A 55,268-nucleotide genomic window follows, 5' to 3' on the forward strand; every position below is an offset into this window, starting at 1 on the left:
TCCAGGTCTTCGAAGAAGTACTGCATGAATTCTTCGCGCGACAGCTGGAAGATGAACTCATCTTCGCCCTCGCCCTGATCGCTGGCCGAACTACCGCCACCGCCAGCACCGCTATTCGGGCGCGCAATGCGATCCCCTTGCAAATAATCTTGATTGCCGGGATGGACGATCTCGCGCGTGCCGCCGGGACCATGGCTAAACACCGGCTCGGTGATGCCCTTGCGCGGGATGCTGATGCTTTTGGCGTTCTCGATTTCCTTGATGCCGCGATCACGCACAGCCTCGGTTACTGAATGTTGGATGGCTGTCCGAAAACGTCGCAAAAACCGTTCTCTATTGGCAATACTCTTATTCTTGCCGGACAGCCTACGATCGATTATCTGATGCAACACGATCCAGTCTCCTTGTCGGAACGCGCCTGGTGAGCTACTGACAACGATGACAGCATTGCCAGTTCGCAGTCGCTACATCATTGCACCTCTAAAAATCGTCACGAGCTTCCCAAGGATAGGGGGCGACAATGTTCCGCCGCCGTACACCGGCGCGGTAGACATCGCCGCCCCCGAGACTGGGTTGCCCGGTAAATTTGCAGAGCCGCCCATCACGACGACTTACGCACTCGCAGATACCATTCGCACAGCAAACGCACTTGCTTTGGCGTGTAACCTTTGCTGACCATGCGATTGACGAAGTCCTCATGTTTGCGTAATTCTTCGGTGGAGCCTTTGGCGTTGAACGAAATAACCGGCAACAAATCCTCTGTATTCGAGAACATTTTTTTCTCGATGACCACCCGCAATTTTTCGTAGCTGGTCCAGAGCGGATTCTTGCCAGCATTCGATACCCTTGCCCGCAGCACGAAGTTGACAATTTCATTACGAAAATCTTTCGGATTGCTGATGCCGGCCGGTTTTTCGATTTTCTCCAGTTCGCTGTTCAAGGCCGCCCGGTCGAAACTTTCACCGGTGTCATGATCGCGGTACTCCTGATCCTGGATCCAGAAGTCTGCATAAGTGACATAGCGGTCAAATACGTTTTGGCCGTATTCCGAATAGGATTCCAGATAAGCGGTTTGAATTTCCTTGCCGATGAATTCGGCGTAACGCGTGGCCAGCGTATCCTTGACGAAGGATAAATATTTTTGCTCCACTTCTGGCGGGAACTGTTCGCGTTCGATCTGCTGTTCGAGCACATACATCAGGTGCACCGGATTGGCCGCTACTTCAGTCGAATCGAAGTTGAAAACGCGCGACAGGATCTTGAAGGAAAAGCGGGTCGAGACGCCGGTCATGCCTTCGTCGACGCCGGCATAATCGCGGTACTCCTGGAAAGACTTGGCTTTGGGATCGCTATCTTTCAGATTGTCGCCGTTATACACCTGCATTTTCGAAAAGATACTTGAGTTCTCCGGTTCGCGAAGGCGCGTCAATATCGCGAATTGCGCCATCATTTTCAATGTGCCCGGTGCGCAAATGGCTTTTTCAAGCGACGAAGTGCGAATCAGCTTCTCGTAGATCTTAATTTCTTCCGAAACCCGCAGGCAATAAGGGACCTTGACGATGTAAATACGATCCAGCAATGCTTCATTATTTTTGTTGTTGCGGAAGGCCTTCCATTCGGATTCGTTGGAGTGCGCCAGGATAATGCCGTCGAACGGAATCGCGCCGAAACCTTCAGTACCCTTGAAATTGCCTTCTTGCGTCGCCGTCAGCAACGGATGCAGCACCTTGATCGGCGCTTTGAACATTTCGACAAATTCCAATAAGCCCTGATTCGACAGGCACAGACCGCCGGAATAGCTGTACGCGTCGGCGTCATCCTGCGAATATTGCTCCAGTTTGCGGATGTCGACCTTGCCTACCAGCGTTGAAATATCCTGATTGTTTTCATCGCCCGGCTCGGTTTTTGAAATCCCGACCTGACGCAATATCGACGGATAGCGTTTAACCACACGGAATTTGCGGATATCGCCGTTGAATTCGTGCAGCCGCTTTACGGCCCATGGACTCAGGATCGATTTTATATAGCGGCGCGGGATGCCGTATTGCTCTTCGAGGATGGCGCCATCCTCTTCATAGTCGAACAAGCCAAGCGGCGACTCATTGACCGGCGAGCCCTTGATTGAATAGAACGGTACGTGTTCCATCAATTGTTTCAGTCGTTCTGCGATCGACGATTTGCCGCCGCCGACTGGGCCCAGCAAATACAGGATCTGTTTCCGCTCTTCCAGGCCTTGAGCCGCATGGCGGAAGTAGGCGACCACTTGTTCGATCACCTCCTCGGCTCCGTAAAACTCCTTGAAGGTCGGATAGATCTTGAGCACCTTGTTGGCAAAGATCCGCGATAGCGTTTGATCTTGGCGAGTATCGATCTTCTGGGGTTCGCCTATCGCCATCAGCATGCGTTCCCCGGCCGTCGCATAGACGGCAGGATCGTTCTTACAAAGCGACAGATATTCTTCTAACGAAAACTCTTCTTCTCTGGTTTTGTCGAACCGGCTCGCAAAGCTGCTGTAGATATCCATATCACCCCCGCATCAACGATGTTGCGAAAACAGATTGAATGAACTCACATTATGCTTATTAGATTTCCCGCTTCCTGACAGTTCCTTGATGAAATAGTGCCGCTTTCGAAGTAACGCAGAAGAGGGCTATACGTTTTGATTCTATATCTTTTTCTGAGATACAACAGAAGATTGTGCAGAAACGCGACATCTAAACCAAATCCTGTACACCTTCATTTATATCACTTCTCGTTCCACGGCGCGACCTTGGTCAATATCAGCATGCCTGGCACCGCCAGCCAGAAGCACAGAACGAAGAACGTAAACCAGCCGGTTTCGGCAACGATGTATCCCACCGATGAATTGATAAATGTACGCGGCACCGCTGCCAGACTGGTGAACAATGCATATTGGGTCGCAGTGTAGCGCGGATCGGTGGTACGGGCGATGTATGCCACGAAAGCCGCGGTACCGAGACCAACGCCGAAGGCCTCGCCGCCGATCACTATTGCCAGCACGATCGGATCTGCGCCGACTTGCGCCAACCACGCGAACCCGAGTATGGTCACGGCCTGCACCACGCCAAAAATCCACAACGCCCGATTGATCCCGAGCTGAACCATCCAGATGCCGCCCACTAGCCCACCAACCAGGCTGGCCCAAAGACTGGTGGTCTTGGAAATCGCCCCGATCTGCGTCAGCGAAAATCCAAGGTCGATATAAAACCTCGTGGCAAGAGCGGTCGCCATGCTGTCGCCCAGCTTGTACAGGAAAATGAAACCCAGGATCCACAACGCGCTTCGCCATCCATCGCGCGCAATAAACTCTTGAAACGGCAGCAGTACCGCCTCGCGAATATTCTTCGGCGGTGCGCCATATACAGTCGGCTCCTTGATCAGCAAGGTGCAAATCAAGCCTGGCAGCATGAAGGCTGCGGTAATCCAGAATACGGCCTGCCATGCCATGTGATCGGCCAGGAACAGCGACAGCGCCCCCGGCACCATGCCGGCCACCTTGTAGGCATTCACATTGACGGCGGCGCCCAATCCTTGCTCACTGTCAGGCAGGATTTCACGCCGATAGGCATCGATCACGATATCCTGGCTGGCCGACAAAAAAGCCACCAGCGATGCGATGCCGGCAATCGTCGCCACCTGCGTATTCGGATCGAGCATGCCCATGGCGCCGATGGCGACGAACAAAGTCGCCTGCGTCAATGCCATCCAGCCGCGCCGACGGCCCAATTTCCCGAAATGAAAACGGTCCATCAACGGCGACCACAGGAATTTCCAGGTGTAAGGAAACATCACCAGCGCGAACAAGCCGAGCGCCTTCACATTCAGGCCGGATTTGGTAAGCCAGGCTTGCAACAGGCTGAGCAAAATGAACAACGGCAAGCCTGAACTGAAGCCGAGAAAAGCGCAGATCAGCATGCGCCGGTTGAGATAGTGATGCCAGGGGCGTGAAGTTGATGTCATGGATGCGCCCGTTGTTGCGGGAGGTTTTAGGACATCTCTAAAAATAGTCACGAGCCGCTCAAAGTCGGGCAGCGGTATTGCAAGACCATGCGGCCGGACGGCTGTACGGTACACGTCGCAAGCCCGGCCTTGACGAAATGACGCTCGGCAGTGGATTTTCAGGGATGGCCGTCATTTTTTACGAAAACGGAAGACTGCGAGACTACCACGCCAGTTGGGTAGCACCGATATCGGTTGCCCGTCGTGCAGCGCGACGCACTCGAGCACTTCCAGCCCCACTTCGTTCGCCAGCTCTTCAAAATCCTTGATGGTTGCGCAACGCAAATTGGGGGTGTCGTACCATTCATACGGCAGCGTTTTCGACACCGGCATACGGCCGCGCAATAACGCCACCCGATGCGGCCAGTAAGCGAAATTGGGAAAAGACACGATCGCTTCGCGCCCCACCCGCGCGATGTCGCGCAATACACCTTCGACGTTCTTCATCATTTGCAACGCCGACAAACACAGCACGGTATCAAATGCATTGTCGGCAAACATCGCCAAACCCACTTCCAGATCCTGCTGAATCACCGAGACTCCGCGCGCCACGCACGCCGGAATTTTTTCATCGTCGATTTCAACGCCGTAACCGCCGCACTGCTTGTCGGATTGCAGGTAGTCGAGCATGACGCCGTCGCCGCAGCCAAGATCCAGCACCTGCGATTGGCCGCGTACCCAGTGGGCGATAAAAGCCAGATCGGGCCGCAAGCTGCTTAGTTGATTAAAGTTCATGCCGCCACTCCTGCCGCTTCCTTCGCTTCCGTCATATGCACCGGACCCAGCTCCTGCCAGATACGCTCGTAATATTCGCGCATCACATTCAGGTAACGCGGGTCATCCAGCAAAAAAGCGTCGTGACCGTGCGGCGCATCGATTTCGGCATAACTGACGCGCCGTTTATTGTTGACCAGTGCCTGCACTATCTCGCGGCTGCGCTCCGGCGCAAAGCGCCAGTCGGTCATGAACGAGACCAGCAGGAATTGCGCCTGTGTTTTGCTCAGCGCCTGGGTCAAATCGCCGCCAAATTCCTTGGCCGGATCAAAGTAATCGAGCGCCTTGGTGATCAACAGATAGGTGTTGGCATCGAAGTATTCGGAGAATTTATCGCCCTGATAGCGCAGATACGATTCGATTTCAAAATCGACGCCGAAGCCGAACTGGTATGCGCCGGAACGCAGGTCGCGGCCGAATTTCTCGGCCATGTCGTCATCCGACAAATACGTGATGTGGCCGACCATGCGCGCCACCCGCAGTCCGTTTTTGGGAACCACGCCATGCGCGTAATAATCGCCGCCATGAAAGCCCGGGTCGGTCAGGATCGCCTGCCGCGCGACGTCATTGAAGGCAATGTTCTGCGCCGACAGCTTAGGCGTCGATGCAATCACCACGCAATGGCGCAAGCGGGTCGGATACAACAAGCTCCAGGCCAGCGCCTGCATGCCACCAAGCGAACCGCCCATGACCGCGGCAAATTGCGCGATCCCGAGCGCATCGGCCAGGCGCGCCTGCGCCTGCACCCAGTCTTCCACCGTCACCACCGGGAAGTCGGCGCCATACGGCTTGCCGGTCGCCGGATTGATATGCATCGGTCCGGTGGAGCCGAAACAGGAGCCCAGGTTATTGACGCCGATGACGAAAAATTTGTCGGTATCGAGCGGCTTGCCGGGCCCCACCATATTGTCCCACCAGCCGACGTTTTTTTCGTCGCCCTCGTACACTCCGGCAACGTGATGCGATGCGTTCAGCGCATGGCACACCAGCACGGCGTTCGACTTGTCCGCATTGAGCTCGCCGTAAGTTTCATAAACCAGTGTGTATGCCGCCAGCGATGCACCGCTTTGCAAGAGTAGCGGCGTCGCAAATTGCATGGATTGGGGGGAGACGATTCCTAGAGACATGACTTGTGGCTTGGGGTTGGATTTGCTCGCATTTGATTAACCGCCGCCGCAATCGCGCTCGGTTCGGTATTGCGCAGGATTTTCTTGGTTTGTGCGATCAGCCCGTCCAGGTCGCTATTCAGGATTTCCTGCTTTACTGCCAGCAATTGCGCCGGATGCATCGAGAATTCCAGCAGGCCCATGCCAAGCAGCAAACGCGTGAATTTGACGTCGCCCGCCATTTCTCCGCATACCGACACCGGAATTCCCGCCTTGCGCCCGAGCGCAATCACAGTCGACAGCAGATACAAAACAGCCGGATGGAGCGGGTTATACAAATGCGCCACTTCGTGGTCGACGCGGTCGATCGCCAGCGTGTACTGGATCAAGTCGTTGGTGCCGATCGATAAAAAATCCATGCGCTTGATAAACATCGGCAAGGCCAGTGCGGCAGCCGGGATTTCGATCATGGCGCCGATCTTGATGTGTTCGTCGAACTTGATCTTTTCACTGCGCAGTTCCTGCTTGGCCCGGTCTATCATCGCCAGCGTCTGGTCGATTTCAAACGCGTGCGCCAGCATCGGAATCAGCAGCTTGACCGGACCAAAAGCGGATGCCCGCAAAATTGCTTTCAACTGCGTCAAAAACAGTTGCGGTTCGGCCAGGCAATAACGAATGGCGCGCAGCCCAAGCGCCGGATTGAGGGCGGTCTGTTCTTCGACGTTGAGCGGCTTGTCGGCGCCGACGTCGAGCGTGCGTATCGTCACCGGGCGGCCTTTCATTGCCGTCACTGCCTGCCGATATGACTCGAATTGCTCATCTTCAGTCGGCAATTCGTGCTGCGTCCCGATCCGTCCCATGAACAGGAATTCCGAACGGAACAGGCCGACGCCGCTGGCGCCCGACTCCATCGCGGTCGCACAATCGCTAGGCAATTCGATGTTGGCCAACAAGGTGATTACGGTGCCGTCCAAGGTGATTGCGGGGATTTTCTTGATCTTTCCGAGTTTTCTGCGGGAGCGCAGCAGCTGTACCTGATGCTCGCGATACTGTTCGAGTATCACGGAGGCGGGATCGACGATGACCACGCCGGCATCGCCGTCGATGATGATCCAGTCGTCCTGCTTGATCAGCCGCGACGCGTTGTTCATGCCGACTGCGGCTGGAATATCGAGGCTGCGGGCGACAATCGCCGTATGCGAGTTCTGGCCGCCCAGATCGGTCACGAAACCGGCGAAAGCACGATCGCGGAACTGCAGCATGTCGGCCGGCGAGATGTCGTACGCGACCACCACGATGTTGGCAAAAGAGGTGCCTTCGCTGTCAACTTCCGGCAATCTCAAGGCAGTGCCGGTCAGCACTTTCAAAACGCGCTCGCCGACTTGCTGGACGTCGGCCTTGCGCTCGCGCAGATAGGGATCTTCGATTTCGTCGAACTGTGCCGACAGCTCGTCGATCTGGGTGACCAGCGCCCATTCGGCGTTATATTGGCGATTCCGGATAATGTCGAGCGGCATGTCGGCCAGCATCGGATCCGACAGGATCAATAGATGGACGTCAACGAAAGCGCCCAATTCTGCCGGCGATTCTTTCGGCAATGTCTTGCGGATGGTCTGCAACTCTTCACGCACCTTGCAGATGGCGTTCTGCAAGCGCTGTACTTCCGCCTCCACCTGAACTTCGCCGATCAGGTAATGTTTGACGTCCATCGCCGCTGGCGCGAGCAAATGGGCACGGCCGATCGCAATGCCGCGTGAAACCGGGATGCCGTGTAAAGTGAAAGATGCCATCGAATCAGCCCGCTGGAAAATGATGTTTGAAAATAATGCGGAACCGTGCCGGCTGCAAATGATCGCCCCAGTATATTTTCGGCACGCTTAAAAATAAAGCGCGCCAGCCTGATTTTTATAATAATACCGAGAGGCTATTTTCCTCACCGAGGTTCCTGGCTGAAAACCCATCTGATATCTTGCTGCGCAACTACTTGAGAATCACTAGCTGCAAGCGTCGGCGGGCGAATTTGGGAAATCCGGCACGCTACGGGACAGACATCCAACAGGTTGAACAGGAAGCGACAACCAGCGCGTTACTCGCCTTCGCCGAACTTATCCAGAATCAGCTGATGCAATGCATCGAAGCACGCGGTTTCATCTTCGCCTTCGGCTTCCAGCAAGACGGTGCTGCCCTTGCCGGCCGCCAGCATCATTACCCCCATGATGGACTTGGCATTGACGCGGCGCTTGTTGCGGGTCATCCAGACTTCACTTTTGAATTTGGTCGCGAGTTGGGTCAGTTTGGCCGATGCACGCGCGTGCAGGCCGAGCTTGTTAATAATTTCAATTTCTTTTTGAATCATTTTGTCTTCTGGTTTTGTGTTTTTGGCAAATGTATAGTTGAATCATCGCGCCGCAGTGGAGCAAGGGCGTTAATGGGCGACACGCACCCGACTGTCGACTCTGACCGCGCCGCCCTGGCCGCCCGCCAAGGCCATTTCTGCAACCACGTCCAACGTATCGTTGCGATAAGTCAGGGCCCGCAACAGCATCGGCAAACTGATGCCGGCAATCACTTGAATCTGATTGGCGCTGCATAAGGGCAACGTGCAATTCGAGGGGGTGCCGCCCATGACGTCGGTAATCACCAACACGCCGGAGCCGTCATCCAAGCGGGCGACAGCTTGTTTTGCCAGTTGCTGCACCTCAGCCGGATTCTGGTCGGCGATCACATCAATCGCTTCGACTTTCTCCGGCGTCTGGCGAAATACGTGGGAAGCAGCCGCGATGAAGGCCTGGCCAAGCGGGGCGTGAGTCAAAAGGAGAATGCCTATCATAATTTCACTATTAATCTTGCAATGCGTTGCAATGCGGATTGTCCGCAGTTCACAACAATTTGAATCCGGTTCGGCATTGATATCCGTGCTGCTGCCGACGATAACGCAATTCTTACTCCAGCGCCGCTTCCAGCGCATTAATGAACATCTCGGCAACATCAAAGCCGGTCTGCTGCATGATTTCCTGGAAACAGGTTGGACTGGTAACGTTGACCTCGGTCAGGTAATCCCCAATCACGTCCAATCCTACCAGCAACAAGCCGGACTTTGAAAGCACCGGCCCAAGCGCTTCGCCGATTTCACGATCGCGCGCGGTGAGCGGTCTAGCCACGCCGATGCCGCCGGCCGCCAGATTGCCGCGCACTTCCGTACCTTGCGGAATCCTGGCCAACGAGTAAGGGACCACTTCGCCGCCAATCACCAATACCCGCTTATCGCCGGTCACGATCTCTGGAATGAAACGCTGGATCATGATGGTGCGATGGCCGTGGTTGGTCAAGGTTTCGATGATCGACCCCAGGTTCAAGCCATCTTGCCGAACCCGGAAAATACCGGCGCCGCCCATGCCGTCGAGCGGCTTCAGGATCACGTCCTGATGCTCCTCGTGAAAGGCGCGCAGGCGCGCAACGTCGCGCGTCACCAAGGTCGGCGAGGTGAATTTCGAGAACTTCGCAATCGCCAGTTTTTCGTTGTGATCGCGAATCGCCTGTGGTTTATTGAACACACGTGCGCCTTGTGCTTCTGCCATCTCCAGCAAATACGTGGTGTAGATGTACTCCATATCGAACGGCGGATCCTTGCGCAGCAGGATGGCGTCGAATTCGGACAAGAACATCGAGGTCGCCGCCGTCGCGTGATACCACTCCTTGGCGTCGCCGGTCAGCGTCACGCGCACCACGTTGGCGGTGACGATGCCGCTTTCCAGCGCCATGTCTTTCTGCTCGAAGGCATAAATGGTATGACCGCGCTTTACCGCTTCGACCATCATTGCGTAGGTCGAGTCCTTGTAGGTCTTGAAACTGGCGAGGGGGTCGGCGAGGAAAGCGATTTTCATTGGTTAATCACCTTTTAGTGGATTGGGGGGGGTGGTTTTTTTAATCTATGTGGGGCGGGGTAATTCTGTTGTGATGCAGGTTTTTTAAACCCGGTATTGCAAAGTATTTTGTTGCTTCAAGCTTCCGGTTTGGTCAGTTGGGGACAGAGTAATTCGCCACGCTGCGGTGGCTCGTAAACTCTGTCCCGCAATTGTTGTGGTTTCTCTGTCCCGCAATTAGTTAATAGATCTCCGGATTCGGATCCGTCTTTTCCATTTCCAGCGAAGCCGCCAGCAGTCCCAGCCGCGCCACCACGCCATACATATAGAACCGGTTGGGTGCGGTGGTGCCGGGCTTGGCCAGCAAATCCGGTAATGCGTGCTGTTGCGCAAATGCCAGCGGCACGTAATGGGCGCCGGGCGCGTTCAGGTTTTCATTGATGCCGCGCTCGGCATGGACCCGGTAGAAACCGCCGATCACATAGCGGTCGATCATGTACACCACCGGTTCCGCCACCGCATCGTTGATGTGCTCGAAGGTATGCACGCCTTCCTGGATGATCAGGTCGTGCACTTCGATCCCTTCTTTACCGACCGCCATCTTTTCGCGTTGTTTGCGGCTCAATTCCTTGATCTGGCTGGCGTCGGTCACGCTCATCACGCTCATGCCGTAGGTGCCGGCATCGGCCTTGACGATCACGAAAGGTTTTTCCTTGATGCCGTATTCCTTGTATTTCTTGCGGATTTTCGCCAGCAGCGAGCTGACGCTGGCTGCCAGCTTGTCTTCACCGACATGCTCCTTGAAGTCGATCTGGTCGCACTTGGAGAAAAACGGATTGAGCATCCACGGATCGACATCGACCAGTTTGGAGAATTTCTTCACCACCTCGTCGTAAGCGGCAAAATGATTGCTCTTGCGGCGCACGGTCCAGCCGGCATGCAGCGGCGGCAGCAGGTTTTGCTCATTCAGGTTTTCCAGGATAGGCGGAATTCCGGACGACAAATCGTTGTTCAGCAAAATCGTGCATGGATCGAAATTCTTCACGCCCAGCCGACGGCCGTTCGGCGAGCGCTCCAGCGGCTCCAGCGTGAGCGTGGTGCCGTCCGGCAGTTCTATCGTATGCGGCTCCTTCAGATCATCCGACAGCGAACCCAGCCGCACATGCAAGCCGGTCTGACGGAAAATCTGTATCAGGCGCGCGACATTCTGCAAATAGAAAGTGTTGCGGGTATGCAGTTCCGGCAACAGCAGCAGGTTTTTAGCGTCCGGGCAATACTTCTCGATCGCCGCCATCGCAGCTTGCACCGCCAGCGGCAGCATTTCGGGCGAAAGATTGTTAAAGCCGCCGGGGAACAGATTGGTATCCACCGGTGCCAGCTTGAACCCCGAATTGCGCAAATCAACCGAGCAATAAAACGGCGGCGTATGTTCCTGCCATTCCATCCGGAACCAGCGCTCGATGGCAGGCGTGGCACCGAGAATTTTCTTTTCGAGATCAAGCAACGGACCGTTCAGGGCCGTAACGAGGTGAGGAACCATATAAAACCTTCTGTGAAAACCTTCTTATTAGTGAACACCTCTAAAAACCTACTGCAGAGTTTGGCAAACTCGCCAATCTCGGGGCTGCAGGGTTGGCAAGATCGTCGCCGTACCTTCGTACGACTCCTCTTCTCCCTCAGACCTTGGGCCGCTCGCTACGGTTTTTCGAGGTGTCCTAGTGCCTAACCAAGGCTTGATGCTGCGCTTGAGATGGTACTTTTACAAAAAGTGAAAGACGCCGATTCTAACGGGAAACGCACTACTTCACAGGTCACAACTGGTCGTCGAAGTCCGGCAATGCAGGAGATCGAAGAGTCCTCGGCCTGTAGAGTCACTTAATATCAGGGCAATAAGCTGATTTTAAACCCCTCTCGAAAAGCAAAAAAGCGCCTTCGAAAGGCGCTATAAACAGTCCGGCAACTTGCAAAATGGCCAATACGTCAACGATCCCGGAGCGCCTGCCAGCGCTCCGGGATCGTCACCCAGCAACAATCAATCCGCAAAAATTCAATCGTGGTAGGCCGATTCGCCATGGCTGGAAATATCCAGGCCTGCGCGCTCTTCTTCTTCCGTCACCCGCAAGCCCATCACCATATCGACCAGCTTGAATGCGATCAGCGATACCAGGCCCGACCAGATCAGGGTGGTCAGCACGCCTTGCAATTGAATCAGCACCTGACCCTTGATCGAATAGTCAGGCGTCACCGCGTTGGCGACGTAATCCCAGACACCCGTGCCGCCAAGGCTAGGCGCGGCAAACACGCCCGTCAGCAAGGCTCCCAGAATCCCGCCCAGGCCATGCACGCCGAACACGTCGAGCGCATCGTCCGCACCCAGCAGCTTTTTCAGGCCGGTAACGCCCCACAGACAGGCAAAGCCAGCGATCAAGCCCATTGCCAGCGCCCCCATCGGGCCGACAAAACCGGCCGCCGGCGTAATCGCCACCAGACCGGCCACCGCTCCTGAAGCGCCGCCCAGCATCGAAGGCTTGCCCTTGCCGATCCACTCGCCCAGGCTCCAGCTCAGGACCGCAGCGGCAGTTGCCAGCAGGGTATTGATAAAGGCCAGCGCAGCGCTGCCGTTTGCTTCCAGCGCAGAGCCGGCGTTGAAGCCGAACCAGCCAAACCACAGCAGCGAAGCGCCGACCATGGTCAAGGTCAGGCTATGCGGCTTGAAAGCTTCCTTGCCGAACCCGACCCGCTTGCCGATCACATAAGAACCCACCAGGCCGGCGATAGCGGCATTGATATGCACCACGGTGCCGCCGGCAAAATCCAACGCGCCTTTCTGGAACAGCCAGCCGCCGGTGGCAGTCAGTTTCTCTGCAGCTGCAGCGCTGGTGAAGCCATCCGGACCAGGCCAGTACCAGACCATGTGCGCGATCGGCAGATAGGCAAAGGTGAACCACAGCACGACGAACACCAAAATCGCGGAGAACTTGGCGCGCTCGGCGAAGGCGCCGATGATCAAGGCGCAGGTAATTGCCGCAAACGCTCCCTGGAACACGACATAGGCATACTCCGGCACCACCACGCCCTTGCTGAACGTCGCGGCCACCGAATCCGGGGTCATGCCGCGCAGGAACAAGCGGCTGAAGTCGCCGAAAAACGCATTGCCCTCAGTGAACGCAATGCTGTAGCCGTAAATGACCCACAGCACCAGCACCAGCGAAAAGATGGTGAAACATTGCATCAGCACCGACAGCATGTTCTTGCTGCGCACCAGCCCGCCGTAAAACAGGCCGAGGCCGGGCAAGGTCATCAGAATCACGAAGGCAGTGGAAATCAATAACCAGGCGGTGTCGCCCTTGTTCGGCACCGGTGCTGCGGGTGCCGCGGCTGGAGCAGCAACCGGTGCCGCCACGGCAGCCGGCTCTGCCGGTGCCGCAGCTGGCGTTGCCTCTGCCTTCGCCGATGCCGCATTCGATGCAACGGCGGCACTAGCCGCCGGCGCAGCCTCATCAGCCGCCGCCGGTAACGCCAAGCCCAACGCGAGCGCCAGCGTGCCCCCTGCCAACAGCGTGGCGAATATTTTTTTAATGTTCATATAACCCTCCCCCTTAGATGGCATCTTTGCCGGTTTCACCGGTACGAATCCGTATCACTTCCTGCAACTCAAAGACAAAGATCTTGCCGTCGCCGATTTTGCCGGTGCGGGCGGCGGTTTCAATCGCCTCAACCGCCCGCTCCAGGATTGCATCGTCCACCGCCGCTTCGATCTTGGTCTTCGGCAGGAAATCGACCACATATTCGGCCCCGCGATACAGCTCGGTATGGCCCTTCTGGCGGCCGAAGCCCTTGACTTCGGTCACGGTGATGCCTTGCACGCCAATTTCCGACAAGGCTTCGCGCACCTCGTCGAGCTTGAACGGTTTGATGATCGCTGTAATCAGTTTCATGCTGGCTCCTTAATTGTTTTCATTGCAATTCGCGGGTCATATCTGATCAGAAAGTTTTCGCAAGAGAAAACACCACCCCGTTTTTACCCAGATTCTTGCCATCCGGAGCGACATAAGCGCCGCTCTTGGCGTCGGTGCCGACCCACGCCGCGCCGAGCGTCACGCCGCCGATTTGCTCAAAGGTCTTGGTGACGCCGACTTTCCAGTCGTTATAGCTGGCGAAACTCAGGTTTTCGACGCGCTGATGGCCCGCATGCAAACCCAGCGTCACCCCGGCGCCGACATCGATGTTGGCGCCCAGGTCGTAATAAGCGCTGTTCTTGCTGTTGGCGGTGCCGAACAGATTGGTCATTGCGTGGGAATATTTGAAATAGGCCGGGCCGTAACCGATCTGGCCGTACAGCTCGAAGGTATTGGCGTTCCTGGCGACCAGGCTGAGATTGTTGCGTGGGTAGTAGTAATACAGGCCACCCACATCATAGGTAAAGCCGCCCGGCAAATCGCCGCGCTTGCCGCCATAGATATCCCACTCCAGCGGGCCTTTGCCATCCAGGCCGGCGCTATCGACCGTATCCTTGATCCACTTGATGTTGGACAGCCAGGTACCCGCGTAAAGACCGGTCGGATTGTTGGTGTAATCCGCGCCGCCTTGCAGTGCCGGGTCGAACCGCGTTTGCGAAATGCCCCGGTAGCGATAATCGTTGACCACTCCGATGTTGTAACTGATTTCGTTGGCGGGCTTGGCCTCTTCGGCATGGGCCAAACCAGCGGTGAAAGTTGCTGCTATTGCGGCGGCTAGAACCAGCTTTTTCATGAGAGTTCCTGTTGGATGGGGGAAGCAAAAACCGAAAAATCCGTCGTGTTCAACCACTCCATAGCAGAACCCATGCCAAGCGGCATTTAACCTTGTACAGGCTGTTTTTTACACTCTGTTAATTTTTACAGTGCGCTGCAACAGGGATATTGATGCTGCACCGCACCAGAACGGTGCGGACATAAAGATAGCGCGCCATTGCGGTGCAATGGCGCAACCCAATTGAGATGACAGCGGGGTCCCGAGCACACCATCGGCACTTGCGGTCGGAGCGGAGTTAGCGAGAAGTCGGCAACTTGCCGTTGCCATAGATATCGTGCAGCTCTTGCGCAAAAACCGCCTTCTTGCGCACCAAGTTAACCAGTTCCTCACCGGCCTTCTCGGGGCTGCCGGCGTCAAACGGCGGCGCCGGGTCGTACTCTAGCGCCAGTTGCGCCATTTTTGCCGTCTGTTCGCCGCGCAAGATGGCTGCCAATGCCAAGCCGAAATCGATGCCCGCGGTGACGCCGCCGCCGGTCACCCGGTTACGGTCATGGACCACTCGTTGATTGACGGCGGTCGCGCCGAATACCGGCAGCAAGTCGCGCACCAGCCAATGCGAGCTAGCGCGATACCCGTTCAACAGACCGGCGGCGCCGAGAATCAGCGAACCGGTGCAGACGCTCGTCACATAACGCGCCGTTTTCCCGCGCTCGGCCACGAATGCCATCAGTGCCGGATCCTGCAGCGCACCGATAGTCCCCTTGCCGGCGCCGGGCACCAGCAGCACATCCAGATCGTCCGGGCAGGCCGAATAAGTCGTGGTCGGCACAATATGCACGCCGCTGTCCGTGACGATGGTGCGCTTGTCCACATACACCAGGTGCGATTCGACATTGGGCAGAAAATTCAAGGTTTGCTGAGGACCGATCAAATCCAGCAAGGTCATGTCGGGATACAACACAAAAGCCATTTTCAGACGCTTTGAAGACGGCAACCCCGGGCCGTAGCCGGGATCCGCCTGATTGCCGGCCCGAGCCGGTAACGCGCCGATGGCGCCGGTCGCAGCCAGCATGCCTGCTAGTGAAGCTGTAAATTGCCGCCTATCCATGTATAGCCCTCTCAAAAAATTAATAATTTAATCACACTTCTACCCAGCCAACAGACGGAAACACCGGAAGGCACTACAACGGCCACGCCGAAGCCTCCGGCCGCGTTCATTTTTTCAGGACGACGTCGAACTCCCAAACATTCTCAACAGAATCTAAAGAACCGCACACACCCAAGAAATTTCTCATAGACAGCGCCGAAAATATTGCCATGCTAACCACATCCGTTTCAATGAAGTGCAGAAAGGACAGGCCGCTATATGCACGCAATAACCAAGTATTTGTCTTGCCTGCTAGTGGCAGCAATCACGAGCTGCAATGCCTGGGCAGGGACGGTGCAAAGCGAACGGGCTGCACGCGAAGAATGCAGCGCATATTCACAGGCAGGCATGCGCGAATGCCTCGCAAAAAAAGCCAACGCCAGCGCTGCCGAGTTAAGCAAGGCTGAAAACAAGGTACGCAGGACGCTTGCCAAATGGGATGAGGACACTAAGTACGTCAATCTCGCCAAAGCAAAATTTGAAACCTCGAACAAAGAATTTGGGCGTTACCGTGACGCCCACTGCGCGTTCGACGTATCGCTCGGCGGCGGTGCAATTGGCAATGCGCTAGAGATAGGGCGCTTGGCTTGCGTATTTGAACTGAACTCCAGACGCGCCGCCCAGCTCAGGGATGCCATCTCCGATCTTCCGCTGAAGTAAGCAAACTCCCGCTCAAGGCTGCGCCGTCCGCTCCCGGACGGCGGCGTCGCCACCCAAGGCTTGGTATAGCGCGACCTGGCTGTTCAGCAGATTTAAATTGTTGTCGGCCAGCGCGATCTCGGCGGCGCGTTGCGCCTCTTGCGCGTCGAGCCAGGCCCTGAGCGGCACTGCGCCCGCGCGATAGCGTTCTTGATACAGACCTTCGATCTTGCTTGCCGCAGCCAGCGACTGTGCCAGCTTGCCCGCCTGAACCTGGAACTGGCTGCGCGCCGACAAGGCGATTTCAACCTCGCTCAGCGCTTTGTAAAAGGTTTGGCGAAAGTCGATTACCGCCTTTTCATAGTCGAGCCGGGATACTTCGACGCTCAAGCGCATTTGATTCCATTGCAAAAACGGGAAGCTCAAACCGACTCCCACCGTCGCCACCGGATTTTGCAGCAGGTTCAGCAGCGCCGTGCTGGCGCTGCCCAGCGATCCGGTCAGGGTCAATGCGGGATAGTAGCTGGCACGGGTGGCGTCGACGTCGGCCAGCATCTTGCGCAGCCGCAGTTCGGCCGCATGCAGGTCGGGCCGGCGGCTGAGCAACTGCGACGGCAGACCGGCGTCGATGGTTGGCAAAGACTCGACAGATAGCGTGTGCAGCTCGGGATAGCGCGTTTGCGGCGGACTGTCGAACAGGATCGCCAGCGCGGCACGCGTCTCCGTCAATTGTTGCAGCAGCTGGGTATGGCTCGCCTGCTGCGATGCCAGCGAGCGCTCCGCCTCCAGCACCTCTAGCGACGATACCGCTCCGGCATCGCGTTGCAGCCGGACCAATTGCAGGACCTGGCCAGCATAGGCGATGCTCTGTTCGCTGACGGCGGTGCGTTGTTGCAGGTTGCCGATCTTCCAATACAAATTGGCGGTGGTGCCGATCAGGGCCAGTGCGGCGCTGGCGCGATCCTCGGCGCTGGCCAATGCTTCCCATTCGGCAGCGTCGCGCTGGCTGGCCAGCTTGCCCCACGGATCCAGTTTGTAGCGGACAGCAGCGCTGAGCGACTGGCTGCGAACGGTGTTCGGCGCGCCACGCAAGTTGCGGCTGTTGGCGGTAGTTAAATCGAGCGCGAGCGTAGGGTTGATGACCGCCAGTCCGGCTTGCAACCGGGCGCGCCGGACCAGGAGCGCAGCCGCCGCCAGATCGTTATTGCGGGCCAGCGCCAGTTCGATCAATTGATTCAATTGCGGATCGTTGAAATTGCGCCACCAGCGGTCGCCTGGCGCGGTCTGCGTTGCGCTGGCGGCATCGCTGTTTTGCCATTGGTCCGGCGTTGCAAGCTCTGCCGGCTGATAACGCGTGTGAAACCCGGCGCAGCCGGCCAGCAAGCCGCAGGCGATGACACAGATGGTTGCGTTGAAATAATTCATGTCGATGTCTTCATTCTCGTGCCAGCGCCTCGACCGGATCCAGGCGCGCCGCGTTGCGGGCCGGTAAAAACCCGAAAACGATGCCGATCACGGTCGAACAGGTACAAGCCGCCACGATGGAGGCGAGCGAATAATGCATCTGAAAATTGTCATTGATGCCGGAAAACACTGCGCCGATGCCCAGCGCCAGCGCGATTCCCAAGATGCCGCCCAGCAGGCACACCAATATCGCTTCGATCAGGAATTGCCGCATGATGTCGGCCTGGCGGGCGCCGACCGCCATCCGCACGCCGATTTCGCGGATCCGTTCGGTGACCGACACCAGCATGATATTCATCACGCCGATGCCGCCGACCACCAGCGAGATCAGCGCAATCATCGATACCAGCAGGGTCAGGGTGGCGGTGGTTTTTTCTATGGTCTTGCGGATGCTGTCGCTGTTATAGATAAAAAAATCTTTACTGCCATGCCGCTGTGTTAACAGCTTGACGATGCTTTTTTCCGCCGCTGCCGGCGATGCCGTATCGCCGATGCGCACCACGATCGATTGCAGCGGCGACTGGCCGATGATGCGATGCAGGGCGGTGGTATACGGCACCCACAAGGTCAGTTTGCCGCCGCCAAAGCTGTTCTGTTCCTTTTTGGCGACGCCGACGATGCGGATCGGGATATCGCCCAGCATCAGAATCTGTCCGATCGGATTGCTGTCGCTCCCGAATAATTTTTGGCGGGTGTTGTGGTCGATCACCGCTTCCTGCTTCTGGTGTCTGATGCTGGCCGTCGTGAATCCACTGCCTGCCGCCATCTGAATCCCGTGCACCCGGAAATGCTGTTCGCCGACGCCTTCCAGCGTGGCGCTGGCCGACCGGTTGCGATAGCGCACCGTCGCCGAGGCGGCAACGCCGGGCGTGGCGCTGTCGGCATAGACCTGCTGCGCCAGCACGTCCGCATCCGCGGCAACCAGCGTGCGCAGCGCCGCGGCTTTTTCGTCGCCGTAGTCTTTGCCGGGATAAATCGTAATGGTGTTGGTGCCCAGGTAGCTGATCTCCTTCAGGATTTGCCGGCGCGAGCCTTCGCCCAGCGCGACCACCGAGACTACCGATGCGATGCCGATGATGATGCCCAGCATGGTCAGGAAGCTGCGCAAGCGATGCGATTTCATCGACAGCAACGCCATCTTGCAAGCCTCTATCAGACTGGCGCCGGCGGCGCGCCATGAGGATTCCTGGGTGAGTTCGATGGCTGCCGGATCGGTGCTGGTTGCCGCAGCAGCGGCCATCTCGTCAGGCGGGATGGTCCGCAGCCGGTCGGCGACGATTTCGCCGTCGCTGATTTCAATGATGCGCTGCGCGTACTCGGCGACGTGCATGTCGTGCGTGACGATGATCACGGTATGGCCCTCGGCATGCAGCTCCTGCAAAATCCTGATCACTTCCTGGCCGCTATGACGATCCAGCGCGCCGGTCGGTTCGTCGGCCAGTATCACCTGACCGCCATTCATCAGCGAGCGGGCGATACTGACGCGTTGCTGCTGGCCGCCGGACAATTGACCGGGGCGATGATGGGTGCGCTTGCCCAGTCCCAGTCGGGTCAGCAAGGCGTGCGCGCGCTGCTTTCTGGCCGCAGCCGCTTGGCCGGCGTAGATCGCCGGAATTTCGACATTGCCGATCGCGTCCAGGTCCGGCAGCAGATGATAGCGCTGGAAAATGAAGCCGAAATGCTCGCGCCGCAGCTGTGCCAGCGCATCGGCCGGCAGGTCGCCGACAGCGTGACCGGCAACATGGTAGCTGCCACTGCTGGGGCGGTCCAGACAACCGAGGATGTTCATCAGCGTCGACTTACCCGAGCCGGACGGGCCGACCAGGGCCACCATTTCTCCCGCTGCAATCTTCAGGTTGATGTTGTTGAGTACGGTGACGGCGTCTTCGCCGGATGGAAATTGCCGGGACACTGCCGTCAGTTCTAACAGGGCCGGCTTCATGCTTGGCTCATGATTATGGAGTTCTGGTCGCTGTCCGGGCTGCTGTCGGCCTCGCCGATGACCACTTGCTCGCCCGCGGCCAGGCCGTCCAGCACTTGCGCATGGATGTTGTTGATGCCGATCCGTATCCGGCGCGTGGCTACCGTACGCTTGCCGTTCCGGGTTTCCAATACCTTGACCTGATAGCGGCCGTCCTCGCCGCGTTCGCCCAAGGCGGTCGATGGAATCACCAGTGCGTCCCTGGCCTGCTTGATCACAATCGAGACTTGCGCGGTCATCGAAATCCTCAGCCGGTTATCCGGGTTGGGGACATCAAACAAGGCGTTGTAATAAATCGGGGTTGCGCTGACGTTGTTTTCGTTGCGGCTGGCATCGCGGCTGATCGAATCCGGAGCAGGCTCGATCGTGCGCAATGTGCCGTGATAGCGGTGATCGGGATCGCCCAGAATGGTGAAATGGACTGGCTGTTGCGGCTTGACGCGAATCACGTCGGCTTCGGACACCAATGCCTTGACGGTCATGGTTTTCAATTCGGCCAGGATGATGATGGTCGGCGCCTGTTGGGCGGAATTGACGGTTTGCCCTTCCTTGGTCACGATAGCCACGACCTCGCCATCCATCGGCGCAATGATTTTGGTGTAGCCGAGATTCAGCTGCGCCGTGCTGACCGTGATCCTGGCTTGTTCGATTTGCGCATTCAGCGAGTCGATGTCGGCCAGCGTGGCTTGCAGCGTTGCTTCGGCGCTTTCAAAATTTTCACGCGAGCCGGCGTCGCCCGCCAGCAAGCGCTGCTGGCGCTTGAAATTCAATTGGGCCTGGACCAGCATCGCCTGTTTGGAGCGTAGCTGGGCAAGCACCTGGGTCAGCCCCGACTGCGCATTCTGCAGCGCGTTTTGCTGCGTCAATGAGTCGATCTCGGCGACGAGCTGCCCTTTTTTCACTTGCTGCCCAAGCACTACTTTTAGCGATTTCAGTTGACCGGATACCTGGGCGCCGACATTTACCTGTTGCAGGGCTTCCAGCGAACCGCTGGCCAGAACTGTATCTTGAATGTCGGCAATCGCGACCGGTGCGGTTAGGTTTTGCGGCTCATTGCCGGTTGAAAATAGAAATCGGTAGAGCGCGAATGCCGCCAGCAAGCATGCAGTGACGGAAACGAGGTAAATGAGGAATTTTTTATTCGATATCCGCATGGGAGGAGTCAATTGATTGCAGGAATCACTATTTATGCCGTCGTCCAATCAAGTGGAAAATGCAAAAACGACATTGTTTTCATAATAACATCGACGCACCCGCGTCTCGGCGCAAGAGTCAAGAAGCTCCTCAACAGCATCATTTGCTGGAGAATAGCGATTTAAAAATAAAACCAAGGCAAACATGGATCTCCACACCTTCCTGTTCTACGTACTGACCGAATGCGCGCTATCGCTGTCGCCGGGACCGGCGGTGATGCTGGTGGTGGCTTATGGTTTGACGGTCGGCTGGCGGAAATCGATTTTCGCCACGCTCGGCATCCTGAGCGCCAACCTGATTTATTTTGCGATTTCGGCGACCGGCCTGGGAGCGTTGATCGTCGCTTCGCACACTTTGTTTACCGTGGTGAAATGGCTGGGCGTGGTTTATCTGGCGTATCTCGGGCTGTCGGCGATCTTTGGCCGGCCGTCACCGATTACGGCATCGCGCTTGAGTGTGGACAATCCGTCCGGCTGGAAGATGTGGTTTAGCGGACTGACGCTGCAGCTGGCCAATCCGAAATCGCTGATTTTCTTCATGGCGATCCTGCCGCAGTTCGTGAACCCGGCCGCCGAGGTGCAGGCGCAAATGGTGTGGCTGGCCTTGGGTTCGGTGATTCCGGAATTTTTTATCCTGATCGGCTACGGCGCACTGGCCGGCCGGATGCAAACGCTGGCGACCCAGGCGCGCTTTGCCCGCGTCACCGACCGCATCGCCGGCAGCCTGATGCTGGGCGTGGCGATGATGGTGGCGACGCTGCAAAAATAATTAACGGACTTTGAAGCGATATACATCATCGGCATCCAGCTGTCGCGTGAGCACGCCGTCAAACCAGAGTTTATGCAGGTGCGCCAGCGCCTCGCCCAGCGCAAACGTCATTTGATGCGCATCCAGCGGGCGGCGGAACATGACTGGCACGATATCGCTGGCCGATTGCGGCGTGACGCAAGCCTCGACCACTTCCGCCAGCCGCTCGCGATGATGCTGCTGCAACTGGTCGATGCGGATCTGCAAGCCGCGAAAAGGTTTGCCGTGCGACGGCAGCACCAATGTATCGGCCCCCAGCTCGCGGAATTTCTCCAGCGAATCGACGTATTGCTGGACCGGATTGGATTCCGGCTCGATCGCAAAGACCGAGACGTTGGTGGAAATCCGCGGCAGCACCATATCGCCGGAAATCAACAGTTCCAGATCCGCGCAATACAGCGCCGCATGTTCCGGCGAGTGGCCGTGACCGGTGATGACTCTCCATGTATGGCGGCCGATGCGAAAGTGCTGCCGGTCGGCCAGCCGGCGATAGGCCAGCGGCACCGCCGGCACCATCGAGGCGTAATAGGATTTGCGCTGCGCCACTTTGTCCACCATCTCCGGATCGCGCATGCCGTGCCGTTGGAAATGCGGTATCGCCGCGCTGCCGTCGGCGCCGGGCAACGCGGCCGACATGATGCGCGCCGACAGGTATTCGCCGGCGCTCATCCACAGCGGCGCCTGCCAGCGCTCGCATAACCATGCGGCCAGGCCGACATGGTCCGGGTGGCAATGGGTCGCGATGACACGCAACACCGGCAGGCCGTCCAGTTGCGTCTCGAAAATGCTGTCCCAGGCGCTGCGCGTAGCATCGTTGGCGATGCCGCAATCGACGATGGTCCAGCCGTGCCGGATGCCGTCCGCAGTCTCGATGCTGTCTTCCAGCAACCATAAATTGATGTGGTCCAGTGCGAATGGCAAGCCCATGCGCAACCAACGCACGCCGGGCGCGACTTCTAGCGTGCTGCCGCCGGCTGGCAAGGTGTCGCCGAAGGCGTAGCTGAGCTGGGCTTCTAGAGCGTTCATTGAGATTTCTTTCTATAAGTTAAACCGTATCGTCGGAAAAGCGCAGCGCCTGCCGGCGCTGCATGTCGGAAGACGCTGCGCTTTTCCGACCTACGCAGCCCAATCGATTATTGCTGCATGGCATGGCAAATGTTCTTCCGGTGTTCCCATTTTCCGCCAGCGCGCCTACAATGCGCTTTACGTTAACGTAAACTGCCATTGTAAGTAAACAACAACCTTGTACTCCGATGCACATTTGACCATGCCAACCTACACCATTACCGAACTTGCACACGAATTCGACATTACCCCGCGAGCGATCCGGTTTTATGAGGACCAGGGTTTATTGAGCCCGAAGCGCGATGGCGCCGGCGGCCGCAACCGGGTTTACGCGGCGCGCGAGCGTACCCGCTTGAAGCTGACATTGCGCGGAAAACGGCTTGGGCTCACGCTGTCGGAGATCAAGAGCCTGGTCGAGATGTACGACTCGCCTAAGGATTCGGCGCCGCAACTGAGCCTGTTCCTGGAAGTCCTGGCGCGGCATCGGGAGCACCTGGAACAGCAGCGCGAGGACATCGAAGTGACGCTGGCGGAAATTACCGCGCACGAGGACGAGTGCAAGCGCTTGTTGGCTAGCGGTCAGTTTGGCCAGCCGGCCAGCGCCGCATCGGCCGAGGAAAACGCCTGATCCGGCAGGCAGCGCTGACGTATACGTCAATCGCTGCCGGCATTGGCGGTATCGCTTTTTGAAGATATTTAGCAGCACCTTTAATAACTTATTAACGCCCTATAATTACCCCCTACGGAGGATGACAAGATGGTCCACTTACCCGGTTTGAGCTTCGATCACGGCGAGGATATCGCCGCCTTACGCGGCGCTGTTCAAGAATTTGCCGCCGCGGAAATCGCGCCGCGCGCCGCAGAGATAGACCGCAGCGACCAGTTCCCGATGGATTTATGGAAAAAAATGGGCGACCTCGGCTTGCTCGGGATTACCGCCGATGAACAATACGGCGGCAGCGGCCTCGGTTACCTGGCCCACATCATCGCGATGGAAGAAATTTCCCGCGCCTCGGCCTCGGTCGGCCTTTCTTACGGCGCCCACTCCAATCTGTGCGTCAACCAGATTTCCCGCAACGGCACGGCCGAACAAAAAGCCAAATACCTGCCCAAGCTGATTTCCGGCGACCACGTCGGCGCGTTGGCGATGTCCGAGCCGAACGCCGGCTCCGACGTGGTCAGCATGAAATTGCGGGCCGAATTCAAGGGCGACCGCTGGGTGTTGAACGGCACCAAAATGTGGATCACCAACGGTCCCGACGCCGATGTGCTGGTGGTGTACGCCAAGAACGACATCGAAGCCGGCGCGCGCGGCATGACCGCGTTCCTGATCGAAAAGAACTTCAAGGGATTCAGCGTCGCGCAAAAACTCGACAAACTCGGCATGCGCGGTTCGCATACCGGCGAGCTGGTGTTCCAGGACTGCGAAGTGCCGGCTGAAAACGTGCTGGGCGGACTGGGCCAGGGCGTCAACGTGCTGATGTCCGGTCTGGACTACGAGCGCAGCGTGCTGTCCGGCGGCTCGCTCGGCATCATGCAGGCCTGTATGGATGTGGTGGTGCCTTACGTTCACGACCGCAAGCAGTTCGGCCAGCCGATTGGCGAATTCCAGCTGATGCAGGGCAAACTGGCCGATATGTATTCGACCATGATGGCCTGCAAAGCCTATGTGTACGCAGTGGGCCAGGCTTGCGACCGCGCCAAGACGCCGGAAGCGGCCCGGGCGCTGCGCAAGGACGCGGCCGGGGCGATTCTGTACGCGGCTGAAAAAGCCACCTGGATGGCGGGCGAAGCGATCCAGGCGCTGGGCGGCAACGGCTACATCAACGAGTATCCGGTCGGACGCTTGTGGCGCGACGCCAAGCTGTATGAAATCGGCGCCGGCACCAGCGAAATCCGGCGCATGCTGATCGGCCGCGAATTGTTCGCCGAAACGCGATAACAGGCGCGACGCATATGTCTGCATCAATGCCTGCATTGCATATCCAAACCGCGCTGCTGGCGCATCCGCAATTGTCGGCGGCGCTGGCGCGGCAAGTCTGGCTGAAGATGGAAAACATGCAGCCGGCCGGCTCCTTCAAGCTGCGCGGGATCGGCTTGCTATGCCAGCGCGCAGTGGCTGACGGCGCTCGCCATCTGGTCTGTCCGTCGGGCGGCAATGCAGGTTTTGCGGCGGCGTTTGCCGGCGCCGCGCTGGGCGTCAAAACCACCATCCTGGTACCTAGCACCACCTCGGCCGCAGTCTGTCGCCGCATCCGCGAAATCGGCGCCGAGGTGATCGTCCACGGCAGCGTTTGGGACGAGGCCAATCAAGAAGCGCTGCGCTTGTGCGCGCAGCCGGGCACTGTCTATATCCCGCCGTTCGACCATCCCGATATCTGGGAAGGCAACGCCACCTTGATCGACGAAGCGGTGGCGCAGGGCAGGGAGCTGGGCGTCGAATTCGACGCCGTGATTTGCTCGGCCGGCGGCGGCGGTTTACTGAGCGGCATATTGACCGGCATGCACCGCAACGGTCTGGCGCAAGTGCCGTTGATCGTAGCGGAAACTGAAGGCGCGGCGTCGCTGCATGCCGCGGTGCAAGCGGGCGAACTGGTGACGCTGCCCGCCATCACCTCGATCGCCTCCACCCTCGGCGCGCGGCGCGTGGCGCAGCAGGCGTTCGACTGGACCCGGCGTCACCCGGTGCAGTGCGTGACCGTCAGCGATGCGCAGGCGGTCGCGGCCTGCCTGGCGTTTGCGGATGATATGCGGACCCTGGTCGAGCCGGCCTGCGGCGCGGCGCTCGCGGTGGCTTATCAAAACCTGCCGGTGCTGGCAGCCTGCAAGCGGCCGCTGATCGTGGTGTGCGGCGGCATCGGCGTCAGTCTGGCGGCGCTGGCGGCCTGGAAGGAACAGTTTTCATTGTGAGTAACCCGGTCCAATTTCCTAAATTGCTGTCGTCGCAGATCGCCTTCGATACTGCGCGCACGATCCTGGACGGGTTCGACAAGCATTACCGGCTGTTTCGCGCAGCCAGCCAATTGGCCAAGCAGCATTTCGAAGATGCCGACTGGGGCACGGCCCAGATCGCCGCCCGCGAGCGAATCGGCTTTTATGACGCCCGAGTCGAGGAATGCGTCGCGGTGCTGGAGGACGAATACGATGAAAGCGACCTGACCGACGAGGTCTGGCGCGAGGTCAAACTGCATTACATCGGCTTGCTGACCCATCACAAGCAGCCGGAACTGGCCGAGACTTTTTTCAATTCTGTGTGCTGCAAGATTTTGCATCGCACTTATTTTCATAACGATTTCATTTTCGTGCGGCCGGCGGTATCGACCGAGTACCTGGACACCGACGAAGCGCAGCCGACTTATCGCGTGTATTACCCGGCCAGCGACGGCGTGCATTACACCATCAAGCGCCTGATCACCAATTTCCAGTTGCAGCGCCCGTTCGCCGACCTCGACCGCGATGTCGCGCAGGTCGAGCGCCGCATCCGCCAAGTGTTCGGCCACGCGCCGCTGGAGCCGAATCACCAGGTGCAGGTGCTATCGAATCTGTTTTACCGCAACAAGGGCGCGTACATGGTCGGCAAGATCATCAACGGCCCGCACGAACATCCGTTCGTGGTGCCTATCCTGCATAACCGCCACGGCGAGCTGGTGCTGGATGCGGTGCTGTTCGACAGCAAGGTGCTGGCGATATTGTTCTCGTTTACGCGCGCCTATTTCATGGTCGACATGGAAGTGCCGTCGGCCTACGTGCAGTTCCTGCGCAGCCTGTTGCCGAACAAACCGCGCAGCGAAATCTACACCATCCTGGGTTTGCAGAAACTAGGCAAGGCGCTGTTCTATCGCGACTTCCTGCGCCATCTGCGGCATTCCTCCGACCATTTCGAAATCGCGCCCGGCATCCGCGGACTGGTGATGCTGGTATTTGCGCTGCCGTCGTTTCCGTATGTGTTCAAGGTCATCAAGGATTATTTCCCGGCGCCGAAAGACACCACCAAGGCCTTGGTCAAGGAAAAATACCAGCTGGTCAAAAATCACGACCGGGTCGGCCGCATGGCCGATACGCTGGAGTATTCCAGCGTCGCTTTCCCGCGCGCGCGCTTCTCCGACGCGCTGCTGGCCGAGCTGAAGCAGGTGGCGCCATCGGTGGTCGAAGAAGACGGCGACGAGGTCATCATCCGCCATCTGTATATCGAACGGCGCATGATGCCGCTCAACATTTATCTGAGCAATGCCGAGAAAAACGACGACCAGGTGGCGCTGGAACATGGCGTCGTCGAATACGGCAATGCCATCAAGGAACTGGTCGCTGCGAATATCTTTCCGGGCGACATGCTGTATAAAAACTTCGGCGTCACGCGTCATAAACGCGTCGTATTTTACGACTATGATGAAATCGAATACATTACAGATTGTAATTTCCGCACGATTCCGCAGCCGCACAATGAGGAAGAGGAGATGGCCGCCGAACCCTGGTATCCGGTGGCAAAAAACGATGTGTTCCCGGAACAGTTCGGCACATTTCTTCTCGGTAATCAGAACGTCAAAAAATACTTTATCAAGCACCACGCCGATTTATTAACGCAGCAGTATTGGCAGCAACGCAAACAACACATACTTGAAGGACATTTCGACGACGTTTTTCCGTATCCGCAGGAATGTCGTTTTAAAACATGCTTATAGAGCCTGTTGAAGATCTGTAGTGAATGTATGGGTAGTATTTTTCATAAACCGGCAGCATCAGCTGCCCTAATCTGGAGAAGCAACATGAATGACCCAATTGTTATCGTCGGTGCAGCGCGTACGCCAATGGGTGCGCTTCAAGGGGATTTTGCCAACGTATCCGCCAGCGACCTGGGCGCGGTCGCGATCAAGGCTGCGCTGGAGCGCGCCGGTCTGCAACCGGACCAAGTGCAGGAAGTTTTGTTCGGCAACTGCCTGATGGCCGGTCAAGGTCAGGCGCCGGCACGCCAGGCCGCGATCAAGGCCGGCATTCCAGTGTCGGCAGGCGCAGTCACCTTGTCGAAGATGTGCGGTTCGGCCATGCAGGCCACCATCTTCGCCTACGATTCGATCCTGGCCGGAACCAATGAAGTAGTGGTCGCCGGCGGCATGGAGTCGATGTCGCAAGCGCCGTACCTGATCCCGAAGGGACGCGGCGGCTATCGCATCGGCCACGCCACGATTTACGACCACATGATGCTGGACGGCCTGGAAGACGCTTACGACAAAGGCCGTGCGATGGGCACCTTCGGCGAAGATTGCGCCGCCAAGTACCAGTTCAGCCGCGCCGACCAGGATGCGTTTGCAATCAGCTCGGTCAAGCGCGCCCAGGAAGCCACCGCCGACGGTTCGTTTAAATGGGAAATCGCGCCGGTCACCGTCGCCACCCGCGCCGGCGATGTCGTGATCGAAAAAGACGAAGGCCCGCAAAAAGCCAAGGTCGAAAAAATCCCGACACTGAAAGCGGCGTTCAAGAAAGACGGCACCATCACCGCTGCCTCCTCGTCCTCGATCAACGACGGCGCCGCCGCACTGGTCATCATGCGCGAATCGACCGCCAAGAAACTGGGTTGCACCCCGCTCGCCAAGATCGTCGCTCACGCCCGTCATTCGCAAGAGCCGGAATGGTTCACCACCGCACCGGTCGGCGCGATCGACAAAGTGTTCAAAAAGACCGGCTGGAGCGCTGGCGACGTCGACCTGTTCGAAATCAACGAAGCGTTCGCAGCAGTGCCGATGGCCGCCATGAAAGAGCACGGCATCCCGCACGAGAAGGTCAACATTCACGGCGGCGCTTGCGCCTTGGGCCACCCGATCGGCGCGTCCGGCGCCCGCATCGTCGTCACCTTGATCGGCGCATTGAAGAAGACCGGCGGCAAACGCGGTGTGGCATCGCTGTGCATCGGCGGCGGTGAAGCGACCGCGCTGGCGATCGAACTGATGTAATCCCGGTCGCACCAGGAAACATCAAGCAGTACTCGGTCAGCGTTCTTTCGCAGCAGTTTTACTCAGCATCGCGCGAAAGAACGCTGACCCTGTTTTGGCAGTTTGTCAGGACAGGTTTCACTCCATTAAACAGGGCAATTCAGATGGCAGCAGCAATCGACTTCTATTTTGATTTTTCATCCCCGTACGGCTATTTTGCTGCTACCCATATTGAACAGCTGGCGGCCAAATACGATCGCGATGTCGAATGGCATCCTATCCTGTTGGGCCCCGTATTCAAGACCACCGGCTCGACGCCGTTGACCGAGGTGCCAATGAAGGGCGATTACGCGTTTCACGACTTTGAACGCAGCGCACGCTTTCATCGCATCCCGTACCGGCGGCCGGAGGCCTTCCCGATCCCGACCCAGGCGGCAGCGCGCGCCGTACTGTGGGTCCGCAGCAAACAGGGCGCGGACAAGGCGAGCCAGCTCGCCAAGCGGATTTACACCGCCTATTTTGTCGACGGCATCAATATCGGCGAACCGATGCGCTTGGTCGAGATTGCCCAGCAAGCCAATATCGACACCACCGGCCTGGCCGATGGCATCAACAGCCTGCCGATCAAAAACCAGTTGAAAGCGGAAGTCGACCTGGCGATGGCGCGCGGCGTGTTCGGCTCGCCGTTCGTGATTGTCGACGGCGAATCGTTCTGGGGTTTCGACCGCTTCGATCAACTGGACGCCTTCCTGCGCGACGGCAAGATTTAAATCGAAAATGGCAAAGCCCGTCCAACAACCGGACTGCCCCTGCGGCGGCGGCAAGTACGCGGAATGCTGCGGCCGCTACCACGCCGGCGCTGCCGCCCCGACCGCGCTGGCGCTGATGCGCTCGCGTTACAGCGCTTACGTGCTGGGCCAGGGCGAGTATCTGCAAGCGACCTGGCACCCGAGCACCCGTCCGAGCGAAGCGATCACGGCCGAGCCGGACCTGAAGTGGCTGGGGCTGGAAATACGCGGCCATCAAGCCGACGGCGACAGCGCCACGGTGGAATTTGTCGCACGCTACAAAGTGGGCGGTCGCGCTCATCGGCTGCATGAACTGAGTCGGTTTGTGCGCGAAGGAAGCGACGGCGGCCGCTGGTTTTATGTCGATGGCAGTTTCCCTGAAAAATAAAAAGCCAGATGAAAATAATTGCGGGACAGAGTTTAAGAGCCGCCGTAGCGCGGCGAATTACTCTGTCCCCAACTGACTAGATATAAGACGTACCAATTACAAAGAAAAGAATTGCGGAAAGCATCAACAGGGCTAATAGGAGACAACACTATGACGCAATTGATTTCGAGCATCGACCGCGGCAGCCAGGACACGCCGCTGATCGAACAAACCATAGATCAGTTCTTCGACTCAATGGTGAACCAGGTGCCGGACAATGAAGCGCTGGTTTCGCGCCATCAAAACATACGGCTGAGCTATCGACAGCTGCAGCGCCAAGCGAAGCAACTCGCCAGCGCTTTTCTCAAATTAGGAATACAACGCGGCGACCGCATCGGCATCTGGTCGCATAACAATGCCGAGTGGCTGTTGACCCAACTGGCGACCGCCTACACCGGCATCGTCCTGGTCAACATCAATCCAGCCTATCGTCTGAGCGAGCTCGAATACGCGCTCAATAAGGTCGGCTGCAAGGCCTTGATCGCGATGCCCAGTTACAAGAGCAGCGACTACCTGGAGATGATCCGCACGCTGGCGCCGGAGCTGCAACATTGCACGCCGGGCAGCTTGCAGGCGGCCCGCCTGCCGCAGCTGCAAGCGGTGATTCAGCTCGGTACGCAACCGGTGGCGGGCATGCTGCGCTTCGACGATCTGATGGCGAGCGGCGACGCCGACGATGCGCAATTGACGCAACTGGCCGCAAGCTTGAGCGCCAACGATCCGATCAATATCCAGTTCACCAGCGGCACCACCGGCTTCCCGAAAGGGGCGACGCTGACCCATCGCAATATCCTCAACAACGGCTTTTTTATCGGCGAAGCGATGCGGCTGACGGCGCAGGACAAGCTGTGCATTCCGGTGCCGCTGTATCACTGCTTCGGCATGGTGCTCGGCAACCTGGCCTGCCTGACGCACGGCGCGACGATTGTTTATCCGAACGACGGTTTCGAGCCGCTCTCGATTTTGCAGGCGGTGCAGGAAGAACGTTGTACCGGCCTGCACGGCGTGCCGACCATGTTCATCGCCGAACTGGACCATCCGCGCTTTGCAGAGTTCGACCTGTCGTCGCTGCGCACCGGCATCATGGCCGGCTCGCCGTGCCCGATCGAGGTGATGAAACGGGTGGTGCGCGATATGCACCTGGAACAAATCACGATCGCCTACGGCATGACCGAAACCAGCCCGGTCAGTTGTCAGAGCATGACCGATACGCCGCTCGATAAACGCGTCTCGACCGTGGGCCGGGTGCACCCGCATCTGCAAGTCAAAATCGTCGATGCCGACAGCGGCCAGATCGTGCCGATCGGCAGCACCGGCGAATTGTGCACGCACGGCTATTCAGTGATGCACGGTTACTGGGGCGACGAAGAAAAGACGCGTGAAGCGATCGACGCCGACGGCTGGATGCATACCGGCGACCTGGCGACGATGGATGGCGAAGGCTACGTCAACATCGTCGGCCGCATCAAGGATCTGGTGATCCGCGGCGGAGAAAACATTTATCCGCGCGAGATCGAAGAATTCCTGTACCGGCACCCGGCGATCCAGGACGTGCAAGTGGTCGGCGTGCCCGACCCGAAATACGGCGAGGAATTGTGCGCGTGGATTATCTTGCGCCCCGGTCAGACGCTGAACGACGAAGCGTTGCGCGAATTTTGCAAAGGCCAGATCGCCCATTACAAAGTGCCGCGCTACATCCGCTTTGTCGATGCGTTCCCGATGACGGTGACCGGCAAGATCCAGAAATTCAAGATCCGCGAAGCAATGCAAAAAGAATTGAAGTTATCCGATATTCATACCGCCTAAGGGTTTCACTAAAACCACAAGCGACAAAAACCAAACAAAAGGGACAAACAAATGCCGCAACTGCACAGCAAACTCAATCCGCGTAGTGAAGAATTCCAGCAAAATGCCAGCGCACTCAATTTGCTGGTCGACGACCTGCGTCAAAAGGTGGCGCAGATCGCCGAAGGCGGCGGACCGGCGGCCAGCCACAAGCACGTCGCACGCGGCAAATTGCTGCCGCGCGACCGGGTCCAGCTGCTGCTCGATCCGGGCACGCCCTTCCTGGAATTTTCGCAACTGGCCGCCTATCGCGTCTACAAGGACAAGGACGGCAGCGATGCCGCGCCGGCGGCCGGTGTCATCACCGGCATCGGCCGCATCGCCGGCCAGGAATGCGTGATCGTCTGCAACGACGCCACCGTCAAGGGCGGCACCTACTATCCGCTGAGCGTCAAAAAACATTTGCGGGCGCAGGAAGTCGCCGAGCAAAACAATCTGCCCTGCATTTACCTGGTCGATAGCGGCGGCGCCAATCTGCCGAACCAGGATGAAGTGTTTCCCGACCGCGACCATTTCGGCCGCATCTTTTACAACCAGGCCAACCTGTCGGCCAAAGGCATTCCGCAAATCGCCGTGGTGATGGGTTCGTGCACCGCCGGCGGCGCCTATGTGCCGGCGATGAGCGACGAATCGATCATCGTCAAGAACCAGGGCACGATTTTCCTGGCCGGTCCGCCGCTGGTCAAAGCCGCCACCGGCGAAGTGGTCAGTGCCGAAGATCTGGGCGGCGGCGATGTCCACACCCGGCTCTCGGGCGTGGCCGATCACCTGGCGCAAAACGACCTGCATGCGCTGTCGCTGGCACGCACCATCGTCTCCAACCTGAACCGCAAAAAACCGGAAGGCCCGGTGCTGCGGCCGGTGGTCGAACCCAAATATCCGGCGCACGAGTTGTACGGCGTGATCCCGCTCGACACCCGCAAGCCGTTCGACGTCCGCGAAGTGATTGCGCGGATTGTCGACGGCAGCGAATTCGACGAATTCAAGGCGCGCTACGGCACCACGCTGATTTGCGGTTTTGCGCACATCTTCGGCATGCCGGTCGGCATCATCGCCAACAACGGCATCCTGTTTTCGGAAGCGGCGTTGAAGGGCACCCATTTCATCGAGTTGTGCTCGCAACGCAAAATCCCGCTGGTGTTCCTGCAAAACATCACCGGCTTCATGGTCGGCCGCAAATATGAAAACGAGGGCATCGCCCGCAACGGCGCCAAGATGGTGACCGCGGTCGCCACCACATCGGTGCCGAAACTGACGGTGATCATCGGCGGCAGTTTCGGCGCCGGCAACTACGGCATGTGCGGCCGCGCCTACTCGCCGCGTTTCCTGTGGATGTGGCCGAACGCGCGGATTTCGGTGATGGGCGGCGAACAGGCAGCCGGCGTGCTGGCGACCGTCAAGCGCGACGGCATCGAAGCCAAGGGCGGCAGCTGGAGCGCCGAAGAGGAAGAAGCCTTCAAGGCCCCGATCCGCGATCAATATGAACATCAAGGCCACCCGTATTACGCCTCGGCCCGGCTGTGGGATGACGGCGTGATCGACCCGGCCGATACCCGGATGGTGCTGGGACTGGGCTTGAGCGCGGCGCTGAATGCGCCGATTGCCGACACCAAGTTCGGCGTGTTCAGAATGTAATTCAAAGGAAAAACCGAACATGAGCTACCAAACACTATTGCTGGAGCGCCAGGGCGCCATCGCCACCGTGACGTTGAATCGTCCCGAAGTGCGCAACGCCTTCAATGAAACCACGATTGCCGAACTGAACCGGGCTTTCACCGAACTGGGCGCGGCACAGGATGTGCGGGCGATCGTGCTGGCCGCCAACGGCGCGGCATTTTGCGCCGGCGGCGACCTCAACTGGATGCAGGCGATGGCCGACTACACGCCTGAGCAAAACCGCGCCGACGCCGCGCAGCTGGCGGCCATGCTGAACGCCATTTATCAATGCCCGAAACCGGTAATCGCCAAAGTGCAGGGCGATTGCTACGCCGGCGGCATCGGACTGGTGGCCGCCTGCGATATCGTGGTCGCGGTCGATAGCGCCAATTTCTGCCTGTCGGAAGTAAAGATCGGCCTGATCCCGGCCACCATTTCGCCGTATGTGATCAAGGCCATCGGCGAGTCGGCGGCGCGGCGCTACTTCATTACCGCCGAACGCTTTTCCGCACAAGAGGCGCAGCGCATCGGGCTGGTAAATGAAATGGTCGCCGCCGATACCCTGGACGCCAGCGTCAACGCCTTGCTGAAGTCCTTGCTGGCAGCCAGTCCGAACGCCGTGAGCCAGGCCAAGCAACTGGTGCGCGAAGTCGCCGGCCAGCCGCTGACGGCCGAGCTGATTGCCGAAACGGTGGAAGGCATCGCCCAAATCCGCGCCTCGGCGGAAGGACGGGAAGGGGTGCGGGCGTTCCTGGAAAAGCGCAAACCGTCCTGGTTGGCGTAACAACAGCGCCCGATCACATACAATCCTGCTCTTTCCGTCTTTTTGGACTGCTTCATAGACAAATGATTAACGATGCATTCATGCAAGATCCGTATCCGGCTTACCACGCATTGCGTGCTGCCGGAGCCCTGCATTGGAGCCCGGAATTCTGCGGCGGCGCCTGGCTGCTGACCGGCCACGCCGATGTCGCCAGCGTGCTGCGCGATCCGCGCTTCACGGTGCGGCGCGCCGGCGGCTGGGCCAACAGCAGCGGCCCCGAAGCGCTGACCGAGCTGCGCGAATTCAAGCGGATTTTTTCGCGCTCGCTGCTGTTCGTCGATGGCGCCCAGCACACTCGTTTGCGGCAAGTGATGAATGCCGGTTTCAAACCGGCCGCGCTGCAGGCGCTGGCACCGCGCATCCAGACCATCGTCGACAGCTTGCTGGATAACATTGTGGCCAAGGATGCGCCGGCGCAGTTTGACTTTATGGAAGACTTCGCCCGTCCGCTGCCGGCGCTGGTGATTGCTTCGATGCTGGGCATCGCTGCCGCCGACCGCACCGATTTTGTCGCCTGGTCGGACGACATCGCCGCCTTTATCGGCAGCCCGACGCCGACGCTGGAAATCGCCCGGCGCGCCCAAACCAGCCTGATCGCGATGAACGAGTATTTCCGCGAACTGCTGCCGCAACGCCGCCAGCAGCCAGGCGACGACCTGGTCAGCCAGTTATTGGCGGCCGAAGCCGCCGGCGGCATCATCACCACCAAGGAATTGCTGGCGCAATGCTGCACGCTGCTGTTCGCCGGCCATGAAACCACCCGCAACCTGCTGGGCAACGGCACCCTGGCATTGCTGCAACATCCGCAGCAATGGCAAGCCTTGCAACAGACGCCTTCTTTGCTGCCGTCGGCGTTGAAGGAGTTGCTGCGTTTCGACAGCCCGGTGCAGTACACCGGCCGCCGCCTGAAGGTGGATGTCGAGATGCACGGCCAGCTGATGAAAAAAGGCGATCTGGTGATTCCGTTGATCGGCGCCGCCAACCGCGATCCGGCCAAATTCAGCGCCCCCGACCAGCTCGACATCACGCGCAACGAAGGCGCGCATCTGTCGTTCGGCTACGGCCCGCATGTGTGCATCGGCGCCACGCTGACTTATATGGAAGCGGAGATCGCGATGCGCAGCGTGATGCAGCGTTTGCCGCAATTGCAATTGGTCAGCGACACCCAAGCCTGGGGCCAGAACGCGGTGTACCGCAGCCTGCAGCAATTGCCGTTGCGCTTTGCGCACCCGGCCAGCGCGGCCAAGACGCCGGAGGACGCGCTATATGCCTGACCTGATCGACGACATCCGCGCCCAACTGGCAACGTTGCAGGAGCAACGCCTGCTGCGCCAGCGGCGCACCGTCGACGGCCCGCAAGGCCCGCTGCTGAAGCTCGACGGCAAGCAATACCTGGCATTTTGCAGCAACGATTACCTGGGCCTGGCGAATCACCCGGCGCTGATCGCCGCCGCTCATGCCGCGCTCGACACCTATGGCGTCGGCGCCAGCGCCTCGGCATTGATCAGCGGCCACAGCAGCGCGGTCGAGGAGCTGGAAACCGAGTTGGCCGCATTCGTCGGCATGCCGCGCGCCTTGCATTTTTCCACCGGCTACATGGCCAATATGGGCATCATCCCGGCGCTGGTAGGCGCCGGCGACACGGTGTTTTCGGATCGCTTGAATCATGCTTGCCTGATCGACGGGGCGCGGCTGTCGGGCGCGGAATTCCGCATCTATCCGCACAACGACGTGGCCCGGCTGGAACAGCTGCTGGCCAAAAATACCAGCCCGCGCAAACTGATCGCGACCGACGGCGTGTTCAGCATGGACGGCGACATCGCGCCGCTGCCGCAATTGCTGGCCTTGTGCGAGAAATACGACGCCTGGCTGCTGGTCGACGATGCCCACGGCTTCGGCGTGCTGGGGCCGCAGGGACGCGGCAGCCTGGCGCATTTCGGTCTGTCCTCGCCGCGGATTTTATATATGGGAACCTTGGGCAAGGCGGCCGGCGTGTACGGCGCTTTTGTCGCCGGCGACGCCACGCTGATCGAGTGGTTGCTGCAAACCGCGCGCAGCTACATCTTCACCACCGCCAGCCCGCCGTTGCTGGCCGGCGCCTTGCTGGCCACGCTCAAACTGTTGCAAACCGAAGACTGGCGGCAGCAGCATCTGCGCCAGTTGATCGCACGCCTGCGCGCCGGGCTGGCAAACTTGCCATGGCGCTTGCTGCCGTCGGAGACGCCGGTGCAGGCGCTGGTGGTCGAAGACAACCAGCTGGCGCTGACGCTGATGGAAGGCTTGCGCGCGCGCGGCATCTGGGTGCCGGCGATCCGGCCGCCCACCGTACCAAAGGGAACTGCCCGTTTGCGCATCTCGCTGTCGGCGGCGCACAGTGCAGAACAGATAGATCAATTGATCAACGCCTTGCAGGAACTTAGTGTCCTGAATTACTAATTCGTTGAATAAATATGTCGACAATCACCCCAATACTGCGTCACAAATACGCGCAAGGCTCCAGCCTTGCTGTGTTTTGTTCCTTGCCTTGTGGCGATTTCGCCATATTTAATTCTTCAACGAATTAATAACTCAGGACACTACCAATGAAAACAAATAAGACGGCAACATCGGACTGGCAATCGGACATGGTCAAACGCAGCCTGCACAGCGTCTGGCACCCATGCACCCAAATGCAACAACATGAAACGGTACCGCTGGTGGCGGTCAGTCACGGCCGCGGCGCCTGGCTCTATGACGCCGACGGCAAGCGCTATCTGGATGCGATCAGCTCCTGGTGGGTCAATCTGTTCGGCCATGCCAATCCGCGCATCAACGCCGCGCTGAAGGACCAGCTGGACCGGCTCGAACACGCGATGCTGGCCGGCTTCACGCACGAGCCGGTGGTACAGCTGTCGGAACAGCTGGCGGCCCGTACCGGCAACGTGCTGGGACATTGCTTCTATGCGTCGGACGGCGCCTCGGCGGTCGAAATCGCACTGAAGATGAGCTTCCATGCATGGCGCAATGCCGGCTATGGCGACAAGCAGGAATTCGTTTGCCTGAAAGGCAGCTACCACGGCGAGACCCTGGGCGCGCTGGCGGTCACCGATGTCGCCTTGTTCCGCGACGCCTACGGCCCGTTGCTGCGGCAAGCGCACGTGGTGGCCGCGCCCGATGCGCGCGGCGCACGCGATGGCGAGAGCGCGGCCGATGTCGCCCACCGCGCCGCCGCCTCGCTGGAAAAACTGCTGCAGCAGCGCGCCAGCCATATCGCCGCCGTCATCATCGAGCCGCTGGTGCAATGCGCGACCGGGATGGCGATGCATGATCCGCTGTATCTGAGCGAAGTGCGGGCCTTGTGCGACCGCTATAAAGTGCATCTGATATTCGATGAAATCGCAGTCGGCTGCGGCCGCACCGGCACCTTCTTCGCGTCCGAGCAAGCTACAGAAAAAGGCACGGAAGAGGGCGCCACAGCCCAGCCGATATGGCCCGATTTCCTGTGCTTGTCGAAGGGCATCAGCGGCGGCTACCTGCCGTTGTCGCTGGTGATGACGCGCGACAGCATTTACCAGGCGTTCTACGACCACGATGTGCGCCGCGGCTTTTTGCACTCGCATTCCTACACCGGCAATCCGCTGGCGTGCCGCGCTGCGTTGGCGACGCTGGCGATTTTCGACGAGGACGATGTGCTCAACGCCAACCGGGTGCGGGCGCAACGCATGACAGCAGCGCTGGCGCCGCTGGCGCAACATCCGAAGGTGCGCCACTTCCGCCAGCGCGGCATGATCTGGGCGTTCGATGCGGCGATCGACAACAGCGCCGCCGCGGCCAAATTTTCACAGCGTTTTTTCAGCAGCGCGCTGGAACACGAATTGTTGCTGCGGCCGATCGGCAAGACGGTTTACCTGATGCCGCCGTTCATCCTCGACGACGAAGAAATAGACTTGCTGGCCGCGCGCACCGCCGCTGTGTTTGAAAGCGTGATCGCGCATGACTGAAATGCCTAACTTGCCCAAGACCGCCTACTTCGTGGCCGGCACCGATACCGAAATCGGCAAGACGCTGGTCGCCAGCGCCTTGCTGCATGCATTGACCCGTACCGGTCTCAGCACGGCCGGCATGAAGCCGGTGGCGGCCGGCGCCGAACTGCGCGACGGCGTCTGGCATAACGAAGATGCCGATGCGCTGGCGGCGCAAGCCAGCATCCTGCTGCCGCCGGCGTTGGCGACGCCGTTCCTGCTGCAACAACCGACCGCGCCGCATATCGCGGCAGCGCAAGAGGGCCGGCCGATCGTGTTGTCGTACATCCTCGATTGCTACCGGCAAATCGCTGCCGTCGCCGAAGCTGTGGTGGTCGAAGGTGTTGGCGGTTTCCGCGTGCCGCTGAACGACCATCACGATACCGCCGATCTGGCACAGCAACTCGGCCTGCCGGTGCTGCTGGTGGTCGGCTTGCGGCTCGGCTGCATCAGCCACGCGCTGCTGACGGTGGAGGCGATCGCCGCCCGCGGCTTGCACTTGGCCGGCTGGGTCGCCAACACGGTCGATCCCACCATGCTCAATGCCGACGCCACGTTGGAAGCGCTGAGCAGCCGCATAGCCGCGCCGTTGTTGGGGCGCGTTCCGCGCCTGGCGCATAGCACGGCGGCTGCGGCTGCCGCCCACCTCGATTTCTCGCGATTGCCGGGCTGGCCTGCCGGCAATCGTTCTTAACCTTATTCCCTCAACACAAAGGAAGTTTGAATATGTCATCCCAACCAATTACGTTCCAGCCCGCCGCGAAACCGCTGGTGCTGCCAGCCGATGCCAAGTGGCCGGTGGAAGCCGTGCTGGAACTGTTCAATTTACCGTTCAACGAACTGCTGTACAAAGCCCAGCAAGTCCATCGCGAACATTTCGATCCGACCGAAGTCGAGCTGGCGACCTTGTTGTCGATCAAGACCGGCGGCTGCCCGGAAGATTGCGGCTACTGCCCGCAGGCGGCGCGTTACGACACCGGCGTCACCGCGCAAAAAATCCTGCCGCTGGACGAGGTGCTGGCAGCAGCGCGTCAAGCCAAGGCGCACGGCGCGACCCGTTTCTGCATGGGCGCCGCATGGCGCGAGCCGAAAGACCGCGACCTGGAACGGGTCGAAGAAATGGTGCGCGAAGTCAAGGCGCTCGGCATGGAAACCTGCGCCACGCTCGGCATGCTGGGCGAAGGCCAGGCCGAACGCTTGAAGGGCGCCGGTCTGGATTACTACAACCACAATCTGGACACCGCGCCTGAAATCTATGGCGACATCATCACCACCCGCGACTATCAAAACCGCCTGGATACGCTCGACAGCGTGCGCGGCGCCGGCATCAAAGTCTGCTGCGGCGGCATCGTCGGCATGGGCGAATCGCGTCTGCAACGCGCCGGTCTGGTGGCGCAGCTGGCCAACCTGACGCCGTATCCGGAGTCGGTGCCGGTGAATAACCTGGTGCAAGTCGAAGGCACGCCGCTGCACGGCATCGAGAAGCTCGACCTGTTCGAATTCGTGCGCACCGTGGCGGTGGCCCGCATCACGATGCCGAAGGCGCGCGTGCGGCTGTCGGCCGGCCGTCGTCAAATGGGTGAAGCGATCCAGGCGCTGTGTTTCCTGGCCGGCGCCAACTCGATTTTCTATGGCGACAAATTGCTCACCACCGGCAATCCGGAAGTCGAAGAAGACCGCGCCTTGCTCGACAAGCTCGGCATGCACTCGCGTTCGTCGGCGTTCGATGCGCGCTGCGAAGTGACCGCCGCCGACACCACCCAAGCACAATAAAACAAGCTGGAGGAGACAATATGTTTACTAAAATCCTGATTGCCAATCGCGGCGAAATCGCTTGCCGCGTGGCGGCCAGCGCGCGCCGCATGGGAATCAAAACCGTGGCCGTGTATTCGGAAGCCGATGCCGGCGCCAAGCACGTTGAAATCTGCGACGAGGCGGTGCTGATCGGACCGGCCGCGGCCAGGGAAAGCTATCTGCGCGCCGACAAGATCATCGAGGTGGCCTTGGCCACCGGCGCCCAGGCGATCCATCCGGGCTACGGCTTCCTGTCGGAAAACGCGCAGTTCGCGCAAGCCTGCGCAGATGCCGGCCTGGTCTTCATCGGACCGCCGGCCAGCGCGATCCAGGCCATGGGCTCCAAGTCCGCCGCCAAGGAGTTGATGGAAACCGCGCACGTGCCGCTGGTGCCCGGCTATCACGGCGAGCTGCAGGACGCCGATTTCCTGCAACAGCAAGCCGACCAGATTGCCTATCCGGTGCTGCTCAAGGCCAGCGCCGGCGGCGGCGGCAAGGGCATGCGCATCGTCGAGCAAAGCGCCGATTTCAAGGCCGCGCTGGCATCCTGCAAGCGCGAGGCGATCAATAGTTTCGGCGACGACAAGGTGCTGGTCGAGAAATACCTGACCCGTCCGCGCCACATCGAAATCCAGGTGTTCGCCGACACCCACGGCGACTGCGTGTACCTGTTCGAGCGCGATTGCTCGGTGCAGCGGCGGCACCAGAAGGTGCTGGAAGAAGCGCCGGCTCCCGGCATGACCGCCGAGCGTCGCAAAGCAATGGGCGAAGCGGCGGTGGCGGCGGCCAAGGCGGTCGGCTATGTCGGCGCCGGCACCGTCGAATTCATCGCCAACCAGGACGGCTCGTTCTATTTCATGGAAATGAACACCCGCCTGCAAGTCGAGCACCCGGTCACCGAAATGATCACCGGCCTCGACCTGGTCGAATGGCAATTGCGGGTCGCCTCTGGCGAGCCGCTGCCGTTGCGCCAGGATCAACTGACTTTGCGCGGACATGCGCTGGAAGCGCGGATTTACGCGGAAAATCCGGACAAGGGATTTTTGCCGTCGATCGGCACCTTGCGCCATCTGCGCACACCGGCCGCTTGCGAGTTCGAGATCACGCATGCCAGCGACACCGTGGTGCGTATCGATTCCGGCGTGCGCCAGGGCGATGCGATTTCGCCGTTCTACGATCCGATGATTGCCAAACTGATCGTCTGGGCCCCCGACCGCCAGCAAGCGCTGGCCGCGATGGCCAAGGCGCTGGCGCAGTACCAGATCGTCGGCCTGCACAGCAATATCAGCTTCCTGCAACGTTTGATCGAGAGCCAGGCGTTTGCCGAGGCCGACCTCGACACCGGCCTGATCGAGCGCAACCAGGACGCGCTGTTCCCGCCGCCGCAGCCGGTGTCGACCGCTATCCTGGCATTGGCCGCGGCCTCATTGCTGCAAGCCGAACGCCAGCTCAACCACAGCGCCATCAGCGATCCGTGGGGCGACCATAACGGCTGGCGTTTGAACAGCAATCTGCAGCGGCAACTGGCGTTCGTCGACGACGGCCGGGCCAGTCCGCTGGAAGTGATTTACGAGAGCGGTCATTGGCTGCTGCGTCACGCCGAAAAATTCAGCCAGATGCGCCTGTTGCGGCAAGACGGCAGCGATATCGAAATCAGCCTGGCCGACCGCACCGTCAGCGGCACTGTGGTGCGCGATGGCGAGCAGTTCCATGTCTTCAGCGAAGGCAGCCACTTCACGCTGGGCTATGCCGATCCGCTGGCGCATGCCGGCGAAGTTGAAGCCGAAGGCGGCCGCCTGACCGCGCCGATGCCGGGCAAGATCGTGGCGGTGCTGGTGAAGCAGGGCGAGCAAGTCAAAAAGGGCGCACCGCTGCTGATCATGGAAGCGATGAAGATGGAACACACGATTACCGCGCCGTCTGATGGCTTGGTTGAAGAGGTGCTGTATGCGGTTGGCGATCAGGTGACGGAGGCGGCACAGCTATTGGCATTTAAAGCCGATTAAATTCAAGTGACGTAGGGCGGATGAGCGCAGCGTTATCCGCCGCTGGATGTGCCGCATATGTTCGACGCATCCAAGACGGCGGAAGACGCTTCGCTTTTCCGCCCTACTTAACGGCAATCCCGATTCAAGGAATTTCAATGAAGATTTTGTTCTACGCGCCGCCGTCCAGCAATATGCGCTCGTGGCTGGATGATTTCCGTGCAGCCTTGCCGCAGGCCGAATTCCGGCTATGGAAGGAGGGCGACCATGCGCCCGCCGACTACGCGCTGGTGTGGCGGCCGCCGGCGGAGATGCTGCAGGCGCGGCACGATCTGAAAGGGATTTTCAACCTCGGCGCCGGGGTCGATGCGATCCTGCAACTCGGTGCTGCGTTGCCGGCCGGAGTGCCGGTGATCCGGATCGACGACGGCGGCATGGCGATCCAGATGGCGGAATACGTGACGCATGCGGTGCTCGGCTATTACCGCCGTTTCGACAGCTACCGGCAACAAGCACAGCGCGCCGAATGGCAGCCGTTGCCGCCGTTCGACAAGCAGGATTTCAGCGTCGGTATCCTCGGCCTGGGCGTACTGGGCTCGCGCATCGCGGCGGCGCTGGCGCACTTCGGATTCCCGTTGAACGGCTGGAGCCGCAGCCAGAAGGACTTGCCCGGCATCGCTTGCTATGCCGGCGAGGACGGCCTGGATGCCTTCCTGCGGGCATCGCGGGTGCTGGTTTGCATCCTGCCGCTGACGGCCGATACGCACGGCATCCTGAACCGCCGGAATCTGCAAAAATTGCCGCAGGACGCTTACCTGATCAACGTCGCCCGCGGCGGTCACGTGGTCGAAGCCGACTTGCTGGCGCTGGTGCAGCAAGGCCACATTGCCGCCGCGACGCTGGATGTATTCGAGCAAGAACCGTTGCCTGACGATCATCCGTTCTGGCAAGAGCCGCGCATCAGCATCACGCCGCATGTCTCGGCGCTGTCGGTGCCGAAGGACACGATACGCCAGATCGCCGACAAGGTGGAGGTGCTGCAGCGGGGCGAGACGGTGGCGGGGTTGGTGAATCGGCAGCAAGGGTATTAACACTATTTTTCCAGTAGGGCGGATGAGCGCAGCGTTATCCGCCGAAGGATGTGCCGCATGCGCTTGACGCATCCAAAATATGGCGGATAACGCTGCGCTCATCCGCCCTACGTATCTAAGTTTGAAACACCCGGATAGGAATCGAAATGACACTCCCAAGCAAAGTGAAAATCGTCGAAGTCGGTCCCCGCGACGGCTTGCAAAACGAAAAGGAAACCATCCCGGCCGAGATCAAGATCGAACTGGTCGATCGCTTGACCCGGGCCGGTTTCGTCAACATCGAATCGGCCTCGTTCGTGTCGCCGAAATGGGTGCCGCAAATGGCGACCTCGAGCGAAGTGATGGCCGGCATCGCGCGCAAGCCGGGCGTGATCTATTCCGCCCTGGTGCCGAATATGAAAGGGCTGGAAGCGGCACTGGCGGCCGGCGCCGATGAGATGGTGATTTTCGGCGCGGCGTCGGAAGCGTTCTCGCAAAAGAACATCAATTGCTCGATCGCCGAATCGATCGAGCGCTTCCGCGAAGTGGCGCAAGCCGTCAAACAGCATGGCAAGCGCCTGCGCGGCAGCATCAGCTGCGCCTTCGGCTGCCCGTATCAGGGCGAAGTCGGCGTCGAGTCCGTGGTCGACGTACTGCACCGGCTGCGCGACCTCGGCTGCGATGAAATCGACATCGCCGACACCATCGGCGTCGGCACTCCCAACAAAGTCCAGGCGGTGATGCAACGGCTGACACAGGAGTTCCCGATCGACCGCCTGTCCGGCCATTTCCACGACACCTACGGCCAGGCGCTGGCGAATATCTACGCCAGCCTGGAAGTCGGCATTTCGATCTATCACTCGTCGGTCGCCGGCCTCGGCGGTTGCCCGTATGCCAAAGGCGCCACCGGCAACGTCGCCTCGGAAGACGTGTTGTACCTGATGCGAGGTCTCGGCATAGCGACCGGTATCGACCTCGATGCGGTGGTCGATGCCGGCCAGTTCATTTCGCAGCACCTCGGACGCAAGGCCGCCAGCCGCGCCGGCAACGCGATTGCCGCCAAACGGGCAAATTGAGTCGGATCGAGCTGCCGCAACTGCGTAGAACGGCCCACCCAACATAATGAGGAAGTGCAGCCATGAAAAAGTCCGGTCTCGAAAAGATGAAGGCAATGAAAATCACCGGCAAAATGAAACAGGCCGGCACCAGCGCGCAATTCGGCCAAGCGGAAACCGCCGCGCCGGACCGCCGCGAGCAACGCAAATTGGATCAGTCGCTGGGCCTGGTGCCGTTCGCGGTCAAGCTCAACAGCGAGCTGGTGCAACAGGTGCAGGCATTGGCGCAGGAACGGCAGATCGGTGTGAATGAGGTGGTGGCGGAATTGTTGGTGAAGGGGCTAGCGGCAGCGGATTAAATCCGGCATGCGTGAAATAAGCATCATTTGATGCTATTATTTGTGCCTACACTCACGGGGAACATGATGCGTACCACTCTTGCACTTGATGATGATTTATTGGAAAAAGCGCAATCCTTAACCGGCCCAATGGAAAAGACCGCTTTGATTCGAGAAGCGCTCAAAGCATTGATTCAACGCGAGAGCGCAAAGCGATTAGCCTTGCTAGGCGGCTCTGAACCTATGCTTGATGTCGTACCAAGACGACAGTCGGAGCCGGCGTGATTCTGATTGATACGTCAGTCTGGATTGATCATTTGCGGCACAGCGATGCTGAATTATCGCGCCTGTTAAATTCTGGACTGGTGTTGGCTCATCCGTTTGTAACAGGCGAACTGGCGTTGGGTAACCTGCAGAAGCGAGATGTAATTCTTGGCACTTTGCAGAACCTGCCACAAGCCTGTGTTGCCACCGATGAAGAAGTAATGCGGTTTATAGACCAAAACAATCTTTTCGGACTCGGAATCGGGTATATCGATGCGCACTTGCTGGCCGCCGTGCGGCTTACGCCCGGTTCCCTCCTGTGGACGCGTGACAAGCGCCTATGTACAGCGAGCGGCCGACTTGGATTGTCAGTAAATTTGACGCATTAACCATATGAACGAAACAAAACTCCCCGAAACCGCCCAAAAAGTCGCCGACCTGCTAGCCGGGATCGGCCATGACAAGCCGGTCGTGATGTTGCCGGCAACCGGCAAGACTTCAGCCGAGGCTGCCGCCGGGCTTGGTTGCAGCGTCGCCGAAATCGCCAAGTCGATAGTCTTCAGACGACTGAGCGACGACGCGGCGGTGATGGTGGTCGCCAGCGGCAGCAACCGGGTCGACGAAGCCAAGGTGGCGGCGCTGGTCGGCGCGCTGGGCAAGGCCGATGCCCGCTTCGTCAAGGAGCGTATCGGCTACGCCATCGGCGGCGTGTGCCCGATCGGCCATGCCGGTAAAACGGTGATGCTGATCGACCAGGATTTATTGCAGCTCGATAGCGTCTGGGCCGCCGCCGGCCATCCGCATGCGGTGTTCAACCTGACGCCGCAGCAATTGGTGGCGATGACCGCGGCGCCGGTCGCGGATGTGGCGCTGCGCAGCTGACTTTCATTTCCTGCTCAGGCCGGCGTCAGCCAGCCGCGCAGCAGATAGGCATAAAACCCCACCGCCTCGCGCACGGCCATCACCACATCCCACAGTTCGAATAACGGCGGATAGCTCGATGAAATCCGCCTGATGCCTTGCTGCCGCAACGCCAGCCGGGTGCGCGCGATGTGGAAATATTGTGTGACGACGCAGACGGTTTGGTAATGCTGCGCATGCATGACAGCGGCGGTGTTGCGCGCGCTGGCGCGCGTATCGAAGCCGGCGCGATCAATCGTGATGCGGCTGGCCGGGATGCCAGCTGCCACCAGGTATTCCTGCATCACGCCCGCTTCGTCGAAGCCGCTGGTCTTGCTGTCGCCGCTGACGATCAAGTGCCGGTAGCGGCCGGCAAAATACAATTGCGCCGCCTGGTCGAGGCGTGCCTTCAGCCGATACGAATGCGCGCCGCTGCCTAGCACCAGCGCGACGTCGCATGGGTCCTGGCTGCGATAGGTGTCGCCCAGGCCGACCAGCACAATCGCGATCGCGGTGCAGAGCGCGATGCTCAGCAATCTCGACACGGCCGCTTTGATGCAGGCGCCGGAGCTGACTGAGCGGGTCGCGATGGCGGTCGAATCCGGGACTATCATTTACGCGCCCAATGTGTTGCTGCCAGCCGCCGCCGATGGTTTCGCCACCCCGGCCTGATACCAGTCGATGCGGCGGGTAACGATCATGATCACGGCCAGGATGACGAACAGCATCAGCGCGCCCAGCACCAGTGCGTTGTCTTCCGAAATCAGCAAGCCGTATAACGCGCCGTACAGCAAGGTCAACATGGCGCCGAAGCCGAATCCGCGCCAGGCGCTGCGCAACACATTGCTCAGGTAGAAGGTCAGCAAGCCGATGCAGGCAATGCTGGCGATCAGGTAGGACAGCCAGAAGGCGATGTGTTCCGACAGGCTGACCAGCAACAAAAAGAACAGCGCCAGTGCGAGTCCGACCAGCAGGTACTGAATCGGATGGATAGGCAACTGCTTGATGATTTCAAAAATGAAGAAACCGGCAAAGGTCAGCAGCACGAACAGCAGGCCGTATTTGGTGGCGCGGTTCGCTTGCGAATAAATATTGACCGGTTCCGCTAGCCGGATTTCCAGATTTTCGACATTGCCGTCCTGGCCTTTGGCGGCAAGCAATTGACGTTGAGCACTGGATGCCAGCGATGAAATTTCCCAGACCGCCTGGAAGCCCTTGTCCGATACGCTGCGGGTACGCGGCAGGAAGCTGCCGCCGAATTGCGGGTGCGGCCAGCTGGACGTCAGTTCGATCCGGTTGTTGTCGCCGATCGGCGTGACGGCGAGATTTTCGGTGCCGGCCAAGGTCAGGTCGAACGAAAAATTCAAGCTGCCGCGCTCGGCCATGTTGTTATCGGCCCAGTTCGCATGCATGCCCTTGCCGAGACGGCCGGCGCCTTGCTCCAACGGCAGCGCCTGCGCATCGACTTTCAGCAACGGCGTGCCGACCACGCCGCGCACATCGCTGATGCCGATCGCCAGATACGGTTTCAGCAAGGTCGCGTGCTCGCTTTCAAGCTGTGCGGCGGATGGCAGCTGATAGTCGATGCGGCCGCTGAAACGGCCCTGCATTTCATACACCTGTACCTTGTGCAGACCGCGGTAGCGCTCGCCCGGCACCAGCGTTCCCTGCATCTGCAGGTCTTTCGGGAAGAACAGGTATTCACGCGTCTCAACCCTGCTGCGGTAAATCTTTCTGGCGTCCGCATCCTGGCTGACTTCTTCGATCTTCACCTGGAACGGCTGCACCAGGATCGGCCCGGTAACGGTTTGATTGCCGGCATAACTGGCGGCAATCGATGCCACCGCTTCGCGCCGGTGTTGCTGGCGATCGTTGACCGTGTCGCCGATCAAGCCGAGCGGGATCAGGATCAATAAAGTCAGGAAAATAATTGCCAGTAATTTGAGTAGTAGAGGTCGGTTCATGGTGTCTCGCTTGATTGGGCACCTCTAAAAACCGTAGCGAGCGGCCCAAGGTCGGGGCGAGAAGCGGAGCCGTACGGTTGTACGGCGAGCATCACAGCCCCGAGATTGGGACGCGCAGTAGGTTTTTAGAGCTGCCTATAGGTCGAAGTGACATGGGATCACGTTGACTATCAGTGTAGGCAAGCCGTGTGAACCGGTAATGGCGGCTGCAAGAAGCCGCCGGGGCGGGAATGTGAAGCGGGTGTGAAGTAGGACAGCAGGCGCGCTTCAGACTATATTTACCGGCAGCGTCAGCAGCGCTTCAGCACCGCCTCCGGGCCGGTTGCGCAGCTGCACATCGCCATGATGTAGCTGTACCGCCTGCTGCACGAAACATAGCCCGAGACCGCTGCTTTTATCCTTGCCGCCGGGACGCGGCAGCGAATAGAAACGTTCGAACACGCGCCCCAGCGCATAGTCCGGAATGCCCGGGCCCTGATCGGTCACCGAGACCGTGATGGCGCCGCCAGTCGTGTACTCGAGCGCGATGCCGATCCGGCCCTGCGGCGGCGAAAATTCGATCGCATTTTCCAGCAGATTGACCAGCGCCTGGCGCAGCAGAAAGACTTCGCCATACATTTGCGGCAGCGGCTGCGAGACGCTGAGTTGCACCGTCAGCGTGGCCTGCTGCAGGCGCGGCTCCAGCAGATTGACGACCTCTTCGACCAATTCCGCGAGCGCCAGCGGCGCGGCATTTTCCAACGCCTGCCGATGTTCGATGGCGGCCAGCGCCAACATTTTTTCAATCAGTTCAGCCAGCCGTTGCGACTGCTTGCGGATGTTATTGGCGAAGCGCCGCCGCTGCATCTCCGGCAACTCCTCGTCCAGCAATTCCGCCGCGCCCTGGATCGCCGCCAGCGGGCTTTTCATTTCATGCGTCAGGCTGTGGATGTATTGCTCGACATATTGCTTGCCTTCCAGTTTCTGCCGCATCGATTCCAGCGCCTGTCCCAACTCAACGATCTCGCTGGCGCCCTGCTGCGGCGGTTGCACCCGCTGGCCGGCAGTCACGGCACGCGCATAGCGTTGCAAGGCTCCCAGCGAACGACTGATCCACAAGGTCACGCCGAGGCCGACCGCCAGCGACAGCGCCAGCAGCAGGGCGCCCCAGCGCAGGATGGTTCGTTCACTTTGAACAATTGCCGGTTGCAAGGTGCTGTTGGGCTTGGCTACGGTCAGCACGCCGATCAGCCGCTCACCGTCTTTGATTGGCGCCGCCACGTGCATCACGGTGGTCCGCTCGTCGCTGTCGACATCGCGCGTGGAGCGCACGCCGTAGCCGCCGTGCAAGGTCAGGTAGACATCGTTGCGGCGCGAATAATCTTGGCCGAGTGCGCGTCCGGTCGAGTCGAACAATACGATGCCACGAACGTCGGTGACGTAGATCCGATAGTCGAGCGAGGTCTTGTGCAAGCCCCAGATTTTTGCATCGACCTTACGGTGTGCGTACTCGCGCACCCGATTGGCGAAGTTGCCGTCGGCGATCCGCTGCTGCTTCATGTCGTCGGCCGCCAGCTCCGCCAGGATATTGGCGGTGTCGACCAGAGTGTCCTCCATCGCCTGCCGTACCGCGGGTTTGACTTCGCCCAGGAACACGCGCTGGATAAAGACCCCGGCCAGCCCGACGATCAGGAAGTAGCCGAGCAAGATGCGGATGCCGAGTTTCATGGCTGCTGCGGATCGATCGAATAGCCCAGTCCGCGATGGGTGCGGATCGGATCGGCGGCGGGCATGATGGCCCGCAGCTTGAGACGCAAGGTCTTGACGTGGGTATCCACCGTGCGGTCGGTGCTGTCCGGCGCGTCGTGCCAGATCGAATCCATTAACTGGCTGCGCGGAAAAATGCCGCCCGGGCGACTCAACAGCATCTTCAGCAGCAGATATTCATAGCGTGTCAGTTGCAAGGTCTGACCGGCATAACGAATCCGCATGCCGATAGGGTCGACCTCAAACAGCCCCGGCGTCGGCTCGTGGTTATTGACTACAGGCGCGTCCTGCTGGGTCGAACGCCGCAACACCACCCTGATCCGCGCCGCCAGTTCACGCGGCGAGAACGGCTTGACCATGTAATCGTCGGCGCCGATTTCGAGCCCGATCAGGCGGTCGATTTCGCTGCTGCGGGCAGTCAGGAAAATCACCGGCAGCGATGAAAACTTGCGCAGCTCGCGGCAGACGTCAAAGCCGCTCATGTCGGGCAAGCCGACATCCAGCACCGCCAGGTCGAACTGACCCGATTGCGCCTGTTGCAGCGCGGCACGGCCCAACTGGCAATGCTGCACCTGCATGCCTTCGCTATTGAGCGCATAAATCACCGTGTCGGCGATGGCGCTTTCGTCTTCGGCCAGGAGGATGTTCGGCATGCTCAGTGTTCGTTCTTGATGTGGATGGGCAACTATTATACGGGGCTGCGGAGTCGGCTCCTGAAGCGCGCGGCGCCCTCTCCACCAGGCGGGAAATAGGCAGTTGCCAGAAGGATTATCATGGGTTTTTAGAGGACAAAATCTAGCACGATCGTACTTTTTCCCCTAGGGATTCCCCCTATAATCAGACTCTTTCATCCCATCTCAAGAGGTCGTTATGGCACTGCCCGTTGCGTTGCAAAACCTGAGCCTTCCCGTCATCGGTTCGCCGATGTTTATCGCCAGCGGCCCGGCCTTGGTGGCTGCGCAGTGCAAGGCCGGGATCGTCGGCTCGTTCCCGGCATTGAATGCGCGTCCTGCGGAATTGCTGGATACCTGGCTGACCGACCTGCAGGCCGAGCTGGCCGCTTATCAAGCACAACATCCGGATGCCAAAGTGGGACCGATCGCGGTCAACCAGATCGTCCATCAATCCAACGACCGCCTGGCGCACGACGTCGCGGTCTGCGTAAAGCATCAGGTGCCTATCATCATTTCCAGCCTGCGCGCGCCGCCGCCGGAGATGATGGAAGCGATCCACAGTTACGGCGGCATCGTGCTGCACGACGTGATCTCGATCCGCCATGCGGAGAAGGCGCTGGAAGCCGGGGTCGACGGCTTGATCCTGGTGGCGGCGGGAGCCGGCGGCCATGCCGGTCCGTTGTCGCCGTTCGCGCTGGTGGGCGAAGTGCGCAAATTCTTCAAGGGACCGATCGCGCTGTCCGGCGCGATTGCGACCGGCGACGCGATCCTGGCGGCGCAAGCGATGGGGGCCGATTTCGCCTACATCGGTTCGCGCTGGCTGGCGACCAAGGAAGCGCATGTCGATGACGCCTATCGCGAGGCGATTGTCGAATCGACCGCGGCCGACGTCGTGTACACCAATCTGTTCACCGGCGTGCATGGCAACTACCTGAAAAAATCCATCGTCAATGCCGGTCTCGACCCGGACAACCTGCCCGAAGCCGACAAGTCCAAAATGAATTTCGGTTCCGGCGGCACCGGCGCCAAGGCCTGGCGCGACATCTGGGGCGCCGGTCAAGGAGTTGGCTTGATGGATGACGTGCCGACCGTGGCGCAGATGGTGGATCGTTTGCAGACGGAATATCAGGCGGCCAGGAAGCGTTTGGCGCTGTAATCACCGGATTAATACTCGCGGCTGGCCCTTTTAAAAAAAGGGTGCAGCCGCTGTCACAAAACGTCTGCCGATCCGTCTTATCATGACGACCGAGGAGCAGAGCGCAATGAACCTACCGCACCATCCATCCACCCAATTCAATCAACACCGCAGCCGCCTGTTCGGCATCGCCTACCGCATGCTGAGTTCGCGTGCCGATGCCGAGGACGTGTTGCAGGACGCCTATCTGCGCTGGCACGATGCCGATCCGCCCGACAATCCCGAGGCATGGCTGGTGACGGTAGTCACCCGCTTGTGCATCGACCGCCTGCGCAAGGCCAAACTCGAACGCGAGACCTACACCGGGCCGTGGCTGCCGGAACCGCTGATCGGGGCCGCAGCCGATCTGCAGTCGCCGCAAGCAATCATGGAATTCGCCAGCGATGTCTCGACCGCCTTCCTGATGGTGCTGGAACGGCTTGGGGCCGAGCAGCGGGCGGCGTTTTTATTGCACGAGGTATTCGACGTCGGCTATCCGGAGATTGCGCGGATGCTGGGCAAGGGCGAAGCCGCATGCCGCCAGCTGGTGCATCGGGCCCGCAACCAGGTGCGGCAGCCGGCGCCGCGCTTTGCGGTCAGCCGCGAGGCCCACATGCAGCTGCTGGAAAAATTCATCGCCGCCAGCCAGAGCGGCGACCATGCGCTGCTGAGCGATATTTTTGCCGACGATGCGAGCTTTACCGCCGATGGCGGCGGCAAGGTGCTGGCCGTGCTGAAGGTGCTGCATGGCGTGGAACGGATTGTGCGCCTGCTGCAAATCATCGCACGCGATCTCGGCCAGCGCGCGACGTACCGGACCACCGAGATCAATGGCGAACCGGGTGTCTTGCGCTATGTCGATGGCCGGCTGGACGCGGCAGTATCGTTCCTGCTGGAGGCCGGCGAAGACAATCGCGCGCCGCGCATCAAGGCGGCGTATCTGGTGCGCAATCCGGATAAATTATCTTTCGCTTAATCGGTGCGGCCTGTCACAAACGGCCGACATGAAACGTCTTGATGGCGTGAGAAGCCTCTCATGCCAATTTTTACAAGGAGTTTTCATGTCCAAGCAACGTATTCCGCATAACACCGTGCTGCCGGCAGGATATAAGGCGATGCTCGCTTTGAGCGCGGTGGTCGATGCCGCCAGCGTCGGCAAGCCACTGATCGATTTACTCTTTTTGCGCGTGTCCCAAGTCAATGCCTGTGCGTATTGCATCGACATGCACGCCCGCGATCTGCTGGCCCATGGCGAGTCGTGGCAGCGCATCAATAGCCTGGTTGCCTGGCGCGAAACGACTTTTTACAGCGAGCGCGAACGGGCCGCGCTGGCTTGGGCGGAAGCGGTCACGGCAATTGCCGAAACGCAGGCGCCGGATGAGTTGTACGAAGCGCTGAAAACGCATTTTTCCGAGTTGGAAATTACCGAGCTGACCTATGCCGTCGCGTTGATGAATGCATGGAACCGGCTGGGAGTCGGCTTTCGGATGACGGTGCCGCGGGCGGAACTGGCTAACGCTGTGCGCTGAGTTATAAGTCCGGAAAAGTAGGGCGGATGAGCGTAGCGTTATCCGCCGTTTTGGATGTGCCGCATGTGTGTGCTGCATCCAGAACGGCGGATAACGCTACGCTTTTCCGCCCTACTTGCTGTATGAATGAGCGCCAATAGGGCACCTCTAAACATCGTTGCGGTCGAGCTGAAGGCGAAGCCCAACATCCCCATCTAAGCCCCTCCTCAAATCACATTAAGAAAATTCTGTTTTTAAACGGATTGACCTGATGTGTGATTTTTATTGTCTTAATTTTAATAAGATACCTCTTCGCCGGAACCAGGTTCCGGCCTCATTGGCAAGAAGGAGAAATTTCATGTTTTTGAATTTTCTCCTTTTTATTTGAAACCAAACTAATTTGGAGGCCGATATGGCGGAGCAAAAAGATAAACCAAATACTGGATTTTTAATGAGTGCTAAAGGACGTTTACGATTAGCAAGCCGGGAAAGGTTGGTACTGGCTTATTACAACGACGGCGGCAAGAATAAAGGCCATTGCACTTATGGTTATGGCACGCTGGTTCATCGCGGAGTATGTACAAAAGAAGAAATGAAATTGCCTGTTTCGCTTGCAAAGGCGGAAGTGAAACTAAATTCAGGAATCCGTGATGCGGAAAGTGCGATCAAGCGCAATTTGACTTATCCATTAAATCAAGATCAATTCGATGCTTTGGTTAGTCTTACATATAACGCTGGTCCTACAGGAGCAGGAAAAGTATTTCTTTCACTTAATGAAGGAAAATTGCAGGCCGCAATAGATAAGATCAAAAAAATGATTTATGCAACTCAGAACGGAAAGAAGGTTGCTATGCGAGGATTGATCAATCGTAGAGAAGAAGAAAGCGCACCATTCGAAGCAGCTCTCAAGGAGGCGGTAAATGATTAAGAGAATATTGGCACTTTTAGGATTGTTATTATTTTTTCACATTGCTTACGCCATCAATCCTGGTGATAGGATTTTAGGAAAATGGAAAGTTATTCAGGTATTGGACTCAAGTGCAATAGCGGAAATGTCAGATGAACAGGCAAAGCGTGCGCTCGGAAAATATCTGGTTATTGACAAGAAAGCTGTTCGTTTTCAAGAGGAAATCGGGCTGTTACCGACCTTTACAGAATCAAAACAAAATACTTTTGATTACTTTTATCATGGCTATCGTATGGATCCTGTCAATTTGCATCTTCCTGAAACCGTAACGGAGATTAGAATTAATTACAAGAATTCCATAGACGTTTATGCTGTTTATCCAAAAAACAAAAATTCCATTATTTTCTATTGGCGAGGATTTTTTTATAAGGCAATCAGATCCAGATAATGGATGAAAAATGATAAAGAAAATATTGATATTCTTAAGCTTCCTATGTGTGTTAGTCCCTACTCACGCATCAAGCCCCGGAGATATGCTGTTCGGAAAATGGAAGGTGGTGGCGATGTTGGATCCATTACCAATACTGGGATCAGATGAAAATGGAGAAAAACATGCCATTGGAAAATATTTAATCATCAATCAAAATGAAGTGCACTTTCAGAAAAAAATTGGACTATTGCCAATTTTTACTGAGTCTCGATACGATACGCTTGATTATTTTTACAACGGCAAAGGCTTTAGAAATATGGATCCTACTAATCTACATCTCCCAGAAATGGTTACTGAAATAGATATTGAATATAAAAATGCAATGGGTGTTCACTCGGTATATATCCAAAGCAAAAACAGTATCGTTTTTCTCTGGCGAGGATTCTTCTACAAAGCAATCAGAGCGAAGTAATAAAGGCGGCCCTGCACAACGCCGCGTGAGGTATTTCTTTATTCATCTTCCGGGGGCGGCATCGCCCCCTTTTCAATTGCTCAGGATGCCAGAGCACCTCGAAAAACCGTAGCGAGCGGCGCAAGGTCGGAGCGAGAAGCACAGCCGTATGGAGGTACGGCGAGCATCGCAGCTCCGAGATTGCGCCGCGCAGTAGGTTTTTCGAGGTGCCCGCCACTCCTTGTGAGAATGGCGTCTGTCAGCGGCTAGGCTTTGCGCTGTCTGGCTTTCCACGCGTTCAGGTAATCAACGCTGGCTTGAGCCTTTTCCGCCATCACGTCGGCAGAAGCCAGCGCCCAGCGGAACATCACGTCGATATCGTACGCGTTCAGCGGCGGCGGACAGGCGGGGTCGCCGTGCTCCTGAGCTAGAGCGTTGGCATGCAGCGCCGCCAGGCACTTGCGAATGCCTTGGCTCATGTCCAGCGAGAGCTCGATGAAATGCGCTGCTGGATCGGTGCGCAGGTCTTGGTCCAACCAGGAGAACGGTTGGAGATCTGCTGTTTCTGGGATGGGTGGGGATTGTGGGGATTTCTTGGAATTACTCATTACGACCTCCTTAACTTGCGATTAATCCGCGTCCCGCTGCTAAACGGGGTGATCGAGTCGCCCAAAGGAACCTCCCCTTCAGGCTCTCACAGAACCGGACGTGAACCTCTCGATTCATCCGGCTCTTGTCGTTCAGCCCCAA

53 protein-coding genes (1 of these 53 only partly in view) are annotated in these 55,268 nt (G+C 58.8%); 30 read left to right on the top strand and 23 right to left on the bottom strand.

What is annotated here, in order from left to right:
• The 14 genes from ACFPM8_RS13595 to ACFPM8_RS13660 form a co-directional block, all read right to left on the bottom strand.
• Positions 1 to 392, bottom strand: the beginning of a protein-coding gene (locus ACFPM8_RS13595; protein WP_378998094.1) for a YeaH/YhbH family protein. The gene continues 874 nt to the left of window position 1, outside the view; only the first 392 of its 1,266 coding nucleotides appear in the window; its start codon is at positions 390 to 392; its stop codon lies beyond the left edge, outside the window.
• Between the two features lie 209 nt (positions 393 to 601).
• The gene (locus ACFPM8_RS13600) at positions 602 to 2,524 is read right to left on the bottom strand and encodes a PrkA family serine protein kinase (RefSeq protein ID WP_378998095.1); all 1,923 of its coding nucleotides are present in this window, start codon (positions 2,522 to 2,524) and stop codon (positions 602 to 604) included.
• Positions 2,525 to 2,745: 221 nt separating this feature from the next.
• Positions 2,746 to 3,981 (bottom strand): AmpG family muropeptide MFS transporter, encoded by a 1,236-nt coding sequence (locus ACFPM8_RS13605; RefSeq protein ID WP_378998096.1) that lies wholly within the window; start codon positions 3,979 to 3,981, stop codon positions 2,746 to 2,748.
• A gap of 171 nt (positions 3,982 to 4,152) precedes the next feature.
• Positions 4,153 to 4,755 (bottom strand): methionine biosynthesis protein MetW, encoded by a 603-nt coding sequence (gene metW, locus ACFPM8_RS13610; RefSeq protein ID WP_378998097.1) that lies wholly within the window; start codon positions 4,753 to 4,755, stop codon positions 4,153 to 4,155.
• Complete coding sequence (metX, locus tag ACFPM8_RS13615) at positions 4,752 to 5,921, bottom strand: homoserine O-succinyltransferase MetX (protein WP_378998098.1); 1,170 nt, start codon at positions 5,919 to 5,921, stop codon at positions 4,752 to 4,754. The genes metW and metX overlap by 4 nt, the downstream gene beginning before the upstream one ends.
• Positions 5,912 to 7,690 (bottom strand): phosphoenolpyruvate--protein phosphotransferase, encoded by a 1,779-nt coding sequence (gene ptsP / locus ACFPM8_RS13620; protein ID WP_378998099.1) that lies wholly within the window; start codon positions 7,688 to 7,690, stop codon positions 5,912 to 5,914. Before ptsP ends, metX begins: the two co-directional genes overlap by 10 nt.
• 296 nt (positions 7,691 to 7,986) lie before the next feature.
• Positions 7,987 to 8,256 carry an HPr family phosphocarrier protein gene (locus ACFPM8_RS13625; protein ID WP_378998100.1) on the bottom strand — a complete coding sequence of 90 codons (270 nt, stop codon included), beginning with the start codon at positions 8,254 to 8,256 and terminating at the stop codon, positions 7,987 to 7,989.
• 69 nt (positions 8,257 to 8,325) lie between these two features.
• A complete protein-coding gene (locus tag ACFPM8_RS13630; protein WP_378998101.1) occupies positions 8,326 to 8,730 on the bottom strand; it encodes a PTS sugar transporter subunit IIA in 405 nt (134 codons plus the stop codon).
• Between the two features lie 112 nt (positions 8,731 to 8,842).
• Positions 8,843 to 9,784 (bottom strand): glutathione synthase, encoded by a 942-nt coding sequence (gene gshB / locus ACFPM8_RS13635; protein WP_378998102.1) that lies wholly within the window; start codon positions 9,782 to 9,784, stop codon positions 8,843 to 8,845.
• 220 nt (positions 9,785 to 10,004) lie between these two features.
• The gene (gshA, locus tag ACFPM8_RS13640; protein ID WP_378998103.1) at positions 10,005 to 11,303 is read right to left on the bottom strand and encodes a glutamate--cysteine ligase; all 1,299 of its coding nucleotides are present in this window, start codon (positions 11,301 to 11,303) and stop codon (positions 10,005 to 10,007) included.
• Between the two features lie 507 nt (positions 11,304 to 11,810).
• A complete protein-coding gene (locus tag ACFPM8_RS13645) occupies positions 11,811 to 13,349 on the bottom strand; it encodes an ammonium transporter (protein ID WP_378998104.1) in 1,539 nt (512 codons plus the stop codon).
• Positions 13,350 to 13,362: 13 nt separating this feature from the next.
• Complete coding sequence (locus tag ACFPM8_RS13650; protein ID WP_378998105.1) at positions 13,363 to 13,701, bottom strand: P-II family nitrogen regulator; 339 nt, start codon at positions 13,699 to 13,701, stop codon at positions 13,363 to 13,365.
• A 46-nt stretch (positions 13,702 to 13,747) separates the two neighbouring features.
• Complete coding sequence (locus tag ACFPM8_RS13655) at positions 13,748 to 14,515, bottom strand: TorF family putative porin (RefSeq protein ID WP_378998106.1); 768 nt, start codon at positions 14,513 to 14,515, stop codon at positions 13,748 to 13,750.
• Between the two features lie 277 nt (positions 14,516 to 14,792).
• Positions 14,793 to 15,569: a DJ-1/PfpI family protein gene (locus tag ACFPM8_RS13660; protein ID WP_378998107.1), complete on the bottom strand. Its 777-nt coding sequence runs from the start codon at positions 15,567 to 15,569 to the stop codon at positions 14,793 to 14,795.
• 330 nt (positions 15,570 to 15,899) lie between these two features.
• Here ACFPM8_RS13660 and ACFPM8_RS13665 point away from each other — a divergent pair, with 330 nt between their 5' ends.
• Positions 15,900 to 16,304 (top strand): lysozyme inhibitor LprI family protein, encoded by a 405-nt coding sequence (locus ACFPM8_RS13665; protein WP_378998108.1) that lies wholly within the window; start codon positions 15,900 to 15,902, stop codon positions 16,302 to 16,304.
• Between the two features lie 12 nt (positions 16,305 to 16,316).
• Here the strand turns inward: ACFPM8_RS13665 and ACFPM8_RS13670 are convergent, their stop codons facing one another.
• From ACFPM8_RS13670 to ACFPM8_RS13680, 3 genes are read right to left on the bottom strand one after another with little or no spacing between them, the layout of a single operon-like run.
• Positions 16,317 to 17,708: an efflux transporter outer membrane subunit gene (locus ACFPM8_RS13670; protein WP_378998109.1), complete on the bottom strand. Its 1,392-nt coding sequence runs from the start codon at positions 17,706 to 17,708 to the stop codon at positions 16,317 to 16,319.
• Between the two features lie 10 nt (positions 17,709 to 17,718).
• Positions 17,719 to 19,689 (bottom strand): MacB family efflux pump subunit, encoded by a 1,971-nt coding sequence (locus ACFPM8_RS13675; RefSeq protein ID WP_378998110.1) that lies wholly within the window; start codon positions 19,687 to 19,689, stop codon positions 17,719 to 17,721.
• Positions 19,686 to 20,882: an efflux RND transporter periplasmic adaptor subunit gene (locus ACFPM8_RS13680; RefSeq protein WP_378998111.1), complete on the bottom strand. Its 1,197-nt coding sequence runs from the start codon at positions 20,880 to 20,882 to the stop codon at positions 19,686 to 19,688. The genes ACFPM8_RS13675 and ACFPM8_RS13680 overlap by 4 nt, the downstream gene beginning before the upstream one ends.
• A gap of 184 nt (positions 20,883 to 21,066) precedes the next feature.
• Here ACFPM8_RS13680 and ACFPM8_RS13685 point away from each other — a divergent pair, with 184 nt between their 5' ends.
• Positions 21,067 to 21,690, top strand: a complete 624-nt coding sequence (locus ACFPM8_RS13685) for a LysE family translocator (protein WP_378998112.1) — start codon at positions 21,067 to 21,069, stop codon at positions 21,688 to 21,690.
• On the opposite strand, the gene ACFPM8_RS13690 is transcribed toward ACFPM8_RS13685, so the two are convergent.
• Complete coding sequence (locus tag ACFPM8_RS13690) at positions 21,691 to 22,755, bottom strand: MBL fold metallo-hydrolase (RefSeq protein ID WP_378998113.1); 1,065 nt, start codon at positions 22,753 to 22,755, stop codon at positions 21,691 to 21,693.
• Positions 22,756 to 22,996: 241 nt separating this feature from the next.
• On the opposite strand from ACFPM8_RS13690, the gene ACFPM8_RS13695 reads away from it, so the two are divergent.
• The 22 genes from ACFPM8_RS13695 (at position 22,997) to ACFPM8_RS13800 (ending at position 45,646) form a co-directional block, all read left to right on the top strand.
• Entirely contained in the window at positions 22,997 to 23,422 is a 426-nt protein-coding gene (locus ACFPM8_RS13695; protein WP_378998114.1) for a MerR family transcriptional regulator, read from the top strand.
• A 129-nt stretch (positions 23,423 to 23,551) separates the two neighbouring features.
• Complete coding sequence (locus ACFPM8_RS13700; RefSeq protein ID WP_378998115.1) at positions 23,552 to 24,736, top strand: isovaleryl-CoA dehydrogenase; 1,185 nt, start codon at positions 23,552 to 23,554, stop codon at positions 24,734 to 24,736.
• Between the two features lie 14 nt (positions 24,737 to 24,750).
• Positions 24,751 to 25,704: a pyridoxal-phosphate dependent enzyme gene (locus tag ACFPM8_RS13705; protein WP_378998116.1), complete on the top strand. Its 954-nt coding sequence runs from the start codon at positions 24,751 to 24,753 to the stop codon at positions 25,702 to 25,704.
• Positions 25,701 to 27,473: a bifunctional isocitrate dehydrogenase kinase/phosphatase gene (gene aceK / locus ACFPM8_RS13710; protein WP_378998117.1), complete on the top strand. Its 1,773-nt coding sequence runs from the start codon at positions 25,701 to 25,703 to the stop codon at positions 27,471 to 27,473. Before ACFPM8_RS13705 ends, aceK begins: the two co-directional genes overlap by 4 nt.
• An 84-nt stretch (positions 27,474 to 27,557) precedes the next feature.
• Positions 27,558 to 28,739: an acetyl-CoA C-acetyltransferase gene (locus ACFPM8_RS13715; RefSeq protein ID WP_378998118.1), complete on the top strand. Its 1,182-nt coding sequence runs from the start codon at positions 27,558 to 27,560 to the stop codon at positions 28,737 to 28,739.
• Positions 28,740 to 28,882: 143 nt separating this feature from the next.
• On the top strand, positions 28,883 to 29,488 hold the full coding sequence (locus tag ACFPM8_RS13720) for a 2-hydroxychromene-2-carboxylate isomerase (protein ID WP_378998119.1): 606 nt from the start codon (positions 28,883 to 28,885) through the stop codon (positions 29,486 to 29,488).
• Between the two features lie 7 nt (positions 29,489 to 29,495).
• A complete protein-coding gene (locus tag ACFPM8_RS13725; RefSeq protein ID WP_378998120.1) occupies positions 29,496 to 29,894 on the top strand; it encodes a YchJ family protein in 399 nt (132 codons plus the stop codon).
• 150 nt (positions 29,895 to 30,044) lie between these two features.
• Complete coding sequence (locus ACFPM8_RS13730; RefSeq protein ID WP_378998121.1) at positions 30,045 to 31,739, top strand: AMP-binding protein; 1,695 nt, start codon at positions 30,045 to 30,047, stop codon at positions 31,737 to 31,739.
• Between the two features lie 51 nt (positions 31,740 to 31,790).
• Complete coding sequence (locus tag ACFPM8_RS13735; protein WP_378998122.1) at positions 31,791 to 33,413, top strand: carboxyl transferase domain-containing protein; 1,623 nt, start codon at positions 31,791 to 31,793, stop codon at positions 33,411 to 33,413.
• Positions 33,414 to 33,432: 19 nt separating this feature from the next.
• Positions 33,433 to 34,218: an enoyl-CoA hydratase/isomerase family protein gene (locus ACFPM8_RS13740; protein WP_378998123.1), complete on the top strand. Its 786-nt coding sequence runs from the start codon at positions 33,433 to 33,435 to the stop codon at positions 34,216 to 34,218.
• Positions 34,219 to 34,280: 62 nt separating this feature from the next.
• Positions 34,281 to 35,531 carry a cytochrome P450 gene (locus tag ACFPM8_RS13745; RefSeq protein WP_378998124.1) on the top strand — a complete coding sequence of 417 codons (1,251 nt, stop codon included), beginning with the start codon at positions 34,281 to 34,283 and terminating at the stop codon, positions 35,529 to 35,531.
• Positions 35,524 to 36,693: an 8-amino-7-oxononanoate synthase gene (bioF, locus tag ACFPM8_RS13750; protein ID WP_378998125.1), complete on the top strand. Its 1,170-nt coding sequence runs from the start codon at positions 35,524 to 35,526 to the stop codon at positions 36,691 to 36,693. The genes ACFPM8_RS13745 and bioF overlap by 8 nt, the downstream gene beginning before the upstream one ends.
• Positions 36,694 to 36,839: 146 nt before the next feature.
• A complete protein-coding gene (bioA, locus tag ACFPM8_RS13755; protein ID WP_378998126.1) occupies positions 36,840 to 38,237 on the top strand; it encodes an adenosylmethionine--8-amino-7-oxononanoate transaminase in 1,398 nt (465 codons plus the stop codon).
• Complete coding sequence (bioD, locus tag ACFPM8_RS13760) at positions 38,230 to 38,952, top strand: dethiobiotin synthase (RefSeq protein WP_378998127.1); 723 nt, start codon at positions 38,230 to 38,232, stop codon at positions 38,950 to 38,952. Before bioA ends, bioD begins: the two co-directional genes overlap by 8 nt.
• Positions 38,953 to 38,984: 32 nt before the next feature.
• Entirely contained in the window at positions 38,985 to 40,031 is a 1,047-nt protein-coding gene (bioB, locus tag ACFPM8_RS13765) for a biotin synthase BioB (protein WP_378998128.1), read from the top strand.
• Between the two features lie 20 nt (positions 40,032 to 40,051).
• Entirely contained in the window at positions 40,052 to 42,058 is a 2,007-nt protein-coding gene (locus tag ACFPM8_RS13770; RefSeq protein ID WP_378998129.1) for an acetyl-CoA carboxylase biotin carboxylase subunit, read from the top strand.
• 137 nt (positions 42,059 to 42,195) lie between these two features.
• Positions 42,196 to 43,128 (top strand): 2-hydroxyacid dehydrogenase, encoded by a 933-nt coding sequence (locus ACFPM8_RS13775; protein WP_378998130.1) that lies wholly within the window; start codon positions 42,196 to 42,198, stop codon positions 43,126 to 43,128.
• Between the two features lie 146 nt (positions 43,129 to 43,274).
• Positions 43,275 to 44,183 carry a hydroxymethylglutaryl-CoA lyase gene (locus ACFPM8_RS13780; protein ID WP_378998131.1) on the top strand — a complete coding sequence of 303 codons (909 nt, stop codon included), beginning with the start codon at positions 43,275 to 43,277 and terminating at the stop codon, positions 44,181 to 44,183.
• Positions 44,184 to 44,245: 62 nt separating this feature from the next.
• On the top strand, positions 44,246 to 44,521 hold the full coding sequence (locus tag ACFPM8_RS13785; protein WP_378998132.1) for a hypothetical protein: 276 nt from the start codon (positions 44,246 to 44,248) through the stop codon (positions 44,519 to 44,521).
• A gap of 66 nt (positions 44,522 to 44,587) precedes the next feature.
• A complete protein-coding gene (locus tag ACFPM8_RS13790) occupies positions 44,588 to 44,785 on the top strand; it encodes a type II toxin-antitoxin system VapB family antitoxin (RefSeq protein ID WP_378998149.1) in 198 nt (65 codons plus the stop codon).
• The gene (locus tag ACFPM8_RS13795) at positions 44,782 to 45,153 is read left to right on the top strand and encodes a type II toxin-antitoxin system VapC family toxin (RefSeq protein ID WP_378998133.1); all 372 of its coding nucleotides are present in this window, start codon (positions 44,782 to 44,784) and stop codon (positions 45,151 to 45,153) included. The genes ACFPM8_RS13790 and ACFPM8_RS13795 overlap by 4 nt, the downstream gene beginning before the upstream one ends.
• Positions 45,154 to 45,157: 4 nt before the next feature.
• The gene (locus tag ACFPM8_RS13800; RefSeq protein WP_378998134.1) at positions 45,158 to 45,646 is read left to right on the top strand and encodes a YbaK/EbsC family protein; all 489 of its coding nucleotides are present in this window, start codon (positions 45,158 to 45,160) and stop codon (positions 45,644 to 45,646) included.
• 14 nt (positions 45,647 to 45,660) lie between these two features.
• On the opposite strand, the gene ACFPM8_RS13805 is transcribed toward ACFPM8_RS13800, so the two are convergent.
• From ACFPM8_RS13805 to creB, 4 genes are all read right to left on the bottom strand, one after another.
• The gene (locus tag ACFPM8_RS13805) at positions 45,661 to 46,278 is read right to left on the bottom strand and encodes a YdcF family protein (RefSeq protein WP_378998135.1); all 618 of its coding nucleotides are present in this window, start codon (positions 46,276 to 46,278) and stop codon (positions 45,661 to 45,663) included.
• Entirely contained in the window at positions 46,279 to 47,628 is a 1,350-nt protein-coding gene (gene creD / locus ACFPM8_RS13810) for a cell envelope integrity protein CreD (protein WP_378998136.1), read from the bottom strand.
• 267 nt (positions 47,629 to 47,895) lie between these two features.
• A complete protein-coding gene (gene creC / locus ACFPM8_RS13815) occupies positions 47,896 to 49,335 on the bottom strand; it encodes a two-component system sensor histidine kinase CreC (protein WP_378998137.1) in 1,440 nt (479 codons plus the stop codon).
• Positions 49,332 to 50,033, bottom strand: a complete 702-nt coding sequence (gene creB / locus ACFPM8_RS13820; protein WP_378998150.1) for a two-component system response regulator CreB — start codon at positions 50,031 to 50,033, stop codon at positions 49,332 to 49,334. Before creB ends, creC begins: the two co-directional genes overlap by 4 nt.
• A 211-nt stretch (positions 50,034 to 50,244) precedes the next feature.
• Here creB and ACFPM8_RS13825 point away from each other — a divergent pair, with 211 nt between their 5' ends.
• From ACFPM8_RS13825 to ACFPM8_RS13850, 6 genes are all read left to right on the top strand, one after another.
• Positions 50,245 to 51,204, top strand: a complete 960-nt coding sequence (locus ACFPM8_RS13825) for an NAD(P)H-dependent flavin oxidoreductase (protein ID WP_378998138.1) — start codon at positions 50,245 to 50,247, stop codon at positions 51,202 to 51,204.
• Positions 51,205 to 51,310: 106 nt separating this feature from the next.
• Positions 51,311 to 52,198: an RNA polymerase sigma factor SigJ gene (gene sigJ / locus ACFPM8_RS13830; protein WP_378998139.1), complete on the top strand. Its 888-nt coding sequence runs from the start codon at positions 51,311 to 51,313 to the stop codon at positions 52,196 to 52,198.
• 85 nt (positions 52,199 to 52,283) lie between these two features.
• The gene (locus ACFPM8_RS13835; RefSeq protein WP_378998140.1) at positions 52,284 to 52,751 is read left to right on the top strand and encodes a carboxymuconolactone decarboxylase family protein; all 468 of its coding nucleotides are present in this window, start codon (positions 52,284 to 52,286) and stop codon (positions 52,749 to 52,751) included.
• Positions 52,752 to 53,142: 391 nt separating this feature from the next.
• Positions 53,143 to 53,658 carry a lysozyme gene (locus ACFPM8_RS13840; protein ID WP_378998141.1) on the top strand — a complete coding sequence of 172 codons (516 nt, stop codon included), beginning with the start codon at positions 53,143 to 53,145 and terminating at the stop codon, positions 53,656 to 53,658.
• Complete coding sequence (locus tag ACFPM8_RS13845; protein WP_378998142.1) at positions 53,651 to 54,085, top strand: hypothetical protein; 435 nt, start codon at positions 53,651 to 53,653, stop codon at positions 54,083 to 54,085. Before ACFPM8_RS13840 ends, ACFPM8_RS13845 begins: the two co-directional genes overlap by 8 nt.
• Positions 54,086 to 54,095: 10 nt before the next feature.
• On the top strand, positions 54,096 to 54,539 hold the full coding sequence (locus ACFPM8_RS13850; protein WP_378998143.1) for a hypothetical protein: 444 nt from the start codon (positions 54,096 to 54,098) through the stop codon (positions 54,537 to 54,539).
• A 245-nt stretch (positions 54,540 to 54,784) separates the two neighbouring features.
• On the opposite strand, the gene ACFPM8_RS13855 is transcribed toward ACFPM8_RS13850, so the two are convergent.
• On the bottom strand, positions 54,785 to 55,126 hold the full coding sequence (locus ACFPM8_RS13855) for a hypothetical protein (protein ID WP_378998144.1): 342 nt from the start codon (positions 55,124 to 55,126) through the stop codon (positions 54,785 to 54,787).
• Between the last annotated feature and the right edge of the window lie 142 nt (positions 55,127 to 55,268).

This window comes from Paraherbaspirillum soli, assembly GCF_042654985.1.
In the GTDB taxonomy this organism is placed as follows: domain Bacteria; phylum Pseudomonadota; class Gammaproteobacteria; order Burkholderiales; family Burkholderiaceae_D; genus Paraherbaspirillum; species Paraherbaspirillum soli.

What these genes read in the sequence shown, in the direction of transcription:
- metX (WP_378998098.1), bottom strand. Translation starts at nt 5,921, where the DNA reads ATGTCTCTAGGAATCGTCTCCCCCCAATCCATGCAATTTGCGACGCCG.
- ACFPM8_RS13600 (WP_378998095.1), bottom strand. Translation starts at nt 2,524, where the DNA reads ATGGATATCTACAGCAGCTTTGCGAGCCGGTTCGACAAAACCAGAGAA.
- ACFPM8_RS13625 (WP_378998100.1), bottom strand. Translation starts at nt 8,256, where the DNA reads ATGATTCAAAAAGAAATTGAAATTATTAACAAGCTCGGCCTGCACGCG.
- ACFPM8_RS13735 (WP_378998122.1), top strand. Translation starts at nt 31,791, where the DNA reads ATGCCGCAACTGCACAGCAAACTCAATCCGCGTAGTGAAGAATTCCAG.
- bioB (WP_378998128.1), top strand. Translation starts at nt 38,985, where the DNA reads ATGTCATCCCAACCAATTACGTTCCAGCCCGCCGCGAAACCGCTGGTG.
- gshB (WP_378998102.1), bottom strand. Translation starts at nt 9,784, where the DNA reads ATGAAAATCGCTTTCCTCGCCGACCCCCTCGCCAGTTTCAAGACCTAC.
- ACFPM8_RS13845 (WP_378998142.1), top strand. Translation starts at nt 53,651, where the DNA reads ATGATTAAGAGAATATTGGCACTTTTAGGATTGTTATTATTTTTTCAC.
- ACFPM8_RS13655 (WP_378998106.1), bottom strand. Translation starts at nt 14,515, where the DNA reads ATGAAAAAGCTGGTTCTAGCCGCCGCAATAGCAGCAACTTTCACCGCT.
- ACFPM8_RS13700 (WP_378998115.1), top strand. Translation starts at nt 23,552, where the DNA reads ATGGTCCACTTACCCGGTTTGAGCTTCGATCACGGCGAGGATATCGCC.
- ACFPM8_RS13660 (WP_378998107.1), bottom strand. Translation starts at nt 15,569, where the DNA reads ATGCTGGCTGCGACCGGCGCCATCGGCGCGTTACCGGCTCGGGCCGGC.
- ACFPM8_RS13705 (WP_378998116.1), top strand. Translation starts at nt 24,751, where the DNA reads ATGTCTGCATCAATGCCTGCATTGCATATCCAAACCGCGCTGCTGGCG.
- ACFPM8_RS13690 (WP_378998113.1), bottom strand. Translation starts at nt 22,755, where the DNA reads ATGAACGCTCTAGAAGCCCAGCTCAGCTACGCCTTCGGCGACACCTTG.
- ACFPM8_RS13770 (WP_378998129.1), top strand. Translation starts at nt 40,052, where the DNA reads ATGTTTACTAAAATCCTGATTGCCAATCGCGGCGAAATCGCTTGCCGC.
- ACFPM8_RS13825 (WP_378998138.1), top strand. Translation starts at nt 50,245, where the DNA reads ATGGCACTGCCCGTTGCGTTGCAAAACCTGAGCCTTCCCGTCATCGGT.
- ACFPM8_RS13840 (WP_378998141.1), top strand. Translation starts at nt 53,143, where the DNA reads ATGGCGGAGCAAAAAGATAAACCAAATACTGGATTTTTAATGAGTGCT.
- ACFPM8_RS13780 (WP_378998131.1), top strand. Translation starts at nt 43,275, where the DNA reads ATGACACTCCCAAGCAAAGTGAAAATCGTCGAAGTCGGTCCCCGCGAC.
- ACFPM8_RS13685 (WP_378998112.1), top strand. Translation starts at nt 21,067, where the DNA reads ATGGATCTCCACACCTTCCTGTTCTACGTACTGACCGAATGCGCGCTA.
- ptsP (WP_378998099.1), bottom strand. Translation starts at nt 7,690, where the DNA reads ATGGCATCTTTCACTTTACACGGCATCCCGGTTTCACGCGGCATTGCG.
- ACFPM8_RS13800 (WP_378998134.1), top strand. Translation starts at nt 45,158, where the DNA reads ATGAACGAAACAAAACTCCCCGAAACCGCCCAAAAAGTCGCCGACCTG.
- ACFPM8_RS13855 (WP_378998144.1), bottom strand. Translation starts at nt 55,126, where the DNA reads ATGAGTAATTCCAAGAAATCCCCACAATCCCCACCCATCCCAGAAACA.
- ACFPM8_RS13715 (WP_378998118.1), top strand. Translation starts at nt 27,558, where the DNA reads ATGAATGACCCAATTGTTATCGTCGGTGCAGCGCGTACGCCAATGGGT.
- ACFPM8_RS13850 (WP_378998143.1), top strand. Translation starts at nt 54,096, where the DNA reads ATGATAAAGAAAATATTGATATTCTTAAGCTTCCTATGTGTGTTAGTC.
- ACFPM8_RS13650 (WP_378998105.1), bottom strand. Translation starts at nt 13,701, where the DNA reads ATGAAACTGATTACAGCGATCATCAAACCGTTCAAGCTCGACGAGGTG.
- ACFPM8_RS13675 (WP_378998110.1), bottom strand. Translation starts at nt 19,689, where the DNA reads ATGAAGCCGGCCCTGTTAGAACTGACGGCAGTGTCCCGGCAATTTCCA.
- creD (WP_378998136.1), bottom strand. Translation starts at nt 47,628, where the DNA reads ATGAACCGACCTCTACTACTCAAATTACTGGCAATTATTTTCCTGACT.
- ACFPM8_RS13605 (WP_378998096.1), bottom strand. Translation starts at nt 3,981, where the DNA reads ATGACATCAACTTCACGCCCCTGGCATCACTATCTCAACCGGCGCATG.
- ACFPM8_RS13645 (WP_378998104.1), bottom strand. Translation starts at nt 13,349, where the DNA reads ATGAACATTAAAAAAATATTCGCCACGCTGTTGGCAGGGGGCACGCTG.
- ACFPM8_RS13670 (WP_378998109.1), bottom strand. Translation starts at nt 17,708, where the DNA reads ATGAATTATTTCAACGCAACCATCTGTGTCATCGCCTGCGGCTTGCTG.
- ACFPM8_RS13630 (WP_378998101.1), bottom strand. Translation starts at nt 8,730, where the DNA reads ATGATAGGCATTCTCCTTTTGACTCACGCCCCGCTTGGCCAGGCCTTC.
- bioF (WP_378998125.1), top strand. Translation starts at nt 35,524, where the DNA reads ATGCCTGACCTGATCGACGACATCCGCGCCCAACTGGCAACGTTGCAG.
- sigJ (WP_378998139.1), top strand. Translation starts at nt 51,311, where the DNA reads ATGAACCTACCGCACCATCCATCCACCCAATTCAATCAACACCGCAGC.
- ACFPM8_RS13790 (WP_378998149.1), top strand. Translation starts at nt 44,588, where the DNA reads ATGCGTACCACTCTTGCACTTGATGATGATTTATTGGAAAAAGCGCAA.
- bioD (WP_378998127.1), top strand. Translation starts at nt 38,230, where the DNA reads ATGACTGAAATGCCTAACTTGCCCAAGACCGCCTACTTCGTGGCCGGC.
- gshA (WP_378998103.1), bottom strand. Translation starts at nt 11,303, where the DNA reads ATGGTTCCTCACCTCGTTACGGCCCTGAACGGTCCGTTGCTTGATCTC.
- ACFPM8_RS13775 (WP_378998130.1), top strand. Translation starts at nt 42,196, where the DNA reads ATGAAGATTTTGTTCTACGCGCCGCCGTCCAGCAATATGCGCTCGTGG.
- ACFPM8_RS13745 (WP_378998124.1), top strand. Translation starts at nt 34,281, where the DNA reads ATGATTAACGATGCATTCATGCAAGATCCGTATCCGGCTTACCACGCA.
- ACFPM8_RS13805 (WP_378998135.1), bottom strand. Translation starts at nt 46,278, where the DNA reads ATGATAGTCCCGGATTCGACCGCCATCGCGACCCGCTCAGTCAGCTCC.
- ACFPM8_RS13695 (WP_378998114.1), top strand. Translation starts at nt 22,997, where the DNA reads ATGCCAACCTACACCATTACCGAACTTGCACACGAATTCGACATTACC.
- ACFPM8_RS13835 (WP_378998140.1), top strand. Translation starts at nt 52,284, where the DNA reads ATGTCCAAGCAACGTATTCCGCATAACACCGTGCTGCCGGCAGGATAT.
- ACFPM8_RS13785 (WP_378998132.1), top strand. Translation starts at nt 44,246, where the DNA reads ATGAAAAAGTCCGGTCTCGAAAAGATGAAGGCAATGAAAATCACCGGC.
- ACFPM8_RS13720 (WP_378998119.1), top strand. Translation starts at nt 28,883, where the DNA reads ATGGCAGCAGCAATCGACTTCTATTTTGATTTTTCATCCCCGTACGGC.
- metW (WP_378998097.1), bottom strand. Translation starts at nt 4,755, where the DNA reads ATGAACTTTAATCAACTAAGCAGCTTGCGGCCCGATCTGGCTTTTATC.
- ACFPM8_RS13680 (WP_378998111.1), bottom strand. Translation starts at nt 20,882, where the DNA reads ATGCGGATATCGAATAAAAAATTCCTCATTTACCTCGTTTCCGTCACT.
- bioA (WP_378998126.1), top strand. Translation starts at nt 36,840, where the DNA reads ATGAAAACAAATAAGACGGCAACATCGGACTGGCAATCGGACATGGTC.
- creC (WP_378998137.1), bottom strand. Translation starts at nt 49,335, where the DNA reads ATGAAACTCGGCATCCGCATCTTGCTCGGCTACTTCCTGATCGTCGGG.
- ACFPM8_RS13730 (WP_378998121.1), top strand. Translation starts at nt 30,045, where the DNA reads ATGACGCAATTGATTTCGAGCATCGACCGCGGCAGCCAGGACACGCCG.
- ACFPM8_RS13740 (WP_378998123.1), top strand. Translation starts at nt 33,433, where the DNA reads ATGAGCTACCAAACACTATTGCTGGAGCGCCAGGGCGCCATCGCCACC.
- ACFPM8_RS13725 (WP_378998120.1), top strand. Translation starts at nt 29,496, where the DNA reads ATGGCAAAGCCCGTCCAACAACCGGACTGCCCCTGCGGCGGCGGCAAG.